The organism is Paenibacillus sp. ISL-20 (assembly GCF_018613005.1).
GTDB lineage: Bacteria > Bacillota > Bacilli > Paenibacillales > Paenibacillaceae > Paenibacillus_AQ.
On record NZ_JAGGRD010000023.1, the window covers coordinates 1 to 57,671 of the forward strand.

Annotated in this window: 52 protein-coding genes and 1 tRNA gene (1 of these 53 running past the window's edge); 15 read left to right on the top strand and 38 right to left on the bottom strand. The window is 49.2% G+C overall.

The genetic code is table 11. From position 1 onward, the window contains the following. Positions 1-312: 312 nt before the first annotated feature. From J7E85_RS13405 to J7E85_RS13445, 9 genes are all read right to left on the bottom strand, one after another. Positions 313-1,128 carry a GNAT family N-acetyltransferase gene (locus J7E85_RS13405; RefSeq protein ID WP_215158526.1) on the bottom strand — a complete coding sequence of 272 codons (816 nt, stop codon included), beginning with the start codon at positions 1,126-1,128 and terminating at the stop codon, positions 313-315. A gap of 98 nt (positions 1,129-1,226) precedes the next feature. Next, complete coding sequence (locus J7E85_RS13410) at positions 1,227-1,631, bottom strand: GNAT family N-acetyltransferase (RefSeq protein ID WP_215158528.1); 405 nt, start codon at positions 1,629-1,631, stop codon at positions 1,227-1,229. 19 nt (positions 1,632-1,650) lie between these two features. Continuing rightward, positions 1,651-2,034 carry a hypothetical protein gene (locus J7E85_RS13415; RefSeq protein ID WP_215158530.1) on the bottom strand — a complete coding sequence of 128 codons (384 nt, stop codon included), beginning with the start codon at positions 2,032-2,034 and terminating at the stop codon, positions 1,651-1,653. Positions 2,035-2,168: 134 nt separating this feature from the next. After that, positions 2,169-2,699 (bottom strand): GNAT family N-acetyltransferase, encoded by a 531-nt coding sequence (locus tag J7E85_RS13420; protein WP_215158532.1) that lies wholly within the window; start codon positions 2,697-2,699, stop codon positions 2,169-2,171. A gap of 202 nt (positions 2,700-2,901) precedes the next feature. Beyond that, entirely contained in the window at positions 2,902-4,071 is a 1,170-nt protein-coding gene (locus J7E85_RS13425) for an alanyl-tRNA editing protein (RefSeq protein ID WP_215158534.1), read from the bottom strand. Positions 4,072-4,230: 159 nt separating this feature from the next. Then, the gene (locus J7E85_RS13430) at positions 4,231-4,680 is read right to left on the bottom strand and encodes a GNAT family N-acetyltransferase (protein WP_215158536.1); all 450 of its coding nucleotides are present in this window, start codon (positions 4,678-4,680) and stop codon (positions 4,231-4,233) included. Positions 4,681-4,763: 83 nt separating this feature from the next. After that, positions 4,764-5,234 carry a hypothetical protein gene (locus J7E85_RS13435; protein ID WP_215158538.1) on the bottom strand — a complete coding sequence of 157 codons (471 nt, stop codon included), beginning with the start codon at positions 5,232-5,234 and terminating at the stop codon, positions 4,764-4,766. A 50-nt stretch (positions 5,235-5,284) separates the two neighbouring features. Beyond that, the gene (locus tag J7E85_RS13440) at positions 5,285-5,788 is read right to left on the bottom strand and encodes a DUF4275 family protein (protein WP_215158540.1); all 504 of its coding nucleotides are present in this window, start codon (positions 5,786-5,788) and stop codon (positions 5,285-5,287) included. Between the two features lie 67 nt (positions 5,789-5,855). Continuing rightward, entirely contained in the window at positions 5,856-6,044 is a 189-nt protein-coding gene (locus J7E85_RS13445) for a DUF4083 family protein (protein WP_215158542.1), read from the bottom strand. Between the two features lie 435 nt (positions 6,045-6,479). Here J7E85_RS13445 and J7E85_RS13450 point away from each other — a divergent pair, with 435 nt between their 5' ends. Next, positions 6,480-7,298, top strand: a complete 819-nt coding sequence (locus J7E85_RS13450) for a FlxA-like family protein (RefSeq protein WP_215158544.1) — start codon at positions 6,480-6,482, stop codon at positions 7,296-7,298. A 174-nt stretch (positions 7,299-7,472) separates the two neighbouring features. On the opposite strand, the gene J7E85_RS13455 is transcribed toward J7E85_RS13450, so the two are convergent. Next, positions 7,473-8,678: a macrolide family glycosyltransferase gene (locus tag J7E85_RS13455; RefSeq protein ID WP_215158546.1), complete on the bottom strand. Its 1,206-nt coding sequence runs from the start codon at positions 8,676-8,678 to the stop codon at positions 7,473-7,475. A gap of 795 nt (positions 8,679-9,473) precedes the next feature. On the opposite strand from J7E85_RS13455, the gene J7E85_RS13460 reads away from it, so the two are divergent. From J7E85_RS13460 to J7E85_RS13475, 4 genes are read left to right on the top strand one after another with little or no spacing between them, the layout of a single operon-like run. Continuing rightward, the gene (locus tag J7E85_RS13460; RefSeq protein WP_215158548.1) at positions 9,474-10,637 is read left to right on the top strand and encodes an ABC transporter ATP-binding protein; all 1,164 of its coding nucleotides are present in this window, start codon (positions 9,474-9,476) and stop codon (positions 10,635-10,637) included. A 1-nt stretch (position 10,638) separates the two neighbouring features. Continuing rightward, positions 10,639-11,304: an ABC transporter permease gene (locus J7E85_RS13465; RefSeq protein WP_215158550.1), complete on the top strand. Its 666-nt coding sequence runs from the start codon at positions 10,639-10,641 to the stop codon at positions 11,302-11,304. Next, positions 11,301-12,254 (top strand): glycine betaine ABC transporter substrate-binding protein, encoded by a 954-nt coding sequence (locus J7E85_RS13470; RefSeq protein WP_251035700.1) that lies wholly within the window; start codon positions 11,301-11,303, stop codon positions 12,252-12,254. The genes J7E85_RS13465 and J7E85_RS13470 overlap by 4 nt, the downstream gene beginning before the upstream one ends. A gap of 12 nt (positions 12,255-12,266) precedes the next feature. Then, positions 12,267-12,968: an ABC transporter permease gene (locus J7E85_RS13475; protein ID WP_215158552.1), complete on the top strand. Its 702-nt coding sequence runs from the start codon at positions 12,267-12,269 to the stop codon at positions 12,966-12,968. A 161-nt stretch (positions 12,969-13,129) separates the two neighbouring features. Here J7E85_RS13475 and J7E85_RS13480 read toward each other — a convergent pair whose 3' ends face one another. Then, positions 13,130-13,747 (bottom strand): alpha/beta hydrolase, encoded by a 618-nt coding sequence (locus tag J7E85_RS13480; protein WP_215158554.1) that lies wholly within the window; start codon positions 13,745-13,747, stop codon positions 13,130-13,132. Between the two features lie 502 nt (positions 13,748-14,249). Further along, complete coding sequence (locus J7E85_RS13485) at positions 14,250-14,777, bottom strand: P-loop nucleotide/nucleoside kinase family protein (protein ID WP_353049496.1); 528 nt, start codon at positions 14,775-14,777, stop codon at positions 14,250-14,252. Between the two features lie 771 nt (positions 14,778-15,548). On the opposite strand from J7E85_RS13485, the gene J7E85_RS13490 reads away from it, so the two are divergent. Then, a complete protein-coding gene (locus J7E85_RS13490) occupies positions 15,549-15,932 on the top strand; it encodes a hypothetical protein (protein WP_215158556.1) in 384 nt (127 codons plus the stop codon). Between the two features lie 167 nt (positions 15,933-16,099). Here J7E85_RS13490 and J7E85_RS13495 read toward each other — a convergent pair whose 3' ends face one another. Together J7E85_RS13495 and J7E85_RS13500 are read right to left on the bottom strand one after the other, a co-directional pair. Continuing rightward, complete coding sequence (locus tag J7E85_RS13495; protein ID WP_215158558.1) at positions 16,100-16,453, bottom strand: hypothetical protein; 354 nt, start codon at positions 16,451-16,453, stop codon at positions 16,100-16,102. A gap of 363 nt (positions 16,454-16,816) precedes the next feature. Then, positions 16,817-19,462 (bottom strand): adenosylcobalamin-dependent ribonucleoside-diphosphate reductase, encoded by a 2,646-nt coding sequence (locus tag J7E85_RS13500; RefSeq protein ID WP_483311318.1) that lies wholly within the window; start codon positions 19,460-19,462, stop codon positions 16,817-16,819. A gap of 420 nt (positions 19,463-19,882) precedes the next feature. Here J7E85_RS13500 and J7E85_RS13505 point away from each other — a divergent pair, with 420 nt between their 5' ends. From J7E85_RS13505 to J7E85_RS13515, 3 genes are all read left to right on the top strand, one after another. Continuing rightward, positions 19,883-21,640, top strand: a complete 1,758-nt coding sequence (locus J7E85_RS13505) for a DEAD/DEAH box helicase (RefSeq protein ID WP_215158562.1) — start codon at positions 19,883-19,885, stop codon at positions 21,638-21,640. 1 nt (position 21,641) lies between these two features. Beyond that, entirely contained in the window at positions 21,642-22,604 is a 963-nt protein-coding gene (locus J7E85_RS13510; protein WP_215158564.1) for a YqhG family protein, read from the top strand. A 144-nt stretch (positions 22,605-22,748) separates the two neighbouring features. After that, positions 22,749-23,891, top strand: coding sequence for a hypothetical protein (locus tag J7E85_RS13515; protein ID WP_251035701.1), 1,143 nt, complete (start codon positions 22,749-22,751; stop codon positions 23,889-23,891). Positions 23,892-24,118: 227 nt separating this feature from the next. Here the strand turns inward: J7E85_RS13515 and J7E85_RS13520 are convergent, their stop codons facing one another. Next, complete coding sequence (locus J7E85_RS13520; protein WP_076325781.1) at positions 24,119-24,310, bottom strand: YqzE family protein; 192 nt, start codon at positions 24,308-24,310, stop codon at positions 24,119-24,121. A 150-nt stretch (positions 24,311-24,460) separates the two neighbouring features. Between J7E85_RS13520 and J7E85_RS13525 the strand changes: the two genes are divergently transcribed. Next, positions 24,461-25,264, top strand: a complete 804-nt coding sequence (locus J7E85_RS13525) for an N-acetylmuramoyl-L-alanine amidase (protein WP_215158566.1) — start codon at positions 24,461-24,463, stop codon at positions 25,262-25,264. Between the two features lie 34 nt (positions 25,265-25,298). Here the strand turns inward: J7E85_RS13525 and J7E85_RS34570 are convergent, their stop codons facing one another. The 3 genes from J7E85_RS34570 to J7E85_RS13535 form a co-directional block, all read right to left on the bottom strand. Then, on the bottom strand, positions 25,299-25,430 hold the full coding sequence (locus J7E85_RS34570; RefSeq protein ID WP_285228815.1) for a hypothetical protein: 132 nt from the start codon (positions 25,428-25,430) through the stop codon (positions 25,299-25,301). A 163-nt stretch (positions 25,431-25,593) separates the two neighbouring features. Then, the gene (locus tag J7E85_RS13530) at positions 25,594-26,475 is read right to left on the bottom strand and encodes a divergent polysaccharide deacetylase family protein (RefSeq protein WP_215158568.1); all 882 of its coding nucleotides are present in this window, start codon (positions 26,473-26,475) and stop codon (positions 25,594-25,596) included. Positions 26,476-26,644: 169 nt separating this feature from the next. After that, a tRNA-Leu gene (locus tag J7E85_RS13535) sits at positions 26,645-26,728 on the bottom strand. A 181-nt stretch (positions 26,729-26,909) separates the two neighbouring features. Between J7E85_RS13535 and J7E85_RS13540 the strand changes: the two genes are divergently transcribed. Next, positions 26,910-27,329, top strand: coding sequence for a YhjD family protein (locus J7E85_RS13540; RefSeq protein ID WP_098747900.1), 420 nt, complete (start codon positions 26,910-26,912; stop codon positions 27,327-27,329). Positions 27,330-27,413: 84 nt separating this feature from the next. On the opposite strand, the gene J7E85_RS13545 is transcribed toward J7E85_RS13540, so the two are convergent. From J7E85_RS13545 to J7E85_RS13560, 4 genes are all read right to left on the bottom strand, one after another. Next, on the bottom strand, positions 27,414-27,743 hold the full coding sequence (locus J7E85_RS13545; protein WP_215158570.1) for a carboxymuconolactone decarboxylase family protein: 330 nt from the start codon (positions 27,741-27,743) through the stop codon (positions 27,414-27,416). A gap of 87 nt (positions 27,744-27,830) precedes the next feature. Continuing rightward, a complete protein-coding gene (locus J7E85_RS13550) occupies positions 27,831-28,049 on the bottom strand; it encodes a hypothetical protein (RefSeq protein WP_076325776.1) in 219 nt (72 codons plus the stop codon). 119 nt (positions 28,050-28,168) lie between these two features. Beyond that, a complete protein-coding gene (locus tag J7E85_RS13555; RefSeq protein ID WP_071221736.1) occupies positions 28,169-28,498 on the bottom strand; it encodes a hypothetical protein in 330 nt (109 codons plus the stop codon). Between the two features lie 213 nt (positions 28,499-28,711). Continuing rightward, positions 28,712-29,281 (bottom strand): xanthine phosphoribosyltransferase, encoded by a 570-nt coding sequence (locus J7E85_RS13560; RefSeq protein WP_215158572.1) that lies wholly within the window; start codon positions 29,279-29,281, stop codon positions 28,712-28,714. A gap of 249 nt (positions 29,282-29,530) precedes the next feature. Between J7E85_RS13560 and J7E85_RS13565 the strand changes: the two genes are divergently transcribed. Then, complete coding sequence (locus J7E85_RS13565) at positions 29,531-30,577, top strand: YkvI family membrane protein (protein WP_215158574.1); 1,047 nt, start codon at positions 29,531-29,533, stop codon at positions 30,575-30,577. Between the two features lie 54 nt (positions 30,578-30,631). Here J7E85_RS13565 and J7E85_RS13570 read toward each other — a convergent pair whose 3' ends face one another. From J7E85_RS13570 to J7E85_RS13580, 3 genes are read right to left on the bottom strand one after another with little or no spacing between them, the layout of a single operon-like run. After that, on the bottom strand, positions 30,632-33,838 hold the full coding sequence (locus J7E85_RS13570; protein ID WP_215158576.1) for an AAA family ATPase: 3,207 nt from the start codon (positions 33,836-33,838) through the stop codon (positions 30,632-30,634). Then, positions 33,835-35,142 carry a metallophosphoesterase family protein gene (locus J7E85_RS13575; RefSeq protein ID WP_215158578.1) on the bottom strand — a complete coding sequence of 436 codons (1,308 nt, stop codon included), beginning with the start codon at positions 35,140-35,142 and terminating at the stop codon, positions 33,835-33,837. Before J7E85_RS13575 ends, J7E85_RS13570 begins: the two co-directional genes overlap by 4 nt. A gap of 9 nt (positions 35,143-35,151) precedes the next feature. Then, positions 35,152-36,288 carry a glycosyltransferase family 4 protein gene (locus J7E85_RS13580; RefSeq protein ID WP_215158580.1) on the bottom strand — a complete coding sequence of 379 codons (1,137 nt, stop codon included), beginning with the start codon at positions 36,286-36,288 and terminating at the stop codon, positions 35,152-35,154. Between the two features lie 112 nt (positions 36,289-36,400). Here J7E85_RS13580 and J7E85_RS13585 point away from each other — a divergent pair, with 112 nt between their 5' ends. Together J7E85_RS13585 and J7E85_RS13590 are read left to right on the top strand one after the other, a co-directional pair. Next, complete coding sequence (locus tag J7E85_RS13585) at positions 36,401-37,558, top strand: GGDEF domain-containing protein (protein ID WP_215158581.1); 1,158 nt, start codon at positions 36,401-36,403, stop codon at positions 37,556-37,558. Positions 37,559-37,750: 192 nt separating this feature from the next. Next, positions 37,751-39,139, top strand: coding sequence for an RsmF rRNA methyltransferase first C-terminal domain-containing protein (locus J7E85_RS13590; RefSeq protein ID WP_215158583.1), 1,389 nt, complete (start codon positions 37,751-37,753; stop codon positions 39,137-39,139). Between the two features lie 307 nt (positions 39,140-39,446). Here J7E85_RS13590 and J7E85_RS13595 read toward each other — a convergent pair whose 3' ends face one another. The 13 genes from J7E85_RS13595 to J7E85_RS13655 form a co-directional block, all read right to left on the bottom strand. Next, positions 39,447-39,629, bottom strand: a complete 183-nt coding sequence (locus J7E85_RS13595) for a hypothetical protein (RefSeq protein WP_215158584.1) — start codon at positions 39,627-39,629, stop codon at positions 39,447-39,449. A 3-nt stretch (positions 39,630-39,632) separates the two neighbouring features. Beyond that, positions 39,633-39,857 carry an MbtH family protein gene (locus J7E85_RS13600; RefSeq protein WP_215158586.1) on the bottom strand — a complete coding sequence of 75 codons (225 nt, stop codon included), beginning with the start codon at positions 39,855-39,857 and terminating at the stop codon, positions 39,633-39,635. After that, positions 39,841-47,082: an amino acid adenylation domain-containing protein gene (locus J7E85_RS13605; RefSeq protein WP_215158588.1), complete on the bottom strand. Its 7,242-nt coding sequence runs from the start codon at positions 47,080-47,082 to the stop codon at positions 39,841-39,843. The genes J7E85_RS13600 and J7E85_RS13605 overlap by 17 nt, the downstream gene beginning before the upstream one ends. A gap of 12 nt (positions 47,083-47,094) precedes the next feature. Next, positions 47,095-48,072 carry an isochorismatase family protein gene (locus J7E85_RS13610; protein ID WP_215158590.1) on the bottom strand — a complete coding sequence of 326 codons (978 nt, stop codon included), beginning with the start codon at positions 48,070-48,072 and terminating at the stop codon, positions 47,095-47,097. A gap of 45 nt (positions 48,073-48,117) precedes the next feature. Beyond that, the gene (locus J7E85_RS13615; protein WP_483311319.1) at positions 48,118-49,749 is read right to left on the bottom strand and encodes a (2,3-dihydroxybenzoyl)adenylate synthase; all 1,632 of its coding nucleotides are present in this window, start codon (positions 49,747-49,749) and stop codon (positions 48,118-48,120) included. A gap of 5 nt (positions 49,750-49,754) precedes the next feature. Further along, positions 49,755-50,999 (bottom strand): isochorismate synthase DhbC, encoded by a 1,245-nt coding sequence (dhbC, locus tag J7E85_RS13620; RefSeq protein ID WP_215158594.1) that lies wholly within the window; start codon positions 50,997-50,999, stop codon positions 49,755-49,757. Positions 51,000-51,067: 68 nt separating this feature from the next. Beyond that, positions 51,068-51,853: a 2,3-dihydro-2,3-dihydroxybenzoate dehydrogenase gene (locus tag J7E85_RS13625; RefSeq protein ID WP_215158596.1), complete on the bottom strand. Its 786-nt coding sequence runs from the start codon at positions 51,851-51,853 to the stop codon at positions 51,068-51,070. Positions 51,854-51,866: 13 nt separating this feature from the next. Next, a complete protein-coding gene (locus J7E85_RS13630) occupies positions 51,867-52,709 on the bottom strand; it encodes an alpha/beta hydrolase (RefSeq protein ID WP_215158598.1) in 843 nt (280 codons plus the stop codon). Between the two features lie 11 nt (positions 52,710-52,720). Continuing rightward, positions 52,721-53,791, bottom strand: coding sequence for an ABC transporter substrate-binding protein (locus tag J7E85_RS13635; RefSeq protein WP_215158600.1), 1,071 nt, complete (start codon positions 53,789-53,791; stop codon positions 52,721-52,723). Between the two features lie 48 nt (positions 53,792-53,839). Then, positions 53,840-55,054 carry a helix-turn-helix domain-containing protein gene (locus J7E85_RS13640; protein WP_215158602.1) on the bottom strand — a complete coding sequence of 405 codons (1,215 nt, stop codon included), beginning with the start codon at positions 55,052-55,054 and terminating at the stop codon, positions 53,840-53,842. Between the two features lie 257 nt (positions 55,055-55,311). Next, complete coding sequence (locus tag J7E85_RS13645; protein WP_098747957.1) at positions 55,312-56,112, bottom strand: Cof-type HAD-IIB family hydrolase; 801 nt, start codon at positions 56,110-56,112, stop codon at positions 55,312-55,314. 29 nt (positions 56,113-56,141) lie between these two features. Further along, the gene (locus J7E85_RS13650) at positions 56,142-56,903 is read right to left on the bottom strand and encodes a pseudouridine synthase (RefSeq protein WP_215158604.1); all 762 of its coding nucleotides are present in this window, start codon (positions 56,901-56,903) and stop codon (positions 56,142-56,144) included. Positions 56,904-56,940: 37 nt separating this feature from the next. Next, the gene (locus J7E85_RS13655; RefSeq protein ID WP_251035702.1) at positions 56,941-57,102 is read right to left on the bottom strand and encodes a hypothetical protein; all 162 of its coding nucleotides are present in this window, start codon (positions 57,100-57,102) and stop codon (positions 56,941-56,943) included. 159 nt (positions 57,103-57,261) lie between these two features. On the opposite strand from J7E85_RS13655, the gene J7E85_RS13660 reads away from it, so the two are divergent. Next, positions 57,262-57,671, top strand: the 5' portion of a protein-coding gene (locus J7E85_RS13660) for a thioredoxin family protein (RefSeq protein WP_076325752.1). It continues 118 nt past the right edge of the window; 410 of the gene's 528 nt are visible here — the first part of the coding sequence; the start codon lies at positions 57,262-57,264; the stop codon falls past the right edge of the window.

Here is a 57,671-nt window from a genome sequence, read left to right on the forward strand (position 1 = left end):
CACAAAATTATTGACAGACCCGGATGAGAATCAAGGTAGTGAATGCTTACCCCGTTATTAATTGAGGTTTGAGTAATGATCTTCATTCAATGACTCCTTCATTTCGATTTAGAATATTTCGTCTTAAATTACCCGTAATCACGAAAGTCCCTCTTCCTAAAATGCTTCCTTCTTTAGTGATATGAATGTGTCCAACTGGCTTGCTTCCCCTATCCGGTACTTCATCTACTGGGGTTAGGGCGAGGGCCCTGAAACACAAATGTTTCTGTGCTGCTGTTGAGGCCATCTTCGAACTGGTTTATAACAGCGCCCTTAGGATAAACCATACCAGGAAATTTGGTAGTCAAAATCAGGGGACATTCCAACTTTCTTTGCAAGTCGAATAGACCCAGTATTTTCCGGAGTACAGTCCCAGTATGGATGAATTCCTTTTTGTACGCATTCCTGCACAAATGCTCGAGCTACTGCAGCGCCATAATTTCTTCTTTTATGCTCTTCAAGAGTTTCGATATCAATGGCATGCGTTTTATCTACAACAAATGCTGAAAAACATAAACTCACCACATTGTTATTATCCTCAACCAAGTATCCGAAGCCTTGCTCTAAGAAAGAGTCTGTAGAATCCCAAAACCGTAATATTTTGCTTTCTAAAAACGAATGGTTTTCCAATCGTCTTGAATTCAATAACTCACAACTTATCCGTTGAATATTCACCTCATGATCTTGAGATTCAATAAATTGAGGATTCCCTCTTAATGTAAACACATGTTGAGTATCACTCGAAATATCGCGCTTTTTAAAAATGTTTTGTATCGTTTTATCCCAAGGATCAGGATCTAGGCCAATCTCGACCCAATTAATATTTTGCTTCTGTAGTTTGGGTTCCACATGATTTCTCATGTATTCTTCTAATCCTGTTAAAAATGTTTTACTCTGAGCATCTCCAACAATCTGAAAACCTTTTTGTCCTTCAATCCAAATTAATGCTGCTGTAGGTTCTGTTGGATGATCTGCATAGACCCCACCCGGGTTATTCCCGCTAACTACAGCCCTAACCTCGATATTCTTACACTTATCCGTAATGTGTTGTATCTTATAAAATTCTGATTTATTCAGTTCTGTTATCATTTTTACATCCCCGATTCTATGATTTATTGATTATAATGCATTAAGGAGCGTATAAGTTTCTTGTATTACGAACCGGAGAGGATTTTTGATCCATATCGTCAATTCCGTTTTCTTTTTATTACAAATGCTTTATCTGCCCGTTCAAATCCGATCCTCTCATAAAATCCTACGGCTTTCGGTGCTGAAGTGAGCACATATTGAATCTCGTCTTCTCCTAATTTGTCCTTCAATATTCTTATTAGTTCTTTGCCAATTCCTAATCCTTGATAGTTCATATCCACTGCAATATCTGAAATATAGCAGCAATATGAATAATCTGTAATTGCCCTTAAAAATCCCACCAGTTTACTTCCTTCACTTACCGTTATAATCTCATCTGCATTATCTATCATCCTCTGAATTCGATCTGAATCGCCTACCGGTCTCCTGATACCTGATCGAATAAACACTTCTTCAACCTCGCTGACAATACAGTTATCATTGATTTTATATTCCAGATTCACAGTCAAACCCTCATTTATTTTATTTTTCACTTACTAACCATGTCTTGGCATCTTCAGGGTCAGAATAATAAGAAATTTTAAGGGCAATTCCTGCTTTTTTGATACTTCTTTTTAACCTCCATTCGTTTATTCTAGATAACCCGACAAACGATAGTCTCTCAATATAGTTATCTAAGTTCTTTAGATTATTTATTAATTCTTGAAGAACCTTACTTGTCACCGGTGTTGTGTACATATCGACCCATATTTTTAATTTCTTGTTTGTTTTGATTATGAAATCCTCTTCTTGTTTCATCAATTCAAAAAGCTTTTCTTCATCTCTATATTTGTTCCCATACTTTAGACAATGAATTTCACCGCCCTTATAATAATAAGGAAATATTGAACCGCCCGGAGATTTCACTTCATCTCACTTCCTTCTTTCTAACTTGTGTGTTTACAATGCTTTCTGATAACATTACGGCATTCATAAGTTTCTCGTACTGTGTTACTCCGACGTTCTTACATTCATGACATCTCACCGACTTAAGTGTGAACCTAATATAAAGTGCTCTTTAAATCCTTAACTAAATATATTAATAGATCATCATCTACCATAACTGATTCTCCTGGTATTACTTGAACATTTTTATAGGACATACCTCTACCATCCATCACGTATCCACGAGATGTATACATTCTTTGGGCATTTCCATAATCTCTGTACAGCCCTACTCCTAGCCCTATGTAGGTAGAGGTCTTTGAGGCAATAAGCTCTAATTCATCAAATAATCGGTTTGCTATATGCTTTCTTCTATACTCAGGAAATACGTTCAAATCATTAATCTCAGGAATATGGTTATCCAGAAAATAAGGATACTGAGATTCATAGATTAAATGACAGCATCCTGCTAACGAATCATTGTAATATGCAATCATGGTTACTCGTTTATTGGTATTGTTCTCATTTAGGCACATATGATAATAATCTCCTTGTCGATACCACCCATAACGCTTGGCAAATTCTTGATCCAATAATTCAGCTTCTTCTAATGTAGTTAGTCTCTTTATGTTTATGATGTCCCTCATGTTTTATCTCCTTGTTCGATATAAATGTTAAATATCCAATGCGTAAATACTATGTTATCTGATGTCATTAACTCTAAATTCCATTTGAAATAACGTATGCACAAAACGCCTCATCCTAAATAGCTTCTATCTTAGGTTGAGGCGTTTATTGTTTAAGCTTCTTGGATACTTTCTACTTATAGACAGCTTACTCCTCTTCAGGCTAACTTAAAGACTGCGCCGCAAAATGGTAAAACGCCATGGCATCCTCCCCGGTGGCAAAACCGGCCTGTGCCATCTTGTCGCTACCTCCGCCTTTACCGCGATAATCGGCCAGGTGCTGCTTGAAGAACCCACCGCAGTTGAGACTGCTCTCTCCCCTTTGAGCGAGGACAACCTTATGGTCTGCGTTGGACACGAAGAGCACGATAATGTCAGCTTCTTCAGTGAGCTTGGCCGCCAGGTTCTGCATATCCTTCAGCGGCTTGTCCGCAAAAACGTGTTTGATAAGGCTGCCTTGACGGTCTGCCAGCAGCTTTCCTGCCAGGTAAGCATCATTCTCAGCCTTCACGGTGTTCAATTCAGCCTGGAGCTGCTTCTGTTCTTGATCCCATTTTGCAATTCGATCTAAAATCTCTTCCTTTGCTGTATTAAACCTGGCCGATAGACTGACGAGAATCTCCATTCCGGCATTAAATTCTTGCAACGCCCGATATCCGCATTTAAAATATATACGCAAATGTCCCTTCTGTTTCTCGGCTCTGAGCAGTTTGATCATTCCGATCTCACCCGTTGTGGAGACATGTGTACCCCCACAAGCGTTATACTCGATACCTTCGATTTCTACAATCCGGATATCATCGGTTACCTTCGGCTGCTTCACCAGCGGCAGGGCAGCAGCCTGCTCCCGGCTCACAAAATAATTCCTTACCTTTCGGTTAAGGTAAACCTGATCATTAACTTCCAATTCCAGCATCATCAGTTGGGCCTGAGACAGGTCAGTTCGGGCGATATCAATCGTAGCGTAATCCTGACCCAGGTGGAAACTGAGTGTTTCCGCCTGGCATACTTCCAGACACATGGCAGACAGGAGATGCTGGCCGCTATGATGCTGCATATGGTCGAATCTTCTATCCCAATCCAAACGGCAGCTGACCTGTTCCTTCTCAGGTAAACGCTCGACTCTATGCAGAATTTCTCCTTCCTCCAGCACGACATCAAGAACGGGGATTTTATCGATCCACCCTAGGTCACAGGGCTGCCCTCCACCGTGCGGATAAAAGGCCGTTTCCTCCATTACTAGATAGGTCCCGTCCTCCCGCTCCAGTCTGCGTGTGATTCGTGTCTCCCACTCCCGAATATAAGCGGATTCGTAATATAACTTCTTCGTCATCTTCATGTCCTCGCAGTTCTCAGGTTAAATTTACTTCAGGCTCAGCTTACTACTTAATAATAGAACAACAAAAAACATATACAAGGTAATTGGATCTCCACAGATGGAACTTCATCTGCTATATATCCCGAGATCGTCATATTTACTCCTGATACGGAACTAGAAAGTCTTCTCGAAAATGTACAAATCATCTTCTTCTCTGACTTTGGTGAATCCACACTTTGTATAGAAGTGATGATTTTTGACACTCCACCTAGGAGTATCAAGCCACCATTTTGCACTATCCGGAAAACTCCCCTCAATTTCTTTCATTACTTTCTTACCGAGTCCTTGATTCTGATAGTTTGGATCAATAAAAATCCGCCCTAGATTATGTACTTGATTGCTTTCTATAAATATCATAACGCCCCCAATGATTTCTCCATTATAGAGCACTTTATAATATTCACAATTTTGCATCATCTCTTCTTGCCAACTTACGGAATCGTATCCTAGTGGGCCACAGATTTCATTATTATTAAAATGCTTTGATTCATCATCAAAGCTGGCCTTTTGTATCTCCGCAAGTTTTGGGGCATCACTTTTTATTGCTCGTTCAAGTATCAACATTAGATACAACTCCGTTCAATCATCTATTCTCTATAATATAGCTCACGTGGGTATTAACAAAACAACCCAGCCCTAGACAGTTCTTATTGTCCCTCAAAACCAACCATAGTACGATGCCCACCAAGCATATTGAATTGATTGATTTCGGTTACTTCATTAAAGAAACCTTTTATCTCGATATGAGGATCTTCTAAGTCAATATTATGGTTTCCTTCATACATTTCCTTAGGAGCAAATACGGTGAGCAGTAATTCTTCTCCTGGATCAATATTGAGTTTATTATTTCTAGCTTCGATCTTAAAATCATTCCCCTTAGCACCGTTTTCAATTTTTATGGGGAAACTTAAATATACATTGTTTTGTACTATAATATGACTGGATTTGTTATGTAATTTTAATGTGAACATTGTCCCATTTGCTTCTTCCTTTTGTTCTACTAATTCTAATTTAATACTGTCAATGTCGTCAGGAGTAACTTCATTTTTATTACTACAACTTACGCTAATTAGTAAGCACAAGATGACGGCAATAATGAATAATGGTCTTCTACCCACTTTCTGAATCCCTCCCAAGTATAGATTCACCCGGTTATTGTCTGTCGAAATTATTTCACTTTGTAAAAATAGGGCCCACACATATCTTCATGAGTATTTATATACGTCCAAGTAAAGTTTCTATCGAAAATATATATATCTTGTTGAGAATCAAAATCCTCCGCGACTATTGCTTTTGCTTTACTGTATAGAAGTACACTGGGAGAGTTTTGGTACATAACATATAATTCATCTTTATTTTCGGTATTAAAAGCATTTCTTGCTTCATGTGCTTTCAAACAATCTTGTACTTCATAACTAAAAATATGCCACCTATATTGATTGTAATAAATGCTTTCTTTTATATCGTCGCTAATGTTTAGTGTAAATATTTTGTCCCATCTATTAATAATTTCTGTTGCTCCATCAAATATATCTGAGATGATTACGCCTTTTTCAATTAATTTTTCTTTATATACATATTCCTTTTGAATTATTTTTATTGACCAATATATTTTTTGCAATTCTGTTTCCGGTAAGCTATCTAATATGAATTGAATCTCTTTTCTAATCAAGCGTTCTCCCCCTAAATAAGTCGTTTATGTTCTTAGTTCTTGTATTCACGGACTATCTATTTTAAAGTTATTCATTTGTCTTATTTAATTCTTGATTTAGCCTATCTATTTTGTCTTCTATTCTTCTTAAGCTTTCTTTTGTATTTTTTGTGTGTAAAATTAATCTATTCACAAATCGAAATAATCCTACAAAGAACAGTAAAACTAATAAAATAATGAAAATTTGAGATAACGCTGCCATCCAAAAAAAATCCAAGTTATTAGCCCCCTTAATAAACTAAAAACTAAATTACGGACCATTGTCCCTTAAATCGATTGTTAATATTTTCAGGTGTTTCACATAAGATTCAGATAACCTTTCTTCCATCATTATACATATGACAATCAAGCGGTGGTAGTCCAATAGTTTGAATACTGTGTTATCTGATTTCATTCCTTCCACTAACCAACTATCGTTCCTCGCTAGTTCAATCATTCAATAAATATACACTCTAACAACTTCTTTCATCTACAATGTGGAGTTGACAGATGGAGCAGTAAAAAAGCCCTTACTTTTCCGCTTAAATCCGCTTGAAATTCAATAAGAGGTCATAACTTTTTCTCTTAAAATTCTAGTTAATATTCATATGGTTAACAACCGATAATAACCATAAGGAAATATTCACCATTTCGTTATAAGGGACGTGTTTAAATGCCTCAAATTACAAGCGTATCAAGCAGATCACAGTCTACGCCGCCTGTAAAGTCCAGAACAAATATTATGTCTCCTATTGACCGGGAGATTGAGCAGCTAATCAATCAAAAAGGAATTATTAATGAAAAAATCGCGAGTATTAAATCAGACGAAAAGCTGGACTCTAAACAAAAAGATGAAAGAATTAAACTTTTAACCACGGATATGCAATTACTTGAATCTCAAATTATGCAGAAGAGAATGGAGAAGACTGAGGAGAATAAGAATAACAATAGTGCTTCTTCTCAAAAGGAGAATTTGAGTAATAAAATCGAAATGGATACAAGTAAGCAAGATGTGTCAGGCATATCAATGGAAAAGTTTTTACAAGCTAGTAATCTACATGACCAATTGACCAAAATGGCAAGTGTACGTAGATCACTGAAAGTGGAAACTGACACTCTTAGGCATGAAGTAAGAAAGGGAAGAGCTCTTCTTGGAGGTGAGAATGAACCCGGCGACCCAGGCAAATCGGAAATGAGAAAGAATCTAGAATTGACAGTTAATAAATCGAAAACCGATGAAGCGCTAAACATCGAGAAGAAAATTACTGAATTGGATCGTAAAATGAGTGAAAAGATCGAAGCCACTAAAGAAGAGATTCAAAACGATAACAAGAAGTTCGTCACCAGAGAGGTTGATCATAAGGAGGATGTATCCGTATCTGCTCAAACTGTAAACGCTGCGGATACGCTAAGGTATAATCAGGATACCGACAAGAATAAGCATAGTAACCTACAAACACAACGGAATATGGGTATTGACATTCGCGTTTAGAAGAGAACTATACTTCAAAATATACATATATTTATCATAAGATAGAACCCGTTATCTCAAGGATTGACGTGAAAATGAATAGCACCGTGTGAACAGTTATTGACTGTTTGTAACGGTGCTATAGTTATATGCTCATGATCTTGTCGGCCCCGTGTTTTTTCCAGTACACACTCATTATTCAGATCTATATTGACTTTTAAATTCGAAAATCTCATCAACAGCTTGATGGTACCCACCCGATTGTCGAAAAGATTCCCCAATATTTATAGCAGCTTTCTTAAAAGTTGAAAGGCTTAACACATGATCTGCAGCTTCACGCAATTGATTTGCAGTCAAGCTTTGCATTTGTAATGTAATGCCTGCTCCGATATGGGCGACTTGCTCCGCAATGATCGGCTGATCCGCGCTTTGTGGGATTACAATGAGCGGGACCCCATAATAAAGACCTTCATGGGTACTGTTCATTCCACCATGTGTAATAAATAATTTAGCGTATTGCAATACATCGGTTTGTGGGACATAATTTTTTACGATGAAGTTATTAGGGATTTCCCCTAAATCAGAAATTTGGACTTTACTCCCAATCGACATGACGATGGTATGATCCGTGTTCCCCAATGCCTCAATACAAAGCTTATAAAAATCCATTGCATGATTAAACACGGTACCCAGTGATATGTAAATGGGGTTTTCCCCCTCGATTGCAGTAAAGTCGAAGTTTTCTTGCGTTAATCGTGTAGAGATGGATGGACCTACAAATTTATACGATTGGTCGAATGCTTCTTCTTCAGGTTGAAACTCCCTTGTTGTATAAACAATCGTCAGCGGCGCAGGATTGCAAATCACTTCATAAGGCGATTCGATCTCCACATCATATTTTTCCTGCACCATTGCCGTCAGGCTTTGGAATTTATCGTTTATAGGTTTAACGATGTCTGCAGAGACATTTATAAAAAATGGTTCCAGCATTTTATCGAATGATTCTTTTGTCTGCGCAAAAGTAGTACAAGAGTTGATTGCAGGAAGTTTAAGAATTTGAGCAAGTAAACGACCGCAACCAAACATGGAATCATGAATGATATAATCAAAATGCTCTCCTTTGATTTGTTCAAGAACGCTTGGTATGACGATATCTGCCGTAAGTAAAAGACCGTTGACTCTTTCGAGCAAATAATCTCTCCCACCTGAGATAAAGGCTTTAATAAATTTTTGATCGTCAAATGTTCGAACGGTTGCCCCCGTCTTCTCGATACGCTCCCGAAAAGCTTCTATACAAAAGTACACGACCTCTTCTCCACGCGAAATAAGCTCTTGCACAACGCCAATCGTTGGATTGATATGTCCCTCAGATCCACCATTAATAAATAACACACGCGCCATATCTACCACTCCTTAAAGGGGACTGTCCCACCATCGTTCGAATCAATAATGGAATCAAGTTTATCATAGTACAATACTCGAAAATCTCAAAACTTGGATCGCACATACTTTCCCGCTGAGCAATGTCGTTACAGAGCCGGTCTGCTTCATGGACAGTTCTGGACCCGAAGTACTAAAAATTCAAAATCGTTCTGTATACATGTTTCAAACTAATGCTAACTGGGTAATAGTATTAAACATATTAATGCATTAGGCAGTTATACGGACCTACTCGATAGAGACTCGTTGCCTGCTTACGCATTTTGCATTATCCATTTGGACCGAGGGAAGCAGTGGCACCATGACATAGCTGCTTGATTCTCGCAGGTATAACAGGGATTCATGTATGAGAACGCATATTTTCCCGAATACGAACAGGGGCATACAGGCTTGGAATACTTCTTCGGATGGATGTAACAAGGGATTGCACAGTTTGGAAAGCTACAATGCATATAAAGGTGGAATTTTGGGTATGAAAGTCAATACCATAACGATGATTTTTAACTTAAATTGTTAGTACCCTCAGGGCTTCCTCTTAGATCTATCTCCACCCCTTAATCATGCGCTTAATCCTATTCCATTTTGATTTCTTTTAAAGCTAACTTGCTTAGCTTCATTTTCCATTTCTACATAACAAGGCTGAAGCCTTCCCTTAACTCTGGCACCACACTTTTCCTTCAACAATTTTTGGGTCCCGATGGATGATATGCCAAATGCTCCGCATAATATGGATACTGCTTGCAAAGGGGCGATTGAATGATAGTACTGGAGCATGTGAACAAGGTTTATGATAATGGCTTTCACGCGCTGAAGGACATTAATCTGGAATTCAAAAAAGGGGAAATTACCGTCCTCATCGGACCGAGTGGCTGTGGCAAATCGACTACCATGAAGCTGATCAACGCGCTTAATACGCCATCATCGGGCAAAGTTCTGATTGGCGGTAAGGATATCTCGAGATTGAATCCGGTTGAACTGCGGCGCAATATCGGTTATGTCATTCAAAGCGTTGGTTTATTTCCGCATATGAATATCTCCAAGAACGCGGGCGTAGTTCCACGTCTGAAGAAGTGGGATAAAGACAAAACAGATCAAAAAGTAAATGAATTGTTAGACATGGTCGGACTGGACCACACTATTTATGGCACACGCTACCCATCCGAGCTTAGCGGCGGACAACAGCAGCGCGTAGGCGTAGTGCGTGCGCTGGCAGCTGAACCCGATATCATCCTGATGGACGAGCCTTTCTCCGCTCTGGATCCCATCAGTCGCGAGCAGCTTCAGGATGAGCTGATCCGGCTTCAGCAGGAGCTCAATAAAACCATTATCTTTGTTACGCATGATATGGATGAAGCTATTAAAATTGCGGACACCATCATTCTGATGAAAGATGGGGAAGTGATTCAAACGGGTAGACCGGACACCATTTTACGGCATCCCGCAAACGAATTTGTACGTGACTTTATCGGTTCGAAACGTCTGCAAAATGAAAATGAAAGCGCCTATGAAATTCCGCTTGTAGATGAAGTGATGATTACGAATCCGGTCACGGCATTCCCTAGCCGGGGATTAGCTGAAGCCATCAAAATGATGGAAATGAAGCGGGTCGATTCGCTGCTGATTGTGGACCGTAACCGTCAGCTACAAGGAGCGGTTTCAATCTACCGGGTTCTCGACCAATACGGCGAGGAAGGCAAAACGGTGGCTGACGTTATGCATCCAGTCCGTTTTTCTGTGGCTTCGGGAAGCACGCTTCCGCAGGCCATCGAGATCATGGACAGCCATCAGCTCAGTAATCTTCCTGTCGTAGACAGTAATAACCGGTTCCTCGGATTAATCACAAGAGGCAGTGTGGTTAAACATTTGGCCGAAGTCTATCCAACGATGGTTCCTCCGGTGCAGAACGGAGAGGGTGAGTGATATGAACGCATTCTGGAGTTTTATCACGGAACGTTATCCGGATATTCTAAATGCATTGCAGGAGCATCTGGTCCTCTCATTCTCTGCCGTGCTTTTGGGGACTGTTGTTGCCGTACCGATCGGAATCCTTTTGGTATACAACCGGATAGGCTGGATCAACAGCATCGTATTTTTCATTACGAACCTGTTTCAGACGGTACCAAGCCTGGCGCTTCTGGCTATTCTGATTCCGCTGCTCGGCATCGGCATGAAGCCGGCCATCCTTGCGCTGTTTTTGTATTCCCTCATGCCCATCCTGCGGAATACCTATGACGGTTTTCACTCCGTGGATAAGGGGGTGCTCAATTCGGCCAGGGGGATGGGATACAGCACCGCCCAAACGATTTTGAGGATTCAGCTTCCCTTATCGCTTCCTTACATCATGTCCGGTATCCGCATTACGACCGTGTACATCATCAGCTGGGCAACACTGGCTTCCCTGATTGGTGCTGGCGGTTTAGGCCAGCTTATAGTATCTGGACTTGGTGTCAACAAGCCCGAGATGATCTTCATCGGTGGCATTGGTGCCATTCTCTTGGCACTTGTAGCTGACGGTCTGCTTGGGCTGCTTGAGGGCTGGCTAAGCAAACACTACCATCAGACTCAGACCCGGGACGCTGCGATATGAGTCACATCAACCGTATACAGCGAGGCGGACGGAACAAGGAAGGCGTGATGAAACTGAAAAAGCTTAAATGGGTTCCGATGTTAATCTGCATGATGGCTCTTGCCGCTTTAACCTCCGCATGCGGAATTCAAAGCGAGATTACGATTGGGACTCAAACCTATACCGAAACCAAGATTATGGCAGAAATGTATAAAGCTCTGATTGAAGACCAAACCGATCTGAAAGTGGATATTATCCCGGATCTGGCATCAAGTTCATTGGTCATTAATGCGATGAAAAGAAACGACGTTCAGATGGCAACATTATATACTGGTGAGATTTTCAACAACCATTTCCCGATCAGCGGTACCAAAGACCGCGATAAAGTCTTGAAGGAAGCTCAAGATGGATTTCAGGAACACTTCGGGTTTACCTGGATGAACCCACTGGGTTTTGAGAACACCTACGCGTTCACGGTAAGAAAGGATCTTGCCGAAGCCAATGGATATACCAAAATTTCCGATGTCAAAAAAGACATGGATCGTATGAAACTTGGGGTAGATACCACGTGGCTGGAGAGAAGCACGGATGGATATCCGGCGTTCTCCAAAGCATATGACATTAAATTCGGTCAGGTGTTCCCCATGGAAATCAGCCTGGTATACAGTGCGGTAGCCAATGAGCAGGTGGATATCGTGTTGGCCTATTCTACGGATTCCCGGCTGAAAGCCTACCAATTGCAGACGCTTCAGGATGACCAGCAATTCTTCCCTCCATATGATGCAAGTCCGGTATTGCGTTCGGACCTTTTGAAGAAGCATCCTGAAATCCAGGATATGATAGCGCCTTTAATCGGTCATTTGGATGCAGATACGATGATATCGCTTAATTATCAGGTGGACATTGAGAAGAAAAGCGAACGGGAGGTCGCAATCGCGTACTTGAAAGAGCAGGGCCTCTTGAAAAGCTAAAGGAGGGTAAGCATGGAAAGTGAACATTTAACATTTGCCGACTTTTTGTCGTATATATCACGAAATCAGGGGTTACTCTTGGAGTATTTCATCCAGCATATTACGATGGTCGTTATCGGTCTGGGACTGGCATTCATCGTCGGAGTACCGCTTGGCATCCTCTGCTCTAAAAGCAAATGGGCTGCCAAGATCATTTTGTTTATCACCAACATCTTGCAGGTGGTACCGAGCTTAGCGATGCTCGTGGTTCTCATGTTATGGATGGGACTCGGAACGAAAACAGTCATGGTGGGACTCTTCCTGTATTCACTGAATCCAATTGCACGTAATACGTACGTTGGGTTAAAACAGGTGGATCCCAGCTATCTTGAATCTGGAAAAGGAATTGGGATGAGCCCCTTCCAGATGCTCGTTAAAGTACGTTTTCCGCTTGCGCTGACTTATATCATGTCAGGTCTTCGTATTGCCGCCGTCATCGCCATCGGCGTGGTAACGATTGCTCCCCTCGTAGGAGGAGGCGGTTTGGGACGGGAAATCTATGCTGGACTGAACAGCAACAACTCCCTCCGAATCTTTGCAGGCGCCATTCCTGCCGCGGTGCTGGCAATCGTTGCGGATCTTGTGCTTGGCATGCTGCAGCGTAAGATGGATCTGGCTAAAAGAAAGTCAGCCGGTGCGGCTCCATCGCCTGCGAAAATGCAAAATATCAACTGACGCTTGTAAAGCGTATATTTGACTCAAAAGGGGCATCCCAAAAGATCTAAGATCTTGCGGATGCCCCTTTTCTATGAGTTGTTAGCACCAGCGACTTAAGGTGCGTACGCCTATGTGTGATCAGGCGTTAGACGAAGTCACTTTGTTTAACCTACAACTGATTACTTGCTTAGAAATTCCATATATATCCTTACGAGTTTACTTAGAATCTCAATACATTCCTCAACATTTTCGGTCTCTAAAGAATGATTGGCATTAGGAATTTCAATGACCTCTCTAACTTTGTCTATGTTAATTTGATTTGCAAGTTCATTATTAAACACTTCATCCTTTGTTCCATAAACCACAAGTCCGTTAAACTTGTTGATATAGTGAATTGTATCTTTGATTGGTGTCAAAAATAAGTGTTTGATTGGAATTTCAAGTTTCCCATGAACTTCACCAGCAACTATTGTCCCTATGCTCTTACTAATAAAAACAACTTGCTTGTACTTGCCAATGATTCGTTGAACCGATTCGTGGCTATCTTCTATGACTCTTTGCAGTTCATTAACATCCAAATTCGTTCTCGCAGCTTGATATCCATATTCCAGTACCAATAAATCAAAACCACTTTGAAGTGCGGAGGCTCCAGCAAAATGTAGAATTGGTTTATCACAAGGATAGTTTTTTCCGGGAAACAAAACAACCAACTTGCTGTTTTCCTCATAAAGTTGATAATATTTTTGTTTCATTTCAGTTTTCCAATAAGAGGGCACCGTTAAAATCTCTAATTTCATTGTCTCCCATCCTTTCCTGGTTCATATGATTTCGTCTAACGTTTGGCGCTGATTTCTTGTAACGTTTCTGCATTCATGACCCCTGAAGAATTGCCCGCTGATTCCTCTACAAAATCCTTTCCGCATGCCAAAAATCCAAAGGAGCCGCTGCATAAGTTCTTAATATAAATCCCACCCATTAAACTTCTCAGAGAACCCAATTAATACCTCCATTTCATCAGGTATATACTCACTATTTATAAAATAAGCTGTCAATCGGGCATGACCTTCAAGTACAACTACTCTTGAGTTTTCATTCATCGACACAAATATGAGTCTTGGAAATACTCCGCCATTCTTGATTGCTAAAGAGATATCAAGAAATCCCCGGTTACTAATTCCAAAGATTTCAATTGAACTTTCTTGATGAGATCCTCAATTCTATTATATAATTTCTTGCAAATGTATCCTCTTCAGCTTCCGAACCGAGGAGCAAAGTCCGATATGCTTAAATATGTTATCTTTACTCTATGATAATTTCCCCTTCACCAGTAGGTGCTTCAAAACCCATGAGGAATGAAGATAATATTTCTTCTGTTATTGTAAATGCAGCATTAGCATCGAATCTCTGGCTCCGAATGCGAAGTCGTTCACGTAAATCATCAGGATGAACTTTCAAATAAATAAGCTTCCACTCTCCTCCTCTATCTTCAATTAGCTTCTTATAATCATTTCGTTTCTTACGTTGCCAGAAACTGAAATCAATAACCACATTGCTCTTTTCATTTAAAAGATTTACTAGTTCCTTATACAACTTTAACTCGGCTTCACCTTTAAGTTGCTCATACATTTCAACTGGATAATCAATTCCGTATCGACCATTTGTAGACCATATTTCTTCATCTATGGAGAGACGTACAAAGCCCCTCTGCTCTAACCGTTGAGCGAATGTTGTTTTTCCTGATCCAGCCACACCACACATCATTACTACTAATGGAATTGAAGCATCTGCTTGATGGATAAGGTTATCTATTTCAAGATTTTCAAGCACTCAAATCCTCCTTTCAGCCTTGAGGCCGGTTAATACACTTCAAAAATCCCATACTATCTTTCAATGGCTTATTACCTTCTCTAAGGAGCTTTATAGACAAGCAACCAATCAGAAGGATTCATTATCACATCGTGGCAGTCACTCACGTATCCAACAAAAATAGGCGCCATGTATATGTACTCTTCTTTAGACGAATAGAATTATTCAAATTTGTTTGATGTATATAATGACTCCACATGAATCCCAGTTTCTTCCTCCTATGCAGCGAACAGGTACTTCTTGAACGACACTCATTTTTCAATCTCCTTTAACATCAAATATGATAGATGATACTTTTGGGTTTGTGGTTTTATGCTGATTTTCGATAACGTTCTTGTACCTACGAGCCCGAAAAAGAGTCCTATCATTTTGTTGTTATTTACTATAACATGGATGATATTCCCATCCTATGCGCATTACCGAAGTTACGTTAAGTACTCTCGATACAAACGGATGACGAATTATAACCTCCCCTTGAAATGGAGGATATCTTGGCTTTCCGTCCCCTTCCTTCCTGTTTGCTTTGTTCCGTGAATCTTGAACATCCTCATCGTTGTTCTGAAATGATGAATTTGGCGTTAAAAACATGAACCCCATCCAAAAGAACAGCTTCATCGTGTTCTTGATTCTCTTAGGTATCGTATTGTTCCGATTGCTCATATGGGACACGTATATTGTAAATTCAACGGTTGAGGATGCCTTGGAGGGGTATCAAGGAGGACCGGAACCGGGATGTTCATTGATAAGACCCAGAAACAAAATATAACCATAAGACCTCTTGAAGAAGGCTTTATGGTATATGGGTTGTCGAAAAGTTTTTGGGGATGGAAGGTTACCGATACTCTTCTGATTCCGCCTCCTGGAACGGATTCTTTCAAGGTAACTGAGAAAACATTCCATTACTCACCTAAGAAAGACGTTCATGTTATATTCATCCCAACCCAGCTTAGTCGCATTGACCACATAGAGGCCTGTCGCGATAATGGAGAAGGTATTGCTTTTAACAGCACCGTGAATGAGGAAACCAAGCTTTATTACTATTACAGCGAGCAGCCTAAAGGAAAGGTGGAATATAAAACTTTTTCTAAAGCTGGAGAGCTAATCGATAAGAAATAGCTGCATCCGAGGTGGGAAGTCTCTTATTATCTACTGGTATACGGTAGTTCAATCGCTTAAGTGCAATCTAACATAAACCCTCAATATATCTCATTTTCACTTAAAAAAAATAATACGGCCAAACGATTAACATAACAGGCTTGGCCGTATTCATCTCTATGCATTTATTAATTGGCTTGATTCAAACTAACAGGGCCAAGACTACCATAAGACCCTTGGAATTGTCCTTTGAGGACATAGGTTCCTGCACTAAGAAAACCTACTGAATACTCGACAGGACTTGAAGAGGTTGGCCCAATATTCACGGTAGTTGAGAAGACTTTATTAAGTTGACCGGAGGGTCCTTTAGCATAAAGCGATAGCTCAACGGTTTCATTCGTAGAGCTCCATAGACCAACGCTTAATTTATGTTGAGCCGGTTGGAAAACTGCCAAATCATGGGATGTTGCAGTGTAAGCTGCAAATGCGCTGGTAGAAAAAGAGAAGCATGCTAATAATAGAATCAACACTACTTTTTTCATATATTCACCTCCCTTCTGTTATGAAATGTCAGTAGAGAAAATGTATGTAATGATCTTATTAAAAAGTAATATTTTACCTATTATATCAAAATAAAGACTATAAGCATATATATTAAAATCATAATTAAAAGAGATGACGCTACAGAGAAGTAATGAGAATTTCTGTCCAAGAATATCAAAGCTTATAGCGCATTGGGTGTTGATGGTATAGTAAATCTATTGCAAAAAAGAGTACCAATTCCATCTGCAGTGCAGAGGAATTGGTACTCTTAGTTTCATTTCCCACAATATATTAACAGCCCATTTAAGGATGCAGATTCTATTCCACCGAAGAACTCTTCGATTATGTTTATGATTTCATCATCAAGAGCACTTACTATACCCGCAGTTCCCGCACGTCTTGCATCCCTCGATGTTAATCAGAGACGCCCCGCCACAAGATGGGCATAGATCCAGCGACATGGAGCTGCCGCCTGCGTGCGAACCATGTCCGCCATACCCCGCGGTTACGGTCTCACTCCCGGCCCCTGAATCAACAGGCGCCATCGTGGCTGCGACCGGTGCCGGATCATGGTCATGATCCGCCCCAGCGTTGTTTGCTACGTGCGTTTCGAGTGCCTTCGCCACCGCGTCTGCGATAGATTCCACACGGTTGGCGCCGAAGCCGATCGCACCGGTGCCGCCGATGCCCTTGAGGTGCTTGATCAGCAGCTCCACCTTATTACCGTGGTCCCCGTAACGCAGGAACAAGGAGCAGACGCGGCCCAAGGCTTCCGCCATTGCGAACACATCCGATCCGGCTTTGCCGACGTTCAGGAAGATTTCGCTTGGAATGCCGTCCAGATCGTTGATCGTAATGTACGCCATGCCGAACGGCGTATTCATTTTATAGGTTGCGCCGCGCAGCACTTGCGGACGCTTCTTGTATTGTTTATCCAGCCCGCTCTTGCTCGCTGATGCTGTCACTGCCACGCTTGCAGCCACAGGCTCCACGCTCGCCGCATCCTCTGCGGCTTGGCCTGCCGCGCTTTGCTCCAGCGCCGTGTCCGCAGCAGAAGCTGTCACCACTTCGGCGGCTTTGTCTTCTTTTTTCTCCGTCTGCAGCACCTGCACGTCGCGGCTGCCGTCGCGATAGATCGTTACGCCTTTGCATCCCAGATCGAATGCCAGCTCATACAGGCGCTTCGTATCTTCAACCGTGAAGTCCGACGGGCAGTTGGCCGTCTTCGAGATGGAGCTGTCCACCCAGCGCTGAATCGCCGCTTGCACGCGGATGTGGTCCTCGGCAGAGAGGCTCATCGCCGTGACGTAATAATCTGGAAGCTCTTCTCCCGGATGGCTGTCCAGCCAATCCTGAGCAATCGGCACGAACTGCTCGTCGAAGCCAAGTCGGCTTTGACGGAAGTATTTGAAGGCGAAGTACGGCTCGATGCCTGTCGACGTTCCGACCATCGTTCCCGTGCTGCCTGTAGGCGCTTGGGTAATGACGGTTACGTTGCGTGCACCTTTTTTGCGTACCGCTTCAGCAACCTCAGGATATACCTCGGCCATATTTTTCATGAAGCCGCTTTGCAGGTAAAGTTCGGCATCGAATGCTTGGAACGAACCTTTCTCCTCGGCAATATCCGTAGAAGCAAGATACGCTTCGCGCGCGATGAAGCCATACAGCTTATCCAGGAACTCCAGCGATTCCGGGCTGCCGTAACGGATGTTCAGCTTGATCATCAGCTCGGCCAGACCCATCGTTCCGAGACCCACGCGGCGTTCTTTTTTCTGGTTCAATTCGTTCTCTTCAAAATGGTAAGGCGTCCGGTCAATGACATTATCCAGGAAACGCACAGAGTAACGTGTCGTCGTAGCCAGCTCATCCCAGGCAACGTCATGATTCGCTTCGTCATAGAACTTCGACAGGTTCATCGCGGACAGATTACATACGCCCCAGCCCGGAAGTCCTTGCTCACCACAAGGGTTCGTACAGATAATTGGGTTGAAATACCAGCTGTTGGACATCTGGTTATAGTATTCCATGAATACGACGCCCGGCTCTGCCGATTTCCATGCGGATTCGATAATCGTATGCCAGACCTCGCGTGCTTTTACGGTTTTATATGGAATGATACGGTGTCCGGCTTTCTTCCATTTATCCAGATCCCCGTCCCACAGCTCATCATAATCAGGATCAGTAGTATCCGGGAACACCAGTTCCCAGTCCAGATCTTCCTTCACAGCCTTCATGAAGTCATTGCTGACGCATACCGACAGGTTCGCATTCGTAACTTGTCCCATCGTCTGCTTCACCGTAATGAAGTCCTCCACGTCCGGATGCCAATCGTTAATCATCAGCATGAGCGCACCTCGGCGGCTTCCGCCCTGCTCGATCAATCCCGTCGTATAACTGAACAATCCGCCCCACGATACCGCACCGCTGGAGGAACCATTCACGCCCCTTACGATCGCGCGCCGAGGACGCAGGGAAGACAAGTTAATGCCGACACCGCCGCCGCGCGCCATGATCTCGGTCATCTCGCTCAGGGTTTCCATAATGCCGCCCCGGCTGTCCTTTGGTGAAGGAATCACGTAACAGTTGAACAGCGTCAATTCATCGCTCGCACCCGCTCCAGCTGCAATCCGTCCGCCCGGTACCAGCTTCCAATCATCCAGAATCTCGCGGAACTTTCCGCGCCACTCCTCCTGCAGTTCCGGCGTTGCCTCAACCGATGACATGGCAGCCGCGAGTCGATCCCACATTTCTTCCGGCGTTTTCTCGATGGTTAACGTCAGTTTCTCCACATCCGATTCCACAAGCTCGCCCTTCCGTGTCTTCACCGTGACCTTGCGGCCTTCGCGGTTCACGATTTCGCCAACTTCCTTGGTCGGAAATTTGGGATCATCCTTCGTCAGAACGAGCACCACATCGCCTACCTTCGCGTTGTTGGTGTCCGCATCCTTCCAGGCATACCGGTCCAAAAAGATCTTCTCGCTTAAACCTTCCAGCCGCTGATTCTGCATCGTACTCAAGAGCAACTACCTCCTATATAAGATATAAAATTAAAAAGTTCCGCAGTAATGCGCTCACCAACAACATAACCTGTTATGTAGCCGGTCAAACATCAAAAAACACTATACACACCATATATAGTGCTGTTAATTCATTATACTACACTATATATAGGTTAACTATGCCGATAATGTGAAAATTAAGCCGACAGTTCCAAGCTCCCGCTCACAAGCTTCCGCTTTCTTCCTCTCGCTCTCTTTTTCGCCCTTCCCTATGAAAAAAAAGATGGAAATATCCAATTCCAGCAGCCGTGCGCCCTATAGGGTATTCCACGCCTCCCGAATTCGTGCAAGGTTATGAAGACTTCTTTTTTCGTCCATACTACATATACACCGCTGGCCCGGAATCTTTCACAACAGGAGGAGATCGACATGAATCATCAGCCATCTGCCGAATCAGGCATGATTACCGACCCGCGCCTTCCCGTTCCACTGCAGATCGACCGTTCCTGGTTTGACGATCTCGCCGGTCGACTGGACAAGGGTGGACCTTGGGGTGACTATCGTCTGGCCCAGCTTGCCGTTGAGGGTGAGAAATCCCGCTTGGTTACAAGCTTTGAAGAATTACAATGCCTCAAGCACCTTGGTGGCTTATCCCCGCTCCCCCATCAGACCGATACCGCCAGACGCGTATTGTTCGAAATGTCGGGCAGAGCCATTCTGGCCGATGAGGTGGGACTTGGAAAGACGATTGAAGCCGGCCTTATTTTAAAAGAATACCTCGTGCGCGGCTTGGTATCCAAAGTGTTGATTCTCGTTCCGGCTTCCCTTGTGCTGCAATGGGTTCGCGAGCTGAACTCCAAGTTCGGCATTCCCGCGATTGCGCAGAAAAAAGCGTACTCCTGGGGCAATGATATCGTTGTTGCCTCCATGGACACGGCCAAACGCGATCCGCATCAGGAGATTCTGCTGAACGAGGAATACGATATGCTCATCATCGATGAAGCGCACAAGCTCAAGAACAAGAAAACATCCAATTATCAATTCATTCAAAAGCTGCGCAAAAAATACTGCCTCTTGCTGACGGCCACGCCGGTGCAGAACAATCTCAGCGAGCTCTTCAATCTGATCACTCTGCTGAAGCCGGGGCAGCTCGGAGGCCAGGGGCAGTTTGCCGCTAATTTTGTTGTCGATAAACGAAGACCCAAGAACCAGGATCAGCTCAAGGATGAGCTGTCCAAGGTCATGATCCGTAACCGACGCGGCGAGGGCGAAGTGAAATTCACCAAGCGATCCGTCCGCAATGTAGGGCTTAGCCTTTCGCCCGAAGAACAGTCATTATACGACGGCGTTACGTCCTTCGTCAAAGATCAGTATCAGGCAGCGGGGGGAAATTTAAGCAGTATGCTGTCCCTCGTTACCCTCCAGCGTGAAGTGTGCAGCAGCCGCGATGCCGTCTTCGTGACTCTTGTTAATCTGTCCAAGAAGATGCCCGAGGACTCTCCGCTGCGCGATAAAATCTGGGAGCTCGTCTATCTCATCAAGGCCATCAAAGCCAACACCAAGGCGGAAAAAACCATCGAGCTCATCCAGCAAATGAACGAGAAGGTCATCGTATTTACGGAATACCGCGCCACGCAGGAATACTTGCTCAACTATTTCCGCGATCACGGACTAATCTCCGTACCGTACCGAGGCGGAATGAACCGCGGCAAGAAGGACTGGATGATGGATCTCTTCCGCGGCAAGGCGCAGGTCATGATCGCGACGGAAGCCGGCGGCGAAGGCATCAATCTGCAATTCTGCCACCATATGATCAACTTTGATCTGCCCTGGAATCCCATGCGGGTTGAGCAGCGGATCGGACGCGTACATCGTCTCGGCCAGACCAATGACGTGAAGATCTACAACCTGTCCACGTCGGGAACCATTGAAGAGCACATCCTGAACCTGCTGCACGAGAAGATCAACATGTTCGAGATGGTCATCGGGGGACTGGATGTCATTCTGGAGCGGTTCGAGAAGAAGGAATCCATCGAGAAGAGCCTGTACAAAATCATGCTGGAGTCCGGCAACGACGATGAGATCCGCCAGCGCATCAGCACATTGGGCGACTCGATTCACCATATTAAACAGGATATCGAGCAGGGAAGCACCGTCGAAGAAAATCTAAGAGAGGAAGAAGCCTAATATGACCATGACGCCGCAGGAGGTGCAGCAGCACTTCATGGCCTATTTGGAAGCCACCGAATGCACCGTCATTGAAAAATCGCCTGAGCATGTCACCGTGAAACTGTCACCGCAAGCCGACAAAATGCTCACCAACCGCCCGTATTACTGGGGCTTCGTGGAACGTACCGGCGCTCCCGCCGAAACGTTGTCGTTCAATTTCGTGTTTGATCCGGAGAAATACGACGAACGGCTTGCAAAGACCCAAGAAGCCGAGGCCAAAGCGCAGCTCGCCACGCCTGCCCAGGATCCGCTCCTGGCCCGTTTTTACGGGAATGCCCCGGTTCTGCCTATCCTCGGTCCCGGCCGCATTCAGCGGGAGGACATTGGCTACGGCAGCAGCCGGCTCGCCCAAATCTGGAATGCTTCCCGGGAGGAAGGCAAATGCGTCTATCTATTCCAGCAGCGCGATACCGAGCCGCGTCCAAGAGCCCGTTCCACTCCGTATGAGCAGTGGCTGGGCGTCTGCTTCAAGGTGGAGTTCAGCTGTGATCTGAAGCGGGAAGAATTGTTTTTTCTCGGAATCTCATTATCTAGTCGTGCGATTGCCCATGACTTCCCGGCGATCCTGATTGGACGCGAACTGACGCCCCGCTTGCCCGAGAGCGTTCACGTCCGACCGGCGGCTCTTACGCTCGAACAGGCCGTAGATGCGCTGGAGAACCATCTTATCGACAAGATAAGCAAGCTGGACTATGACTGGGCCACCAAAGCAAGAGAACGTCTTGAAGAAGAACTGCTGGTGATCGACAGCTATTACGAGGACCTGCTCAAGGAGCAGGATGAAGAGAAAAAAGTGCTCATTGAGGAGCAATATAAGAACCGTCGGTCGGAAATGCAGTGGCAGTACGAGCCGAAAGTGAGCTTGTCCGTCATAACCTGCGGTCTATTTCATCTGTGTTCGCCTGTGGGTGCGTCATCATGACGCCCCTCTACAAAAGCAGGCAAAAAAAGAACCATTCTCCCTTCTCCTACCGCGACAGCTTGCAACAGCCTTTGCAGAGCTTGTCCGATATGATGATTTCAATACATCCACGGCGCGTAGGGCCAAGGAAAGGCGGTTAATGATTTGAAACAGTGGAACATGAAACTTCGTAACCATGATGACAAGGATTGCAAGAATTCCCAGCCAAAATCACCCAATAACAAACAGACCAGCCGATATCGAGTGCTGTCTGTCTCTATGATCGTAACAACTATCCTATGGTTCAGCTCGTTCCAGCCGCAGGCAAGCTTGGCTGCCGCTAGCCAAGCCGACGTTTCCAATTCTGCGAACAGCCCTAGTCTGACCAGCACCAGCACTCAGCTTACAGCGGATCATCATAGATCAGGCGTTTCAGATGTTAATCAGAACAACGCTGTGGCTCAGGTACCCGGGAGTTTGATGGACTTTGCGGAGGAGACTGTCGCTCAATTATCGGCCCATGCGCCATTTACGACCTGGGATGAAGCCAAGCTCGAATTCACCCCGCTTGGTCCGGGTACGCACGGCTGGTTGGTCACGATTTCCGATGAAGGACTGCCGCAAGGATACATGATTATCAGTGCAGAAGAAGACGGTGGATATATCCTGAGTGAATACGGAATCGGCTCGACTCTTCCCTACAGCCAAGCGCCGTTGAAAGAACGGCTCTCTGCGGAAGGACTTGTGAAGGCCGGAGGATCATTGCCTCAAGGAAGCATCGTGCGCAAGCTGTATGACGTGTCTCCCGTCTGGCAGGTCCAGCTGCCCGGCAAGAAGCCGATTTATTTTAATGCACTAAATAGTGAAGCTCTCCCGGATGAGCCCCAGCAGACGCATTCAACGACGAAGCTGGTATCCGTATCTCTGCCTGCAACAGCCAAAGGACTCGTGGCTTCATCCACATCCAATCATTGGTATGCCGGAACGCCCTCCATCGCAACCGGCGACTCCATGGATCCTTACGATAATCTGCTGTGGCTGACCTCAAGCGATCTAACGACCCGAAGCAGCGCCGATTTGCGGAATTTACTGCAGGAACACTCCACCCTGATATTCAAGTCCAAAAAAGGAAATGCCGCTTACGGCGCACCTTTTAACTTAACCGGCTGGCATCGCTGGTCCCCGGCGAATCAGGAGAACCCGGCTGCGCTTTATGTTTCGGTTCCCTTGCGGAATACAGACACCCTTCGTTTCCTGCCGGCATCCCGGTTAATCGGACAAGGTCAATTTTATGCTCAACCGGAATAATACGGGTTAAAGCTAACAGCCCTCATCCATGCAATATGCTATGACTGACAAAAGGACGCGGCCCTTTAACGGGCAGCGTCCTTTATATTTTTTCAAAACGGTTTATGGTTGTGCACTCAGCACTCACAAGGGTCTACAGCCATTCCAAAGCATGTTCCGAACCTGACATCGGGCGTAACAGGGAGCAATACGTACGATCGACTTCATGAAGGAACGTGCAGCAGCTGCTACTTTGCCCTTTTTTTGCGCTTGGTGGTTACATCTTCTTTCCATAGCGACATGGAGAACGGAATCATGCCGAACCACCTTGTGGTCCAGGATTCCTTCACCTTCGCCTTGCGCCGAACGTCCTTGGGTGTATCTATATAATGAACTACGCGCTCGGTAATGTACTTGATTAAATCATCGCCGCTAGCCATATGAATCAACTCCTTATGGTTTATCCACATCCCTGTATCAGTTTGCTCCATTTCGATCGATTCTAGACGCACGCATTTGAACGGCATGATTTTTCCGCTAAATGCACATTCTAATAAAGCCGAAATTTTACGTGAAAGAAGGAATCCATCATGGTTAAGGCAGCAGGGGTGTGGATGCTTCTCTTTACGCTGGCATTCCCGGGTTCTGTCACCGAAGCCTGTCCAGTGAAGAAGCATGCCATGACGCATCCCGCAAGAACCGTTCATCAGACATCGATACAGACAGCTCGGCTTACGTCCGAAACGCCGGAATCCACCCACTCATCGGGTCAGGAAATCGACCAGTCCAAGCTCCGGCACCTGCACCCTTTTGCACATGATGTCGTTCTGATCGATGTGGGTCATGGCGGCGTTGACGGCGGTACTTCGTATGGGGACATTCTCGAAAAAGATATCAACCTGGCCATTTCACGCAGAGTGTTCATGCTGCTTCGCAAGGAGGGTTATCATGCCGTGCTGAATCGCGATGCCGATTACGCCCTTAGCGACGACAACCGCTGGCATCGGAGCTCCTCCAGACATCGCCGGGATTTGTCACAGCGTAAACAGCTCAGCAGCGAAATCCCGACCAAGCTGGTGGTCAGTGTTCATGTGAATTGGGGAAAGAATTCCTCCCGACGTGGAGGAATCGTCCTTCACCAATCCGAGGGTCGCAGCACCCTGCTTGCGGAAACCATTCAAGAACAGTTGAATCTGGTTTATCGCAGCAACAATGGCATCATGATAGGCAAGCCGTATTATCTGCTCAATCAAACCCAAGTACCCGCCGTCATCGTTGAAACGGGTTTCCTCAGCAACATGGAGGACCGGAACTTATTGACCAGCCGCAATGGTCAAATGCAGATTGCCGAGGCCATTGCCGACGGGATTATCAGTTATTTAACTGCCCTGTAGATTGGGGCTGTTTTTTGTTTTCATCCTACCCGGCTCAGTAGCCAACACGATTCGGAACGGAAATCATCTGTTCGGGACTTTTCCGGAATATTGCGATTACAAACAGCGCGTCAGCAGCAACATTAGCGAGATCATTCACAGCATGCGTGGCCAGCTGCCTCAACATAAGTACAGCCTTCCATACAGGGAACGGAATCACCGGGTCCTTGTCTGGAAGGCTATTTATTTTTTATGGCTATACAAGATATGGGCTGACCTTTGTCGGATAACCTTTTATCGTCCAGTTACTCACAACATGGCAAAAAATCACCATCGGTGCTGCTAATGCACTAATACGCAGGCAGTGGATTCGGCCGCCAGCTTGATCGTTCCCTTACCAGATCGCTGATACCTACAAACTCCACCTTCGTCTGCAGTTTAGGAATGCTTCCTTTTAGAGCTTCTGCCGTGCGGATTCCATACACACCAACATGCCCTATTGCAATGCAGGAAGTTCTCTCTTCCGCATGCTGCGCTGCGGTCTGCAGCTGCTTGCTCACATGCTGAACGGTATGAACGTCATCCAGGAAGATATCGTTGGCGATGGATGGCATCCCCTTCTCCGCAGCCAGTTTGCCAACCACGCTGTGGTAATTCGTCTTGCTGTCGATAAAGAACAGCCCTCTCTCCCTGCATACGTCAAGTACGATGGACATGACTCGTTCATCCCCGGTAACTTTGGAGCCCATATGATTATTAATCCCTACGGCGTAAGGAATTGAATCAATGGCTTCCTCCATGCGTTTACGAATTTCCTCATCGGTAAGCGAGCTTAAGATCGCACCCGGTCCAAGCCAGGAAGCTCGCCCCTGTTTAGGCTCCATGGGCATATGGATAATGACGTCATGACCTTGCCGATAAGCGGCTTCGGCGTCCTTCACGCTTGTCGGCAAAAAAGGCATCACAGCGACCGTGATTTTGACAGGCAGACTAAGCATTTCCTGAGTTCCTTTCTGATCATTGCCAAAATCATCGATGATGACGACAAGCTTACTTGTTTTCTTTTCCTGGCCGGACTTGCTGCTGACGGATTCTTTGTGCACTTGGTTTGGCTCCTGACGTGACAGATCAGTCCAAGCAACCATCCCTGCCCCATAGCCGATCTGCGGTCCGTTCAAGATCCCCCATACCATACACAGCAGAATCACCGCATTTTTATATACCTTCCGCATCTTGACGCCCCTTTCCACTCCTATTCATACATACCTAACCGTATTGTTTGAGAAAAGTTAATCAAATATGTAAGTCAGAAAGTAAATGTTGCCGATTTGCCGTCCAAATCTCAACACAAAAAAGCTCGTAAACTGCTAAAAAGCAAGTTTACGAGCTTCTTCATAAGGATGCGGTCGAGAGGACTCGAACCTCCACGGGGGTTAGCCCACACGGACCTGAACCGTGCGCGTCTGCCAATTCCGCCACGACCGCGTATCATGTTCATTGCTTATAGGAGACAAGCTCTTATCAGCGGCGACAAGATATATAATATCACGCCAGGTAAATCGAGTCAACACTTTTTTTGAACTTGATTAAAAACCTGTTTTTCGGTTAAAATAGGAACATAGGTTCCCATTCAATAACCATTTTCTATATAAAGGCGGTGATGTTGATGGCCATACCGGCTGTTACGACAGAAGAACGAGCATTGATCAAGAGTTACCTGCTGCTGATGTTCATCCATAAAGTGTTTGAAAGGGATTGCCGAATCATTCAGGAGAGCGGTGTCTTCAAGAGCCCTCAATTGTATGTAGAGGTTGTGGGGAACGGAGCCAAGCGTGCTGCTGTGCTTCTTCGTGAGGTGAAGCAGGAATTCACCAAGCGAGCGATCAAGGTGTATGATATTGGGCAAAACCAGGATGGAATCCAGGCGCGATATGCATGCCGGGGTTACATTGGTTCGATGAACATTCTATGGCCATCCTTCCGTGAGGAGATGATGGACCGCATGCGAGCCTATCTTGGGCTGGTCTCGCCCGAGACCGAGTCCTCCGAGCAAGCCCATCCTCCTGCCGCTGTTTCCGCCCGCTAAATCGCCGCCCTTTAAACAGAGAATAACCGTCTCCCCCACTGAACAAGAATGCTCCGGTTGAGACGGTTATTGGTAACACGTGAATCAATGAAGATTATGCTGTACGCGGGTCAGTCCCTGCGAGAGAGCATGTCCCGCACTGGCGGCAGACGCCACGGCTACAGCCTCCATAATCTGAGCATCCGAGGCTCCCTTCGCACGGGCTTCCTCCATATGATAGAACGTACACAGCTCATTATTGGCAAACAGTCCGATCCCGAGCGCGATCAGTTGCTTCGTTCGCTCATCCAGCTCGCCATCCTGAAAGCAAACGCCGGTGAACTGATGATACGCCTCTGCCATCTCCGGCATGCTTTGCTTCAAACTCAGAATTTCATTCTTATAAGCCGAGACCTTGTCATTGGACATTTCCATAACCCAAAACACCTCTTCCACAAAAATTTGATGCGAGGTTAAGTTGTCCGACGAGTTCGAGATCTATGCCTACTCCTACTCTTCAGCTTACTCTTCGATCGGGCTTACCCTTGGATCTTTTTTAAGCTGGTAGCTGTAGCGGCGATCCAATTTAACGACCCGCCGGTTTCTGCGGCGTATAATGACCTGCTCCGGGTCCCAGGCGACGACAAAGCCTATAATATCATTGGTCTCCAAGCCATCCCGTACAACCCGAACCAATTCGCCGGAGAGCCGCAGCTCATCGAGTCTTTCATCGCTAATCATCACCATACCTCCTCCATAAACGTACTCTGCAAAAAAAGACCTAAATGAGATCATTTAGGTCTTTTGAATGCGTTGCGATATCGACAAACATCCCGACTAAGAGATGTTCTATATACCCATTAACGCTGTGCCGGCTCGATGCTGTCATTCTTCTCGTACCAAAAATCCAGAACGGTTGAAGACATGACACGCTTCTCGATATATTCTACCTGCTGAGGCGTAAACTGTTCCTTCCATTCGAAGGAAACCTCCTCACACAATCCGGCAATCGTCAGCAGTTCTGACCAGGCAACATAGCGTTTGTACCAGAAAAACTGAGGATGTTCAATCATATAGGGATATAGATCATCAAACTCCGTATGTTTACAATCCAAAGCACGTTCAAAATGTACCTTTGCTTCATTCAGCTTCTCGATCAAAAACGGCTCGGTTACAGGTTGTTTCCCCATGGTGCTGCCTCCTCTCTCTCTTGCCTACCTCTTTATTATAAGCGAAAATCACGGAGGCGAAAAGATTTTGTTGTGATTTTAGGCAGAAATCCGATGAACATTGACTACGAATTGCCATTTTCCCACTTCCCCTAAGCTAGGTGGAATCATTCATGACCTAAGGCCTAATCCGTCGTTGCTCTATCGCTAACATGCCAAAGAAGATGCTAAGTTTTAGCTGAACGTAATTTTGCCGTCCTCAAGCGACGAGATGTTAACAAGCGATTCCACATGAACATTCTGTTCGCGTAGCGTTCGCGCTCCGGCCTGGAAGCTCTTTTCAATCACAACGCCAAGCCCGATTAATTCCGCCCCTGCTCGTTCAATAATCTTGATCAGGCCTCTTGCAGCGTCCCCGTTCGCGATAATGTCATCAATGAAGAGCAATTTATCCTCTTCACCGATAAACTGGCGCGATACCATAATGTCCGTGACAATGCCCTTGGTAAAAGACGGAACCCGCTCGCACAAGGCGTCTGGATCGGCGAGCAGCGTTTTTTTGCGCCGGGCGAATACCATTGGAACTCCCAATTCCAGCGCCGCGGCAAAAGCAACAGAAATGCCGGAGGATTCCAGCGTTACGACCTTGGTCACACCGCTTTCTTTAAATCTCGCCGCGAATTCCCGACCCATATCCATAATTAAAGCCGGATCTACTTGATGCGTCAGCAGAGCATCCAGCTTCAGCACCTGATCCGACAACACGACACCTTCTTTGATGATCCGCTCCTTCAACCAATCCATCCAAAAGACCTCCCACGATTCCTTTGTCGTAAAAGTAACATATTCCACCCTGTACGGCAAGTACAAACGGGTACTCCGTCATTTAACTGTACGGTTTCCGTCACAATTCCTGACATCGATCACCGTTGCCTGGCACTAACCCTTGTCATGCCTCCAGCAAAGGACCTGGACAGGTAGGAGTCATGTCCCAGCTGAGCCAAGCATACCTTGTACTATGCAGACGATTAACTTTCAAGGGGGATGCGGGGCTTGCGTAAATCTATTCGTGTTTTACAGATCGCCTTTACATATATCGGAACCATCGTCGGCGCTGGCTTTGCGACCGGACGGGAAATCCTTCAATTCTTTACCCAATATGGACACTGGGCTACACTGACCATTCTGCTTACGACAGGATTATTCATTTGGCTCGGCACGAAAATCATGACTATATCCAGGCGGATCGGGGCCAAATCCTTTGAGGACTTGAACAAATTCCTGTTTGGAGAGAAAGCCGGCGTCTGGATCAGCCTCTTTATGTTTATCATTTTGCTTGGAGTCAACAGCATCATGCTTGCCGGCGCGGGCTCTGTTTTTGTGGAGCATCTAAATTTGAATTACCAGACCGGGTTGTTTGTCACGATGATCGGAACCTATTTCATTCTCAGAAAAGGCATCCAGTCCATCATGACGATGAACAGTCTTGTCGTGCCCATGATGCTGACCTTATCGCTTGCGATTATTTCTCAGACGATTCAAACGCCGGGTGCCACCCGATTCTTAACCTTGACTACGGACCATAGCCTGCCTTCGGTTTGGCTGGCTCCCCTGCTCTACACCGCCTTTAACCTGGTCATGGCGATGCCGGTGCTGGTCCCGCTCGGCAGCCAGACCGAAAGTGCGCGCACCGTAACCTGGGGAGGCATCATTGGAGGTACAGGGGTAGGGTTTATGCTGATGGCAGCACATTTTGCGATGTCCGCCCACATGCCCGGCATCGCCCAATTCGAAATCCCGATGGGCAGCATCGCCAACCAGCTGGGCTGGCTGGTGCAGATCATCTATCTCATTCTGATCTTCCTTGAGATATTCAGCACCTTCGTAGCCAATATCTACGGGATTACCCTGCAGGCTCAGCAGCGAACCTCGCTCTCCCCCAGAGTGATTACCCTTGGCATTATGGTGTTCTGTTATTTCTTCAGCCAGTTCGGGTTCAGTTCCTTGCTCTCTCTCCTCTACCCGATGTTTGGGGGACTGTGTCTGCTCTGGGTGCTCCGACTGACTTTGTTCGGAATCCCCGATATCAGGGGGAAATAAAGGGGCTTTCCCAAAGGTATGATAAACCTGCCCTTGGGAAGCCCCTTCTTATGGCTACATCGTGATAAATTGTGCATTGGGTATGCGTTTCATGGTTTGCTCCGCTACATGTCGATGACACGTCATCATCACGACTTGCCGGTCTTGCGACAATTCCGCGAGAAGCTCGAGTGCATGTCCGAGCCGTTCACCGTCAAAATTAACAAACAGATCATCAAGCAATAACGGCAACCCCAACGCATGTGGCATCGATTGGATCAAACCGAGCCGCATCGCCAGATATAACTGCTCCGCCGTGCCGCGGCTTAGCCTGTTGCTCTCCATCAATTCACCAGTCGGGCGCTCTGCCAGCAGGCTCTGATCTCCCATTCGCATGACCATTCGGCTGTACATGCCGCCGGTCAGTATGGAGAAGTAGCGGGAAGCCATCTGCAGCACCTGCGGCTGTTTCTCTTCCTCGTACATGCGGCGCGTACGTTTGATAAATTCGGAGGCCATCGAACGTACTGCATATTGCGAGACTAATTCCCGCAGGGCGGAGCGCTGCTCCTCCAGCTGCTGCAGGGCGGAATCCTGGTTCCCCGCGGCTTCCAGTGACTCTCTCTCCTGAAGCAGCCGCCCCCGCCGTTCCTGAAGCTCGTCCCGCAGGCGGAACGCGGCGGATACGGCTTCCTCCTTCTTGAAACATTGAGCTTCAAGTTCCGCAGCATCCGTCAGCTCCAGCAGCTGTTCAAGCTGCCGGCGACCCGCATCATCCCAGCCGCTGAACATGGTAATTTCGTGATGGCGGATCGTGCGGACAAGTTCCTCCCGGCGTTTCGCAGCAGCTCCCATACGAAGAAAGGTTTCTTCGTCTGCCGATTGAGACGATGCAATCAGAGCCGCTTTACGCAGCTGCAGCGCTTCCCGCTCCTCTTCTATCGCAGCCCCCTCTTTGCGAAGCTCTTGAACACGCTCTGCAAGGACCTTCTTCTGTCTCGAATCCTCTTGATAGCTCTTCCATCTGGAATGGACGTTGCCGAGCTCAGCGACGGCTGGGATTCGGCTGCCGTTGGCGTCTCCCTGGGGATCCGCCGCAAAGATCTCATGGCATTGGATGATATAATCCTCCGCCTCTTTTAACAGCACATCCATTTTCAGGCCAAGTGATTTTTGCTGCCGGATCAGCTCCTGCCCCTGCTCAACCTTGACGAATACGTCCAGCATCACGTCAGGCGACAGACTCTGCGGGAGTGATCGGGACATAAGCCAAGCCTCCCACTGCCGCTCCAGCTCCAAATATCGCTTCTCTTCCTGATCTATGGCGCCCTGAACCGTTTGTAATTCAACCTGTTGCAGCGCAGCCTTCTCCTCAGCCGCCGCACAATCGGACGTCAGTCGATCCAGCCGCTGCCGCCATGCTTGCCAGCCCTCCATCACGGATCGAAGCTCGCGCATCTGTCCCTCCACCATGAAGGGGTCGCGAGCCAGTACAACGTTTTTGTCCCTTCGACTGCCCGGAATCGTGCTCACTGCTGCTGCCGCGTAAGGGGCAGAGACCAGCCTGGAATAGAGATGATCTATATGTTCCGTTCCCTGCCCGTCTAGATTATTGATCTCATTCGAAACCGTACCATGATCTTCCCGGTCACGTAGACCGCTCCAGAATACATAACTCATGCCGAGCAGCATCACGATGCCTGAGACCACAGCAGCTTCCGTGGTTGACGTCCATAACAATACGGCTACCAACAGGAATGTCATAACAACCATTCCCGCCAGCAGCCCCCCGTACATCCGAGGTAATCGGCCCCTCCCCGATTGGCGCGTGGAAACAGGCTCAGGCTGTGTCCGGGTCAATCGCCGTTCACGCCAACGCTCGATCTCCAGCTGCAGCTGATTCCACAGTGCAGCGGTCTCCTGGGGCGCTGCCGGCTGAATCATGGCAAATGCCTCTTGTCCCCGATCCATTTCCTCGCGCAGCTGCCGCCTGGCTTCCCGCAGCGCCGATTCGGCTGCCGCCGCAGAACGCTGATCCCCGCGCTGTTCAATGAACAGCGCCTCCATCCGGCGATCATACCCGGCAAAGGCCGCACTGATTCGCCGGACCTCCTCGCGCTCCGAAGCGGATACCGATAGAGCCAGCAGCTCTTGCCGGGTCCATGCCGGATCGATATCCCGGAGCAGCTGTTCCAGCCGGATCTCCTGAGATTTGTATTCGGCCGTAAGCTCGGCAAGCTCCCGGTTTGCGGCTTCATGCAGATTTCGTTTCGCCCAAAGCTCCTCAATCCGTTCCCCATACTGTTCCATGAACGCATTCAGGGGGAGGGCTCTCAGCTTATCCTCCACGTCCTCGATCGCCCGTTCGACGCGGATGGACTGGGCGAGGAGAAGACGCTCTTCCTCCTGCATCTTTTCGTAACGGGGGATTCCATCCGGAGGAAAGTTGTCACTGTCCATCAGATCCTTGAGTTCCAACCTGGCCTCACGCCATTCCAGCCAGGCCGGACGAATGTCTTGGGCTTTTCGAAGCAGCGACAAATCCTCGGCGTCCCTGGTGCGATCCTGTTCCAGAAGATTCAACCGTTCCTGTATTTCCAGAATGGATGTAACGGTCTCGTTATAGCGGGAAACGTACGTCTTGCTCTCGGAAACCTGGGTTCTTAAATGCTCGATGGATTGCAGCAGCTTGGCGGTATGCTGAACCTTTCCGCGCGGTTTATACAGCTTGTCCATCTCCTGAGACAACTTGCGTTCCGCTTCCAGTATATTGGCCCCGCCGCCGATTCCGGCATGAAACAGGTAATCGCTCATCTCGGCAGATTGCAAGCTGCGGATTTCCTGCAGCTCGCTTAACGAGATGGCAAACAACTGACGAAACATATCCCTGGACACGCCACCCAAGGCATACTGCTCCAGCTCCTGCTGTCCAAGCTCGATCACGATCCCGTTATCCGCTAGTTTATGAATATGTACGCGCTCGCCCCTGCTGGTGGCTGAATTTCCTTCTCTGGGCCGGTTGTAGCGCCGGACCAGCCAAGGTACTCCCTCCTTGTCCAGAAAACGCAGCTCGCCGCCGTGAACGCCTTCCCCCGAGGGCTCGCCGCGTTCTGCCGGCGAGCCCTTCCCTGGGAATCCGTACAGCATGGCTCGGATAAAATATAGGACACTGCTCTTTCCCGCTTCATTCGGCCCATACAGCACGGTCACAGGTGCATCTATCGCAAGGCTCTTGTCCCGGATAGCTCCGAAGCCTTGAATGTTCATCCGCTCTAATCTCATGTTCCGACACCTTCCCCTTGCGAACGGTCGCGCAGCAATAAGCCTAAGGTCAGTTCCTCGGCTCTGCGAACCCATTCCAGCAGTTCCTCCGGACTGATCTCGTCCAGCAAGGAGCGGAGTTCCGCATGCTCCAGCAGAGGCTCAAAGCTCTTCGCAACAACCCCGTCAGGATCTTGAACCCGTCCCTGCTCGCCTCGAACAAGACGAAGCAAGTCCCCTGCAAAGCTGTCTTCCGCAAGCAGCCTCTCTGTATCGATCGCGTCCCCGGATTGAAGGGAGAAACTCTCGATCCAGACGCATCCCCGATAGCCGCATGTCTGCCCCTTCGCGGCTTCTCTTCTCCGCAGATCGGTCAGCAGCTCATCGAGTACATATCCGCCTTCAAGCTGACGATGAACCGGACCTCGTCCCGTAATCCGAACGCGGATCATGCTAAGCCTATCCGCGTTCTCTCTGGCTATTTCGGTGAGAATGGATTCCAGTGAGCGTCTCCATTCATCAACATCCTGATAAGAATCAAGTGACGCTTCAACGATGTGCCAGCGCATGAAATCAAGCTCTTGAAAGCTCAGCTTCGTGTTGCAGTTCCCGTCCACATCGACGATATAACATCCCTTGGGTCCCGTCTCCCGGACATGACGTCCCTGGATATTGCCCGGATACACAATATAAGGAGATTCCTGCAAGGTTCGACGGGAATGAATATGCCCGAGCGCCCAGTAATGATATCCGGCCTGGATTAGATCCGTTTTTGTACAGGGTGCATAGGTTTCGTGCTGGGGATCCCCATCCACGTTCGCGTGCAGAAGTCCGATATGGTAGAGACCGGATGACGGAGCAGGATAACGTATCGCAATATTATCGGTTACCTTCGAGGTCGGATACGACATCCCGGTAATGACCGCCACTTCTTGATGATCCGAGCGGCGAACGGCTGTTACACTTGCAGGCTCCGCCCCAAACACATGGACATGGGGAGGCAGCGTCATAGTAAGCTTGGTGCTGTCCAGCGGATCATGATTTCCATGGATCACATATACCGCAATCCCTTCCATTCCCAGACGGTTAAGGGACTCCAAGAAGCGAAGCTGCGCGCGCAGCGAGATGTTGGAGCTATCATATATGTCCCCGCTGATGACGATAAAATCAACGTGCTGGTCGATGGCTAGCTGCACGAGCCGCTCCAGCGCACGGAAGGTCGATTCCTGAACGAAAAACCGCAGGTTGTCATCGAGCCCGCTGATCCCGATAAACGGACTGTCCAGATGTAAATCCGCAGCATGCATAAATCGAAAAGAAGCCATAACCGATCCCTAACTCTCTATCTCAGGTTGAAATTTCAAATACATTTTTTTTAGTTCATTTACGGATCTGGACAGGGAGTATTGACTCTTTGCCTTATCCGAAGCGGTCCGAGCAAGCTCATAACGGTAGAGTGGATCACTGATGACCTTCTCGAGCGCAACGCTGAGTGCTATCGGATCCTCCGGCGGTACAAGCAAGCCGTTTACCCCATCCTCGATCTGCTCCGCGATGCCGCCGACATCGGTGCCTACCAGCGCAAGGCAACTAAGCGCTGCTTCCGCGAACACCGAGCCAAACGCCTCCGCTCTCGAAGGCAGGACAAAGATATCAAAGAACGGCATAAACTCCTCGGGATGCAGCGTATATCCGTAAAAAATCGTCTCCTGGTAGATGCCGAGTGTTTTGGCCATCTCCTCGAGCTCCTGACGGGAAGGTCCGTCACCGATAATATGAAGGACGTAATCATATCCTTTGCGTTTAAGTTCCGCGCAGGCTTGGAGCAGAATGTCCAATCCTTTTGCAGGTACCAGACGGCATACCGTAATCAACTGCGGCACCGCATTTTCATGAGGCACCGGTTTAAATCTTTTATCATCAAATCCGTTATGGATAACCCCGATTGATTCGGGCGTATTCACGTAGGGAGCCATGTAATCCTTGAAGGAGTTCGACACCGTCAACAGACGGTCGCTGATGTACTCAAGTTCCTTATATAAAGAGACCAGGAATCTGTGCTCCAGCCCTCCTTCTTTGATTCTTCCGTTCAGGATGAGCTCGCGCTCGTAACTGGAATGCACGGTTTGGATGAGCGGTACCTCAGGGAATACGGCTTTCATCGACATGCCTGCAATCGGATGATGGCTATGGATAAGATCGTAAGGCTTTTGAAGACGCAGACGTGTCCACCACAGGTAATCCCGGTAGGTTTGAAGGTATTTGGCTACGATCGGACTTTCTTCGAATTCTTTCCAATCAAAGGTGTGGAATATCGGATCCTCCTGGCCTTTGTTGCGGATCCGCTTGGGCAGCCAGAACATCTCCATCTCCCAACGGGAGGAATGAAAACGCTCCTGCAAATAAGGAATCATGGACGAGACGCCGCCTGGCTGTTCAGGAGGGAAGAATAATGCTTGAAGAAGTTTCATGGGGATCCCCCTTTCTCTAAATCTCTTTTCAGATTCATTCTTTTTCGATATGATATATTAGAACATATGTTTCATACAAAGGAAACTTATCCCTACTCAGGAGTGAATCGATTTGTCCTATGAATTGAGTTACTGGTCCACTTCTCCACTACCTACCATATTTGCTGTATGCGGAGCTTATATCGCGCTTATGATGCTGATCATGTGTCTCTTTATGTACAGCAAGCAACGCAAGAATGCTTACATATATATGGCTGCAGCCTTCTTCTTCATTATGACATACGAGGGTCTGAACATCCATTCGGCTTGGAGTGGAAAATCTGTTTTTTCACCGGAATCGGACGTCCTTCGTTTCATTCAGCCTTTTTCGTTTGTCCTGCTGAACGTCTCGATTGTCATGCTGTACCGTAGAGTCAAGACCATGCATTATTGGCTTCCCTTGTTGTCAGCCGCACTGCTTATGCTTCCGCTCATTCTTCCCTCATTTCTTCCTTACACCCTGGCATGGCAAAGCATATATTTTGATGGTTTTCAGCTCGTTGCGCTCTATCTGGCATATACCAAAGTCACCCCGCGGATCGGACAACCGATCAAATATGCGCTTGGACTTGCCGTCTACGCCATCTCGGCTATCCTGCAATCCATACATAGCTATTCTGGCAGTCTGTCGCCAGCGCTTCAGGGACTCGCACTCGCCCTGCCGGTGCTTTTCTATAGCATCGTGTTCTTCATCCTGTTCAGACGCATTGTCGAGCTGATGCAGTCCATCTACCGGTCCGCCATTACGGACGGATTAACAGGACTCTACAACCGCAGGCATTTTATGAAGTATCTGGACCATTACGCGTCTCAGGAATTGAAGATATCCGCTATCTTTTGCGACATCGACAATTTCAAGAAGCTGAATGATACCCAGGGCCATGCCAGAGCCGATGAAGTGCTGAAACAGGTCGCCGCCATTATGGAGGAAGAGCTTGATGGTATCGGAATTACCGGCAGGTATGGCGGTGAGGAACTGGTCGCCCTGGTGGTTGACCGCAAAGTCAAACCTGCGCAGGTCGCCGAGAACATCCGAGCCAGAGTGGCAAGCGAGAGCATCGTCACTATCAGTATCGGCTACAGCATACTGCGCAAAGGCGTTCGCGGCGATGAACTCATGAAGCAGGCCGACAAAGCGATGTATCATTCCAAAACGACCGGCAAAAACAAGGTGTCCGATTACCGGTCCTTAAAAACCTCTTCAACCGAATCAACGGAATCCGCCGGATAACCTTGGCGAAGGCTGCCCACTATATGAAGTGGGCGGTCTTTTTTTTGCTTGACATTTCTTTACTACGCCCTTGGCAACATGATAAACTAATGACCGATTCCTTAAAGCCAGAGAAGAAATGAACTCTGAACTGAGATTTTTCGCCTTACACTGCAGCATGTACCTTATTCTAAAGAAGGAGCAATATAACGAATGAGAAAGGAACTATTGCCTGTTGGCTTTGTCGCCAGCATGAATGATATTCTTGGGGATGCCTCGTGCGATTTTTGGGACAGCTACGATTTACCCCGCACCCACGGGCTGCGTCTTAACCGGCTGAAAGCGGTTCATGCCACAGACAGCGTAAAAAAACTCATCCGGCAATTCAAGCTGTCGCCAGTGCCCTGGTGTGATACCGGATACTATTATGATGAAAGCCTGCGCCCAGGCAAACACCCCTATCATGCCGCTGGACTATATTATATTCAGGAGCCCTCGGCAATGTCCGCAGTCGAGCTGTTGAATCCTCAGCCCGGAGAGACCATCCTGGATCTTGCGGCAGCTCCCGGCGGCAAGACAAGCCATATTGCCTCCAAGATGATGGGCCAGGGACTGCTCGTCTCCAATGAGATCCATCCCGAACGGGCGCGGATTCTGGCCGAGAACGTGGAACGTATGGGAATTATGAATACCGTCGTTACGAGTGCGGCACCGGATCAGCTATCCCGCCGTTTCGTTGCCTGCTTTGACCGGATCATGCTTGATGCGCCATGCTCCGGTGAAGGCATGTTTCGAAAGGATGCCGCTGCGATTGAGGAATGGTCACCTGAGCACGTGGATCTGTGCGTTGCCCGGCAGTGGGACATTGTCCAGGAGGCGTACCGGATGCTCAAACCGGGAGGAACCCTGGCTTATTCCACCTGTACGTTCAACACGGCTGAGAATGAAGAGGTGATTGAGCGCATTCTTTCGCAGTATCCCGATATGGAGCTGCGTGAAATGAAGCGCTTGTGGCCCCACTTGGAACGGGGGGAGGGGCATTTTGTTGCTATCTTGGTCAAATCGGCGGCTGCCGAAGCCTTACATGAAGACCTCGGTTACTCTGCGGTCAGCAGTAAATCCCCGGCTAAATCAAACCGAGGCAGCAAACAAACGCCTGCGCCTTCCGCCCTGGCTGAATTTCAGACCTGGGCGAAGCAGGACATCCCAGGAATTGAGCTTAACGGCGGTACTCCGATATTGTTCGGTGAGGAACTGTACTGGCTTCCGGTCAGCGAGAGTTTGGCATGGAATGACAAACAGCTAAAGGGATTGAAGATGCCGCGCGCAGGTCTGCATCTGGCTCATCTGAAGAAGAATCGTGTCGAACCGGCGCATGCCCTTGCTATGTCCTTGCATCCTGGCCAAGCTGCCCGCAGCTGGGATCTGCCTTCAGATTCTGCCGAGGCAACTGCTTATTTGCGGGGAGAAGTGCTCTCCATTCATTCCGAATTCCGGGGATGGACGCTGGTAACCACGGATGGATTACCCCTGGGTTGGGGCAAAGCCAGCGGCGGACAGCTCAAGAATCACCTACCCAAAGGCTTGCGTAATCCCAAGTAACGCTTCCTTTCACAACGTTTAGGTGAATGATAAGCAATAGTGTTTACACAATTGAGTTTACACAGTTGATTTACGCATTAGAGTTACGTCGAAGGTTTGTACATCCGAGCCGAATACCGATGGAACATGAACAATGTATAACATACGTACGGGACATAAAAAGGGGCTGTCTCTCTGCATAACCAAACAGAGAGACAGCCCTTCACTTTATCCACCTAATCAAAACCGGATACCTTCAGTACCAGGAGGAACGTCCGCTTCGTTCCCCATGCATCACCAAACCAGCCTCCATCGGCAGAACGATGGCTTAGGTAACCAAATAACCAACGTTCAGCACACCTGAAGCCGCAGGGGGCACTTCAAGTTCCCGGCTGATCTCTGGAGCACAACGTTCAGCACGGTGACGTCCCAACCCGACCACAAACATCACTGCCACATAGACGATACACAATACCGTGTTCGGGTTAGGGTTCAGCAGCCAGGTGCTCATAGCCTATGTTCTGCTGACTGACGGCCCGGTGTTGGCATACAAGCTTCGCGGCCGCAGATCAACCCAGTTCTGGTTGATAAAGGCGACGCATTCCTCCCGCGTGCTAAGTCCAAAAGCCTGTGTCCAGCCCTGCGGAACAGCCGCGAAACCCGGCCAGAGCGAATATTGACCCTCATGGTTCACCAGTACAAGAAACTTGCCGTCGACTTGCTCAAAAGGATTGGTCATGGATAAGTTCCCTCCTCTCCAATGTGGTCTTCCCTCGGGGTGCAGCTGCCTCCAGCTTGCTTAGAATACACTTGCCGATATAGTCCAGAGGACCCGGCTGGCATAGATCCTTATGTCGGCATTCGATATCATGCCGTTCGATTCGCCCTCCAACATAAGGGCTCCACATCTCCGGTTCAATGGGCTCGAACCAATCGGGGATGATAGTCGAGTGGAAGAATAGTATATCCCCCTCAAACTTCTTCGGAACGAACGCCTTCAACAGCTGAACCGAGTTCTCATAAGTCGCCTTCAGATTCATCATCGTTTCTTCCCCCAGGGACGCCAGCGCACTGCTCTCATTACGCAGCAATTCCAGCGCTGTCGCTATGGTTAGCGGCGTGTCTCCAAGCCCCTCTTCAATGCTCTCCCTGTCAAAGCCGCCAAGCGCCAGCAGCGCGGTCAAAGCCTCGTCTTCGTCGGGGTTTTCCTTGATTGGCAAATAATGACTTGGGTAAGCATCCAGTATGGCTAGCAATTCAATGTCTTCACCCGTCTCCTGCAGCTGTACCGCAATCGACTGAGCGACATTGCCGCCCAGAGACCATCCGAGCAGCCGGTATGGCCCTCTTGGTTGCAGGGAACGTACGTGGTCGATATAGTCTGTCGTCATCTCTTCCAGTGATTTCGGCAGCTCCTCTACTTGCGCTATCCCCCTCGCCTGTAAGCCGTAAATCGGATAATCCATGCCGAGATGCTTCATCAAGCCGGCGTAGCACCAGCTTAGTCCTCCGGCCGGATGCACGCAGAACAACGGGATTTGACTTCCGTGCGCCCGAAGCGGAAGCACAACCTGCATCGCACTGGTACCACCGCCCATCTCAAGCTTGTCAACAAGGCCCGCTACCGTAGGGGACTCGAATAAAGCCGCTATGCTTAATTCTTTTCCAAGCGCTTCGCGAACCCGGCTGATAAGCCGGACGGCCAATAACGAATGGCCGCCGAGCTCGAAAAAGCCGTCATCGATACCCACCCGTTTGACCCCCAATATATCAGCAAACAACTCGCATAACACTTCTTCCTGCGGGGTTCGTGGATGGCGTCCATCTGCATCGAACGCCATATCGGGAGCCGGCAGCGCTTGGCGATCGAGCTTTCCGTTAGGCGTAAGCGGCAGCTTGTCCATAAATACGAACGCCCCAGGAACCATGTAATCAGGAAGCATCGAGGCGGCATAACGGCGCAGCTCTGCACCTGAAGACAGCTCGCAACTGGGCTTGCTCACAACATAAGCCGCAATCCGCCGATCTCCTGGCTGATCCTCACGCACAATGACAGCCGCCTGCGCGAGTGCCTCATGGCGTATGAGGACCGATTCGATTTCACCAAGCTCGATCCGGAAACCCCGTATTTTCACCTGATGATCGGACCGTCCCAAATAATCCAGCGTACCGTCAGCCAGCCGCTTCGCCAAATCGCCGGTTCGGTACATTCTTGTCCCAGGCGGACCATACGGATTTGCCACAAACCGGTCGGCCGTCAGGTCGGGTCGTCCCCAATACCCCCGCGCAAGTCCTGCGCCGGCGACATACATCTCTCCGGTTACGCCATACGGAACGGGCCGAAGCTTGGCATCCAGGACATATACTCTGAGATCCGGTATGGCTTCTCCGATCATGCTGCCGGCTCCCGGCAGCGCAAGGTTCCGATTCAATTCCATATAGCTGACATGCACGGTTGTCTCCGTAATCCCGTACATGTTGATCAGACGCGGGGCATCGTCGGCATGACGCTCATACCAATCCGCAAGCCGTCCGAGCTCCAAGGCTTCACCACCGAACACAACGTACCTGAGCGACAGTTTCTGCCCCATCTCCGCCTGCTCCCGATCCGCCTGAATCAACGGATAGAACGCCGAAGGCGTCTGATTCAGCACCGTCACGCCTTCCCGGACCAGCAAGCTCAACATGTCGGCCGGCGATCTGCTGATCGTATGCGGAACAACGACGAGTCGGCCACCGTACAAGAGCGGTCCCCATAATTCCCATACCGAGAAATCAAAGGCATACGAGTGGAATAATGTCCATACATCGGTCTCATCAAATTGAAACCAATTCGCGGTAGAATCAAACAACCGGATGACATTCTGGTGCGGTACAAGCGCGCCCTTCGGTTTGCCAGTAGACCCGGAGGTATAAATGATATACGCGGCACACTGCGGGGTAAGAGGCCTGTGACGCTCATGGTCGCTTGGATTTTCTTTAGAATAACGCTGCAACCGTAAAGCTTGCTCGGACTCATCGACCACAATGCATCTGATGTTTGCCGATCCAGGCAGCCGATCCAGCACATGAACACTTGTAATGAGACATACCGGACAAGCGTTCTCCATCATGTAAGCCAGCCGATCCTCCGGGTACTCCGGATCCAGCGGCAGGTAAGCGGCCCCCGCTTTAAGTACAGCCAATATGCCGATGACCATGTCCATCGAACGCGGCAAGGCGAGCGCTACGATCTGATCCGTACCGACGCCTGCTGCAATCAACCAGTGAGCAAGTCGATTGGCACGCTCGTTCAGCTCCTCATAACTCAGAGACGATCCATCATGGACAATCGCGACCGATTGAGGCGAGCGGCTGACCTGCGCCTCAAACTGCTGGGGCAAGGTTGCCTGCTTGGTAACAGGCAGCGGAGCGCTCCACTGTCGACGGATTTCCTCACGCTCATGAACGGTTATTATATCAAGTTGACTGATGGTTTTACTTGGTTCAATGGCAGCACTCTCCAACACGCGCACATATCGCTCCGCCACCGCTTCTGCCGTTCTGCGCTTGAACAAATCAGTACTGAATTCGATCAAACCGTCCACTCCGTCAGGTTCGCCGTTCATATCCCGCCGCTCCGTCAGCTCGAAGGTTAGGTCAAACTTCGCCGTACCTACGCCTTGCAGCTGCAGCTTCGAGCTGACTCCCGGCAGCTCAAGCGAAGTTTCCGGCGTATTTTGCAGCACGAGCATCACTTGGAAAAGCGGATGTCTCCCCCGGGAACGCGGCGGGTTCAATGTCTCGACAAGCCGCTCAAACGGCACATCCTGGTGCTCGAAGGCGGCCAGGCTCCTCTCCCGTACCCGTTGCAGCAGCTCGTCAAATGGTGGGTCATCCGACGTGTCGACACGAAACACAAGCGTATTGATGAAGAAACCAATCAATTGATCCAGACTGTCGTCGTTCCGGCCCGAGACCGGACTGCCGATCGGAATGTCCGTACCTGCGCCCAGATTCGTAAACAGCGCCGCCATCGCAGACTGAAACACCATAAATAAAGTCGCTCGATTGCTCTGCGCGAGCGTATTCAACTGCCGATGCAGTTCACGCGAAATCGGAAACGACACGCTTCCGCCCTGATAGCTGGCGACAGCTGGCCTCGGATAATCAGTGGGCAGCTCCAATTGCTCCGGTAAATCGCAAAGTGCCTCGGTCCAATAGTCCAGCTGGCGGGCGATCAAACTGCTCTTATCGCCTGAGCTGCCAAGAAGCTTCTCCTGCCAAACGGCATAATCTGCATATTGGACCGGTAACGGAGACCATTCCAGCTCACTCCCCAGGCGCCGTGCCGTATAGGCATCTGATAGATCTCGTGTCAGGGGAGTAAGCGACCAGCCGTCTCCCGCTATATGATGCAGCAGCAACAGCAGAACAAACTCTTCGTTATCCAGCTTGAACAACTTTACCCGCAGCGAGGTTTCGGTGGCAAGCTCGAATGGGTACCTGACGTCTTCGGCCAATCGATCAGGCAGCTCCGACTCGCTGATTTTGGTCACCATCAGTTCCGGTCGTGCCTCCTCGGCGTCCAGGATGTGTTGATAGGAAGTCCCATCTCGATCCGGGTAAACCGTGCGCAGCGATTCATGACGAGCCGCCACATCCCCCAGCGCCATTCGCAATGCGTCCACATCAAGCTCACCTGACAAGCGGGCCACAAGCGGAATATTATAGGTCGGACTCGGACCCTCCAGACGATATAAAAACCATAACCGCTGCTGGGCAAAAGATAAAGGCAGATGCTCGGTCCTCATCACGGGACGCACAGCCTGTCTGGCCGCTTGCGCATAATCAAGCCGCTTGACGAGACTCGCAACCATCCCTGCTTCAAACAGACTTCCCATCCTAAGCTCCACGCCGAAAGCCTCCCTGACACGTACCATCACCCTGCCGGCAAGCAGGGAATGGCCGCCGAGAGCAAAGAAATCATCATCAATGGTAACCCGCGGTAACCCGAGCACCTCGGCAAAAATCGTGCAGAGCATTTCCTCCTGCGGTGTCCGCGGCATGCGACCGACCGTCAACGGATGATCCGGTGCAGGCAGCGCCTTGCGATCCACCTTCTTGTTCGGCGTTAACGGGAGCGCGTCGAGTGCCACGATAACAGACGGCACCATGTACTCGGCCAGTTTCTCTGCGGCATAATCCCGTAATTCTGCCATATTGATGAGGTTTGAAGCAGATGGGGACGGTACAATATAAGCAACGAGGCGTCGATCACCGGCCCGATCCTCACGGATGATGACACAGGCCTGCTCCACCTCGGTATGAGCCACAAGCACGGACTCAATCTCTCCCGTCTCAATACGGAAGCCGCGCAGCTTGATCTGATGATCGGCACGCCCTAAATAATCAATCCAACCATTCTCCAGCCAGCGGGCAAGGTCGCCTGTTCGGTACATCCGGGATCCCGACGGACCAAAGGGATCCGCGACAAACCGTTCCGCCGTCAAATCGGGTCTTCCCAAATACCCTCGGCCAAGCCCCGAGCCTGCAATGTACAGCTCGCCTGTTACGCCTGACGGAACCGGGGACAGTGACGAATCAAGCACATATAGCCTCGTATTCCAGACCGGCCCCCCAATGGATGGCTTGTCCCGTTCAAGATCGAGCTTGGCCGCCGTCGAATAAATCGTTGTCTCCGTCGGACCATATTGATTATTCACTTCGCAGTTCAGGTCTTGAAGCGCAAGCTTAAGACCGACCGGTAGCGCCTCGCCCCCGGTTATGACTTTCAGACGCTCAAACTTTTCTGGACGGCAAGCGACAATGGACTGCCATAACGTCGGGGTAGCCTGCATGATGGTCGTCCCGGTTTCCCGAATTCTGCCTACGAGAGCCGCTGCGTCGAGAATGGTATCCCGCATCACGATGTCGAGCGTCGAACCGCATACTAGCGGCAGCAGCACCTCCATGACCGAGATGTCGAATGACATCGTCGTAACCGACAGCCAACGATCCCGCTCCCCAATCTCCAATCGCTCGCGCATATCCGACAGCAGATTGGCAAGCCCTTCGAACGTGAGCAGGACGCCCTTAGGCCGTCCCGTTGATCCGGAGGTATAGATAACGTAGGACGGGTGAAGCGGAAGCAGCGGACGTATGCGATCAGCATCGACCGGATTATGAAACGCCTGCTGCTCCAATCTCTGGTGGGTAACCGGAGCATCCAGCACGATCACGTCCTTGTCTTTCATGACAGCTGCGAAATTTCCAGCCAGCTCCTGTGTTGTTATCAAACACGCCGGCTTCGCATCTTCAAGCATAAAGGCGATCCGTTCGTCCGGATAATCCGGATCTAACGGTAAGTAAGCCGCTCCAGCCTTATGCACGGCCAGGATCGCAACGATCATGTCCGTCGAACGAGGGAGGGAAAGGGCAACGATTCGTTCAGGACCTACTTCTCGCGCAATAAGTAAGCGGGCCAGGCGGTTCGCTCGCCTGTTTAGCTCCTCGTAACGAAGGGTTAGCCCTTCACATACCACCGCCTCCGTCTGCGGGGTACGAGTCACCTGCTCCTCGAATAATTCCGGTATGCTTAACTGCGGTAAGGGACGAGCCGTATCATTCCATTGAAAAAGCACCTTGTCGCGTTCTTCCGGCAAGATGAAGGCCACGCTTCCTACAGAATGGGCCGGCTCCGCTTCGGCCAGGCTGTCCAGCAAATACAAATAGCGATGTAAATGGGACTCTAACTCCTCCAGGTTATAGATCAATGGATTGGCATCCATATCGACTCTCAGCCCGTTCCCATCCAAACTATCCAAACTTCCATATACGTTCAAGGTCAGATCATCCACCGGACCGGAAGCCAGGTTACGGACACTGCCGCCGAAACCTCCAAAGTTCAATTTCGGTGTAAAGGGCATCACATTGACGAGCGGTCCAAATAACCTGCGGTTATCGGCGAGCAGCTTGAGATCGCGCCGGATGTCCTGATGCCTGTAGCGCTGATGCCGCTTGATCTCGCGAACCTCCCGTGCGACCTGCTGCATCAGGTCGATCAGACTCATATCGGGCCTTATGTGCACCCGGAGCGGCAGCACATTCATGACCATGCCTGGAATACGGATGGAGGCCGAACCTAGGCGACACATCACCGGCAATCCAAGCACAACATCCCCAGCGCCTGTTATACGGTGTATATATAGAGCCGTTGCAGCCGCAATTACATCCGGCCAGCTTGTCCCTGATGCTTGTGCGACCTCCTGTAAGCGATGGATCGAAGATTCGGGAAGCTGCACCGAACGGCGCAGGAAGCTGCGTGCCGAACGCTGTGCCTGACCGCCTAAGCTAACGACCTCCGGCTCATCGGCAAAGCGCTGCAGCCAGAATTCACGATCCAAGTCAAGCTGCTGCGACATGCGGTATGACGTATCTTCTTCCAGGATCGTACGAAACCTGCCGAACGCTCCTATGCCGGAAGATACTCTGCCCGCCAATTCCGTGTAGACTTGGGAAACTTTTTGCAGCAGAAGCGATACGCCGAACCCATCGATTACGATATGATGAATGCGTTGGTACCAATAATAGCGATCGGCAGCGATCTTGAACAGCGCCTCCGTAAATAGCGGCCCTCGGCTCAGATCGACTGCTTGGGCAAGATCATGTTCCATCCAGCTTTGGGCAGCATGATGAGGATTCTCCTCCCCGCTGACATCCAGCACATGAAGGGGCCAGTCCGGAGATGGATCGATCGACTGCCAAGGGCCGTCCATATCTTCGCCGAAGCGAACATGCAATGCTTCTGCCTCCACGACCACCTGACGTAAAGCCCTCTCGAACAGAACCGGGTCTATAGGTCCTCGTATTTCAATGCATTCCGCCGTGTTAAATAACGGATTGACCGGGTCAAGCTGCTGGGCGTACCAAATCCCCAGTTGCGCTCCGGACAGAGACCAGCGCTCCTTCTCCCGCTCAAGCATATCCATCCCTCCTTACACCGTATAATAATCATAATTAGGCCGCGACAAGCTCAGCTTATCCGACAGCAATTCCCACCAGCCCGCCAGTGTCGGCCGCTCGGCCAATTCCACAAAGCTGATATCGATGCCTTCACGCCGCAAACGCTCGGCCAAACTCATGATCCGAATGGAATCCAGCCCCCAGTACTCAATTAGATGGTCATCATCACCAATATTAGACGGCTGCTCCTGCAGCAAATCTGCTACGTTCTCTCGCAACGTTTGCAGCGTCAGCAGCGGTAGTGCGTCCGCAGAACTCTCCGAATCCCGCTCTCCGCTTGGAGCCACAGAATGCTCCGAGACCGTATGCTGCTCTTGAGTTAACGAAGCAACCAAACGCTCCGTGGTCAGCGTAACAGCGCAGCGTTCGGCAGCATAAGTCAGTGCCAGACGATGCTTCTCTTCCGAGAAATCGGCAAGGGCATCCGCAATGAAGAATGGCTGTATATCTTTCATAAAAGCTTCGGTTGCGGTCAGCAAACAACCGATATGAGCGTAAATCCCGCAGATCATCAGCTGGTCACGGCCTTGCTCGCGCATCATTTCATGCAAATTAGTTTTCTGGAAGGCGCTGTATCTCCATTTGGTTAACAGCAGATCCCGTTCCGTCGGCGCCACCGCATCCACGAATCTTTTCTGGTAAGGACCGTCATTGATGCCGGACCCCCAGAAATCCTGCAGCAGACCACGCTGCTCCGGTGCTTGTCCGCCAGGTTGTGCCGAATAGATCACGGGAATGCCAAGCTCAGCACAACAGGAGCGAAGGTTCTGAATATGGGCGATCAGCTCCACGACAGGCGATTGATCCGGAGTGAACGCGTCGATGAAATATTGCTGCATATCGTGGATGAGCAGTACAGCACGGCTGGGATCTGCCGTCCATGCCACCTTATTCTTGGGCAGATCCGCCTCCCCAGGCATGGGATAAGGTAAAATCTTAGGAAGTGCCATCATATCTCCTCATTTCTAAGTTAATTGGATATATTCACCCGAGCGTCATGATTTTTGTATCGCTAGTTCGCGCAGACTCTTTTTGCTTACTTTACCGACACCCGTGTGCGGGAAGGTATCCATAAACTCCACCCGATCCGGGATTTTGTATGCAGCGAGCCCCCTATTTCTGAGAAAAGCCTTCAGCTCATTGCCGCTAACCGCAGCATCATGGACGATAACGAAGGCACAGGTCCGCTCGCCCAGATACTCGTCCGACATGGCGACCACGGCTGCATCGTGCACGCTCGGATGGGCAAGCAGATGATTCTCGACCTCCTCGGCCGCGATTTTGTCACCCCCGCGGTTAATCTGATCCTTGGAACGGCCTTCGATCACCAGGTATCCTGAGGGCGTCATGCTCGCCAGATCACCCGTTCGATAGAAGCCGTCTGTGGTAAAAGCCTTTTCGTTAAACTTGTCCGCTTTATAGTAGCCGCGAATTGTATAGGGTCCCCGTGTCAGCAGTTCCCCCACTTCACCGGGAGCCACCTCTACGTCATCCTCATCGACCAGCCGCACTTCATCATACGGGGACATCGGACGCCCCTGTGTATGCACCGTTATCTCTTCCGGGTCATCCAGCCTGGTATAGTTCACCAAGCCTTCCGCCATCCCGTAAACTTGCTGCAGCGTACATCCCAGCACCGTTTTTACCCGCTTGGCTGCCTCTGCACTGAACTTGGCCCCGCCCACCTGCAGCACCTGAAGGTGGGACAGGTCATCCGAGCGGGATTGTGCGGCCTCAAGCCAGATTAAGGCCAAAGGCGGGACGACCGCCGTTATTGTTACGGCCTCGGAGGCGATCAGCGGAAACGCCACCTCCGGACTCGCGGACCGGGCAAGGACAACTCTCCCTCCCGCATACAGCGTCCCCAGTACGCCCGGCGAGCTAAGCGGAAAGTTATGGGCAGCGGGCAGTACCGCCAAATAAACGCTATCCTTATCCAGCGAGCAGATTTCAGCGCTCATGCGCAAGCTGTAAATATAGTCGTCATGCGTGCGCGGAATGAGCTTCGGCAGTCCGGTCGTCCCGCCGGACAGCTGCAGGAACGCAACATCGCCGGGATCGGGGCCTTCCTCGTCTAATTCGCTTGAAGGACTGCCCGAATCATCAAGATACAGGTCATCCAGGGATAGAAATGTGCCAAAGCCCGGGTCGCCTGCAACGATGACATGGCGCAGCGAAGGAACTGATGTCTGAACTTGAGCTGCCAAGTCCCGGTAATCATATCCCGAATCCTGATCCGGAATAATATAAGCGGCAGCTTCGCTGAATCCGCATAGATATACGATTTCGCTCCGGCGGTGGACGGGCAGGGCGAAGACAGGAATTGCCCCGATGCGGAACAGCGCAAATATCGTATCGAAAAATGGCTCGATATTCGGCAGCTGAACGATAACCCGTTCCTGCGCTTTAATTCCGAGCTTAAGAAATCCCGATGCTAGGCGGTCCACCCGGTTGTCCAGCTCAGCATAACTTGTACGCTGATCGCCACTCACGATTGCAGTCCGCTCCCCATGCGCTGCCGCACGCTTCCGCAGCAGCGCTCCAAACGTTTCGCCTTGCCAGCATCCTTCCTCCCGATAACGGGCAGCAAACTCCTCCGGCCAAGCCTTACAACCTGCCAATTCCAACAACCTCATTCCTCCTCCAAAAGCGTTGTGTGTTGTTCATTCAAGCCCATGGTTGCAAGAATCGTGCGGAATTTGGCTGACGTCTCGGCCAGCTCGGCTTCCGCATTGGAGCCTGATACGATTCCGGCTCCCGCAAACACCCGCAGTAAAGTTCCTTCCGTTTCCGCGCAGCGAATCGTTACGGCCCACTCGCCGTCTCCATTAGCATCCGACCAACCAACGGCCCCCGAATAGAAGCCGCGATCAAATGGCTCGATCGCTCGTATGACATCCCTGGCCGCATCGGTCGGCGTACCGCAGATCGCCGGTGTCGGGTGCATCGCCAGAGCAAGATCCAACGATGTTACGGAATCATCCTTCAGGACGCCGTTGATTTCGGTAGACAGATGCCACATGGCATTCGTGTGGATGAGGGAAGGTTCGGCGGGTACCTCCAACTTGCTGCAATAAGGCTGCAAGGCCGACGCCACAGCATCAATCACGATGGCATGCTCATATCGGTCCTTGGCGGATGACAGCAGCGCTGCCGCCCGCCGCTTATCTTCAACTGGATTGGCACTCCGAGCGGCAGAACCTGCCAAAGGATTCCCCTTGATCCGAAGCCCCTTCTTTGTTACGAGCAGCTCTGGGCTTGCGCCAAACAGAGTCCTTGTGGATGCAACGGCATCCGGACTGGAAGCGTGGGATGACTCGGGTGCCAACGGAACGGCAAACGTATAGCCATGGGAGTGATGATAGGCTAAGTGATTCAATATATGAGGAATGGACAAGGCATGAGGAAGCGTGATATCCAGTGTTCGAGATAGCACCGCTTTATGGAGTTTCTTTTGACGAATCAGATCCAGCAACCGGTTCACGCCTTCCTTGAACGCCGCCGGTTCGGGAACGGACAGCACGTTGTAACTGGAAATCCGGGACCTTTCCGGGGCTTGGCCTATAGAGAATAGAAGGGAATCATACCACTGAGCCGTAAGCGGAATAAACAGGCTCGCCGGTTTTAATATGTCAAAAGGGATGGCGCCTACAACAACGGCATCTGGCCGTCCCGCTTGCTTGGCGAGGTCCAGCAGTTCCCAGGCCCGTTCCGGCAGTGAACTATGGTCGTTCTCTGAGGGAATCGAAAGTCTTGAGTACTCTCCATGCGTTAACAACGTCTTGCGCGGGGATGAGAAGAAGAAGGACGAACCGACCCGGTATTGTTCCATAAGTTGCGCAGCCTCGGCTGCGGTTGGAGCATCATACTGTAACATTTCAGTCTCCTCTCTGCTTATGAGCCTACCATTTATCGAATTGTAAAAAGAATAAAACACGCGAATCCTCAGCAGCCTAGCGTCGCACCGCCATCCACGCATACATCCTGCATGGTCATGTGCCGGGCCCGATCGGATACGAGAAAAATGACAGCATCCGCAATATCGGAAGGGTGCGCGATTCGACCAAGCGGTATGCCGACACGGTAAGAGTCCAGCGCCCCTTCGATGATGGGCCCTGCGCCTTGATCATCCTTCCATAGCAAGCGCTGCATCCCGGTATCCGTAGAACCGGGGGAAACTACATTGCAGCGAATGTGATGACGGGCGTATTCCAGCCCCAAACACTTTGTGAACATCGTAGACGCTGCCTTGGAAGCAGCATAAGCCGACATCTGGGCCCGCGGAACTTTGGATGCATTCGAGCTCACCGTCACGATTGCTCCGGAATTACGGCTCACCATCCGTCTTACGACGGAGCGTGACGTGTAGAATACACCGTTGGTGTTGACGTTGAAATGCGCCTGCCAATCCTCGTCGCGAAGGGACTCAACCCCTCCGATTCGCAGCACTCCGGCAACGTTAACGAGAATCTCGATCGGACCGAGTTCCTCCTCAATCCGCTCAATCATCGCTTCAACCTCGGCACTGCAGCTGACATCCGTCCTGTAAGCCGCAGCCTGTACACCTGAGCTGCATAGATCGGCCGTAAGGCTCATCAGCTCATCCTCCTTCCGATCGCAAGCCGCGACGACAGCTCCTTGCCGGGCGAGGGCTCGTGCCACCGCTTCGCCTATCCCTTGGGCGGCACCGGTCACGAGGGCTACTTTCCCGTTAATACCTGTAATCTCCAAGGCGATCACCTCCTTAGTCGTGAGGATAAAGTGCATAACGTAATGCTCTGCTGATGAGGACAGGCAGCACGGAAAGATGCCCCTCGTCCTCAAACTCTTTGAATTCGGCTCGGATGCCATACGCCGACACAGCAGCCAGACGCTCGGCGAGTTGGGATGCGCTGATGCAATTGCCGGTGACATGGGACCTCTCGTGCTCTCCTGCACCAAGCAGCAGCCGAACATGGCAAGGCTCTTCCTTGATGCGTTCGACAAAGCGCTGCTCCAGCTCATGTAAATATTCCTGATTCCAGTGAATAGATGGGCTGCCCGCGATATAACACGAGAATGCCTGCGGTTTGCTGAACATGGCATAGAGCGTGAACAGCCCGCCAAGGGAATGGCCGAAGATCGTCTGACGACGGCGGTCGATGTTAAATTCGCTCTCGATCTGCGGTTTCAGTTCCTCCTCGATGAATTGCAGGAATTCAGCCGCTCCCCCCTGTTCCGGGACGGAGGTGCTATCCCGCTTGTTCTTGAAGTTCGTATTGGGGTAGGGCGTGTAATCATAAAACCGATCCTGGGCATACTGCCCCTCCGTGTCGTAACCGATACCGACTATGACCGCCGGCAATATCCCTGTTTTATCCGGCCTGTGGCACTGCAGGCGCAGCGTTTCGACCATCGTATGAAATACGCTGTTGCCGTCTAACAGATAGATGACCGGATATCCTGACGGCGGAGCCTGCCCCGTAGGCTGTGCGGCAATGATTCGGTAGCGGCGCTGCCCTGCCCTCGAGCGCATCACCCAATGCTCCGCATGGGGCAGCTCCACGCTGCGCCGCATCATATCAACAGAAGGCGTATGATTGCTCATGTCGTGCCTCCCTATTGACCCGTAATGGAGCGAACGACATCATCCACGATTTTCTCGTAGGCGATCAGGCCGCTTCCCAGCCAGTATTCGTTATTCGCTTCATAGACCTGCCCGTTCTTCACAGCCGGCATGCCCTTCCAAATCGGGCTTTCCGTGATTTCCTTCAAACGCTCGGTTCCCTGATCATAGGCGTTAATGACAAAAATATAGTCCGCATCCAGCTGCGGCAGTATCTCCAGCGAGATGTTAGCTGCATTCTCCTTCTCGACCAGCTTGGACTTGCCCAGTCCCAGGTCTTGATGGAGCACAAAGCCGCAGAGATAATTTCCGCCCATCAAACTGACGCCTCTAGGTGCAAAACGAATGATGGCAACGTTCTTGTCCCCCACCACGGAACTCAGCTTAGCCTTCGCTTCGCTTGCTTTTTGCTCGTAATCCTTCAGAGCGGTCTCGGCCACCGACGCTTTCCCAAGTAGATCCCCCAAGATGGTCAGCGATTTCTCAACATTACCGGAAGCATTTTTGAACACATATGTTGGCGCGATTTTGGCGTATTTTTCATATGTACCGTCCGCGGCATAGGTTTCGGTATGGAGCACGATGAGATCCGGTTCAAAGGACATCAGGGCTTCTGGTGAAGGTAAGCCTCCTGAAAAATCAATCAAGGGGACGCCGTCCAGCTCCTGCTGCAAATAGGTGTGTCCCATCTTGCCGTTGGCCCATTGTGCAACAGGCTTCACGCCAAGCTTCAGCAAAGAATCCTCCATGTTCGGTGCGAACACGTTTTTCACATCAGCCGGAATCTTCACTTCATGCCCAAGCTCATCCGTTACCGTTCGCTCCTCCTTCGTCGATGTCCCTTCACTGTTCGTCCCTGTTTCCTCCGTCGATTCCTGACCGTCCTCAACGGTGCCGGTCGTCTCGATTGCTACGTTCTTCGCTGCCTGCTGATCGCCGCCCGCTGCTTCGGAATCCACCTTGTCCCCACAGCCTGACAACAAGCCTATGACGATAACACAGCACGCAAGTGCTGATATTTTGATCCTCCAACTTCTTTTTCCACGGTTAAAACGTTCTGCCACAATATATCTCCTCCTGTGATAATGATTCTCAATTAAGTCGAGTATATATTACGTAGCAAACGATTCACCATGGCTTTTATCCAGAACTCCGTTTGGACTATCTCCTGTAAACAGCAGCAATGCCTCGTCCAACATTCTCGTCACGGCAAGAGCGGAATATTCGAACCACGGATCGGACGAGATCATGTAGACGCTGCCTCGAACGACAGCTCGGAGTGTCTGCCAATTCGCACAATGCTGAAGCGCAAGCCAATAGCGGCGTGATGTGGCTTCAGGGCATACCGCGATTAGGATCCGGTCCGGATTGATCCGTTGCAAATCATCCAGCGTGATCTGTTGATTACGCATGGTATCCAGACCGCAAGCTTCCTTGAGCTGTAAATCCTGATATAGCACTTCCTTAAGTCCCCGGTTACCGTATGCATAGAGGCTCTGTCCATATATTCGCAGGGCAAGGATATTCTCACTTCCCATTACCTGCCGCATTCGTGAGCGTGCGTACTGCACTCGACGTTCATACTGTTCTATCCAGGATTGTGCCTGCTCTTCTTTATTCAAAAACGTTGCGATACTCTCCAGTTGCTTCCTCCACCCTGCATGGGACGGAACAATCAAGGTAGGGGCAATATGCTCCAGCTTGGTGACTTCCTCTGGACCGAGATGGTCCATGCCGATAATAACGTCAGGTTTGGCACGGAACAGCTGCTCGATATTCTCCTCGAAACGGCTGTCCGGATAAGGGGATGTCAGCTTTAAGCGCGACTTGATCTCCGAGTGATAGGCATTGTAGTAATACGGGGTCCACTTCGCATCAAGAGGCGCAGCAGCAGGGACGACATTCAACGCTACCAGCTGCCCGATGATAGAGGAAGAGCAGGCCGCGATAAGCTGCCTCGAATTTCGGGCATATTCCGACGGCGACATGCCCACCTTCTTTTTAAAGATGCGGCTGAAGTAGAACTCATCCTTATAGCCGACTCGCTGTGCGATGTCTCGAAGCCGATCGTCCGATTCGGCCAAATAACGCTTGGCGTGATTCATACGAACGTGGGTTAGGTAGTCGATCGTGGTTTGGCCGAATGTCTTTTTAAATAAATCCACAAAATACTTAGGACAAATATTAGCCATCCTGGCCAATTGGCCAATAGATAACGCCTCTTTATAGTGGCAATCGATAAACTCCTTAATCTCAACCAGACTGGTTCTCCCGCTACGATCCGAATCCGATAGGCTATCTATTTTCAGCTCTTCTTCCGTACGCATGAGTTGCCTCCTTTTTCCGATAAAACGAGATGCAGGCTATGCAGGCATGTTATAAGCCTTAATAATTGATAATGATTATCATTTTCATTGATAAAAATAGCATGCCGTTGGCAACGTGTCAATCCAAATTTGGAAGAAAATGCTTGTCCTCATACTCTGAATGAAAACTGTTAACAGGTGCCAATCCACGCAAAAAACCCGCCATCAGGCACTTTTTCAAGTGTTCGTGGCGGGTTCTCTTTTATAAAACAGTCGATTTACGACAAACAATATTTCACCAATGCCTCGTGTACGCCGTCCTCATTATTCGAAGTTGTGACCGCATTGGCTGCAGCCTTGACCTCGACCGGAGAGTTATCCATCGCAATCCCCATCCCTGCATAGGTCAGCATCGTAATATCGTTGAAGTAATTGCCGATGGCCAGCACCTCGTCCGGCTCATAACCTCTTCTTGCTGCCAGCTGCTGAAGCGCGCTTCCCTTGGATGCTTCACTATGCATAAGATCGATGAAGTACTCTCCGCTTCGCAGCATGTTAAAAGGAAGGGTCCACTGGCTCCAATCTGCGTAGACGCGGTCGATATCGGCGGATTCGCCAAAGGTTGTGAATTTGACCACCGGGTCTGACAGCTCCTCCCATGACGGCAGGTTGCTTGGCAGCATTAAATAGTTCTCGTACATCGAACGCACCGGACCGGCAAGCTCCTCCACTTGGTCCACATACATCTCAAAGGCGGTATTCACGTCAAAATGCACCCCGTGCTCACGGCAGTATTTCATGAAAGGCTCAAGCTGAAGCGGGTCCATCCCGAACTGATGCACAATTTTTTGGGTCTCCACTTCTACCGTTGCCGCACCATTATGACTGATGACATAACCGCCAAGACCCATGCTTTTCATAAAAGGTATCGAATTCAGCGGTCCTCTGCCTGTGCACAGTACAATTTCCACCCCTTGTTTTGCGGCTTCCATTACAGTGTTCCTCGTTTTCTCCGTGATTTCATGATCATCATTCAGCAGCGTTCCATCAACATCAAGTGCTACCAATTTGTATGCCATTCTCCATCCATCCTTTAGTCTCTATTTCTCTATCGTGGTAATGCCCTTCCGATCAAAGATAATTCTTGCTCGGTCAGCTCCCGGTACGCCCCGATCTCGAGCTTTTCATCCAGTCGAAGTTCGCCCATGCTGACTCTTTTGAGATATATGACTTTTTTGCCTACCGCCTCAAACATCCGCTTGACCTGATGAAATTTACCTTCATGGATCGTCAGCGAGATGCGGGACAGTTGGGCCCCGTCGCCTCGTTCCTCATGGGAATGGATCACCAGCTCTCCGGGCAACGTTACGTAACCGTCATCTAAGGTAACTCCCGCAGCAAACAACCGTACATCCTCATCGTCCACCCTGCCCTCTACAATCGCTTCATAGGTTTTCGGGATATGCTTCCGGGGCGACAGCAGCTCATGGGCCAATTTACCGTCATTTGTAAGCAGCAGCAGTCCTTCCGTGTCCTTATCTAATCGGCCCACCGGAAACGGCTCGAAGATCAGATAGTCCTCATCCAGGAGATCCAGCACCGTACGGTCACGAAGATCCTCGGTCGCCGAAATGACGCCCGGAGGTTTGTGCAGCATGAGATACACAAATTCCCGGTATTGAACGGTCTCCCCCTCAAACTCAATGATATCCGTATAAGGATCAACATGTTTACCTGAGTCCTTCATCACTGTTCCGTTGACCACGATGCTCCCTTGTTTGGCCTTTTTCTTCAATTCGGCCCGCGAGCCGAATCCCAGATTGGATAACACCTTGTCCAATCTTTGCGTTGTTCTGCCTTTAGCACTCATATCGATGTCCACCTCCACCCTGCTGGATACTCATTCTTCAATATTCCTGCCTCATGAATTCCTCTCTGCTGATCTTCAGCGTATTCACCCGAATGCCGGCATTCGGGGCTTGTTCATAAGACTTCATAAAATTGTCATAGTTTTCGCCAAGCAGCGATTTCATCTTCGCCAGAAACGGCGAGGGCAGTTGTAACGCCATACATGGTACCTACCTCTTCTGTATCGTATCGTTTGAAGTATATTTTCACCGTGCTGAAGCAAACATTCGCATGTTCCGCTCCGACTTTTAATATTGTATAATAAACTACATTAAAAAGGACAAGTCCTTATTTATAATTTATCATTAGGGGGTGGATCCATGAACCGCAAAAAAAAGAATAAATACACCGCATTATACGCCTTCGGCGGAGTCTTCGTCTTATTGATTGCTGCACTCATTTTCTTGAACGGTCAAGGAGAAGCAAGCGAATTGTACGGGGGCAAGAAGGTCTCCAGCCTGAACCCGGCTACGCAAGAACTCCTTAATGATCCGAACTACCAGCAAATCATTTTGCCGGATCAGCTGAAGAGCAAGGTCGACAACAAAGAGAACTTCTTCGTGTACTTCTTTGCATCCGACTGTCCGCACTGCCGTGCGACAACCCCGGAACTGATGCCTTTGGCGGATGATGCTGGAATTACCATGCACCAGTACAACCTTCGCGAGTATCAGGAAGGCTGGAGAGAATACAACATTGAGTTCACCCCGACGCTGGTCTACTTCGAGAA

Coding starts and splice junctions, on each gene's coding strand:
- J7E85_RS13405 (WP_215158526.1), bottom strand. CDS start 1,128: ATGATAACAGAACTGAATAAATCAGAATTTTATAAGATACAACACATT.
- J7E85_RS13420 (WP_215158532.1), bottom strand. CDS start 2,699: ATGAGGGACATCATAAACATAAAGAGACTAACTACATTAGAAGAAGCT.
- J7E85_RS13425 (WP_215158534.1), bottom strand. CDS start 4,071: ATGACGAAGAAGTTATATTACGAATCCGCTTATATTCGGGAGTGGGAG.
- J7E85_RS13430 (WP_215158536.1), bottom strand. CDS start 4,680: ATGTTGATACTTGAACGAGCAATAAAAAGTGATGCCCCAAAACTTGCG.
- J7E85_RS13450 (WP_215158544.1), top strand. CDS start 6,480: ATGCCTCAAATTACAAGCGTATCAAGCAGATCACAGTCTACGCCGCCT.
- J7E85_RS13455 (WP_215158546.1), bottom strand. CDS start 8,678: ATGGCGCGTGTGTTATTTATTAATGGTGGATCTGAGGGACATATCAAT.
- J7E85_RS13460 (WP_215158548.1), top strand. CDS start 9,474: ATGATAGTACTGGAGCATGTGAACAAGGTTTATGATAATGGCTTTCAC.
- J7E85_RS13465 (WP_215158550.1), top strand. CDS start 10,639: ATGAACGCATTCTGGAGTTTTATCACGGAACGTTATCCGGATATTCTA.
- J7E85_RS13470 (WP_251035700.1), top strand. CDS start 11,301: ATGAGTCACATCAACCGTATACAGCGAGGCGGACGGAACAAGGAAGGC.
- J7E85_RS13475 (WP_215158552.1), top strand. CDS start 12,267: ATGGAAAGTGAACATTTAACATTTGCCGACTTTTTGTCGTATATATCA.
- J7E85_RS13480 (WP_215158554.1), bottom strand. CDS start 13,747: ATGAAATTAGAGATTTTAACGGTGCCCTCTTATTGGAAAACTGAAATG.
- J7E85_RS13490 (WP_215158556.1), top strand. CDS start 15,549: ATGTTCATTGATAAGACCCAGAAACAAAATATAACCATAAGACCTCTT.
- J7E85_RS13495 (WP_215158558.1), bottom strand. CDS start 16,453: ATGAAAAAAGTAGTGTTGATTCTATTATTAGCATGCTTCTCTTTTTCT.
- J7E85_RS13500 (WP_483311318.1), bottom strand. CDS start 19,462: ATGCAGAATCAGCGGCTGGAAGGTTTAAGCGAGAAGATCTTTTTGGAC.
- J7E85_RS13505 (WP_215158562.1), top strand. CDS start 19,883: ATGAATCATCAGCCATCTGCCGAATCAGGCATGATTACCGACCCGCGC.
- J7E85_RS13510 (WP_215158564.1), top strand. CDS start 21,642: ATGACCATGACGCCGCAGGAGGTGCAGCAGCACTTCATGGCCTATTTG.
- J7E85_RS13520 (WP_076325781.1), bottom strand. CDS start 24,310: ATGGCTAGCGGCGATGATTTAATCAAGTACATTACCGAGCGCGTAGTT.
- J7E85_RS13525 (WP_215158566.1), top strand. CDS start 24,461: ATGGTTAAGGCAGCAGGGGTGTGGATGCTTCTCTTTACGCTGGCATTC.
- J7E85_RS34570 (WP_285228815.1), bottom strand. CDS start 25,430: ATGTTGAGGCAGCTGGCCACGCATGCTGTGAATGATCTCGCTAATGTT.
- J7E85_RS13530 (WP_215158568.1), bottom strand. CDS start 26,475: ATGCGGAAGGTATATAAAAATGCGGTGATTCTGCTGTGTATGGTATGG.
- J7E85_RS13540 (WP_098747900.1), top strand. CDS start 26,910: ATGGCCATACCGGCTGTTACGACAGAAGAACGAGCATTGATCAAGAGT.
- J7E85_RS13545 (WP_215158570.1), bottom strand. CDS start 27,743: ATGGAAATGTCCAATGACAAGGTCTCGGCTTATAAGAATGAAATTCTG.
- J7E85_RS13550 (WP_076325776.1), bottom strand. CDS start 28,049: ATGATTAGCGATGAAAGACTCGATGAGCTGCGGCTCTCCGGCGAATTG.
- J7E85_RS13555 (WP_071221736.1), bottom strand. CDS start 28,498: ATGGGGAAACAACCTGTAACCGAGCCGTTTTTGATCGAGAAGCTGAAT.
- J7E85_RS13560 (WP_215158572.1), bottom strand. CDS start 29,281: ATGGATTGGTTGAAGGAGCGGATCATCAAAGAAGGTGTCGTGTTGTCG.
- J7E85_RS13570 (WP_215158576.1), bottom strand. CDS start 33,838: ATGAGATTAGAGCGGATGAACATTCAAGGCTTCGGAGCTATCCGGGAC.
- J7E85_RS13575 (WP_215158578.1), bottom strand. CDS start 35,142: ATGGCTTCTTTTCGATTTATGCATGCTGCGGATTTACATCTGGACAGT.
- J7E85_RS13580 (WP_215158580.1), bottom strand. CDS start 36,288: ATGAAACTTCTTCAAGCATTATTCTTCCCTCCTGAACAGCCAGGCGGC.
- J7E85_RS13590 (WP_215158583.1), top strand. CDS start 37,751: ATGAGAAAGGAACTATTGCCTGTTGGCTTTGTCGCCAGCATGAATGAT.
- J7E85_RS13595 (WP_215158584.1), bottom strand. CDS start 39,629: ATGAGCACCTGGCTGCTGAACCCTAACCCGAACACGGTATTGTGTATC.
- J7E85_RS13600 (WP_215158586.1), bottom strand. CDS start 39,857: ATGACCAATCCTTTTGAGCAAGTCGACGGCAAGTTTCTTGTACTGGTG.
- J7E85_RS13605 (WP_215158588.1), bottom strand. CDS start 47,082: ATGCTTGAGCGGGAGAAGGAGCGCTGGTCTCTGTCCGGAGCGCAACTG.
- J7E85_RS13610 (WP_215158590.1), bottom strand. CDS start 48,072: ATGGCACTTCCTAAGATTTTACCTTATCCCATGCCTGGGGAGGCGGAT.
- dhbC (WP_215158594.1), bottom strand. CDS start 50,999: ATGTTACAGTATGATGCTCCAACCGCAGCCGAGGCTGCGCAACTTATG.
- J7E85_RS13630 (WP_215158598.1), bottom strand. CDS start 52,709: ATGAGCAATCATACGCCTTCTGTTGATATGATGCGGCGCAGCGTGGAG.
- J7E85_RS13640 (WP_215158602.1), bottom strand. CDS start 55,054: ATGCGTACGGAAGAAGAGCTGAAAATAGATAGCCTATCGGATTCGGAT.
- J7E85_RS13645 (WP_098747957.1), bottom strand. CDS start 56,112: ATGGCATACAAATTGGTAGCACTTGATGTTGATGGAACGCTGCTGAAT.
- J7E85_RS13650 (WP_215158604.1), bottom strand. CDS start 56,903: ATGAGTGCTAAAGGCAGAACAACGCAAAGATTGGACAAGGTGTTATCC.
- J7E85_RS13655 (WP_251035702.1), bottom strand. CDS start 57,102: ATGGCGTTACAACTGCCCTCGCCGTTTCTGGCGAAGATGAAATCGCTG.